Consider the following 57,671-nt stretch of genomic DNA (forward strand, 5'->3'; position numbering starts at 1 on the left):
TCTGTTTCAAATTCTAAATGGTCGATTGCTTTACTTCGTTATTTTAATCCAGTAGGTGCACATAAAAGTGGTCGTATTGGTGAAGATCCACAAGGTATTCCAAATAATTTAATGCCTTACGTTACACAGGTTGCTGTGGGCCGCCGTGAAAAACTTTCTATTTATGGCAATGACTATGACACAGTAGATGGCACAGGCGTACGTGATTATATCCATGTTGTTGATTTAGCGAATGCACATTTATGCGCTCTAAATAATCGCTTAAAAGCGAATGGTTGCCGTGCATGGAACATTGGAACGGGCAATGGTTCTTCTGTTTTACAGGTTAAAAACACCTTTGAACAGGTCAATGGAATAGCTGTTGCTTTCGAATTTGCACCACGCCGAGCAGGAGATGTTGCAACTTCTTTTGCAGATAATGCTCGTGCTGTTGCTGAGCTGGGTTGGAAACCACAATACGGCTTAGAAGATATGTTAAAAGATAGTTGGAATTGGCAAAAACAAAATCCGACCGGATATAAAAATTGATTATTTAATTTTTCTAAATATCAGTTATCTATCTTTATTGAATTGAGATAAAGCTCTTTTCTAAAAAAGAGGCTACAGTTGTAGTGAATACTTTCATGCTAGTATTCGCTACAATCTCCTGTTAGCCTCTTTTTGTCGTCATGGTTTTTCTGCGTCAACAACTGTTATTTATTTTTATTGCCTTTTTATCCACCTGTGTAGGCGTATATGTTGCATGGGATATGAACCTGACATGGCATAAGTTTTATACCTATTTGATTTCAGAAAAAGCTATTTTTTCAATTCTCTTTAACTATGCCGTAATTCAGCTATTTTTTATTGTCTTAGGCCGTAAATATACTGCACTCTTTTTAAGCCAATTATTCGTTATATTTTTAAATTTTATTAATAAAAAGAAGCAGCAATATCTCTTTAGTAATTTAAGCCCCGAAGATATTTTTTTACTTCCCGAGGCAATGAAGGCAACGCCTTGGCATTTACAAATTATCTTTTTTACTCTTATTATTTTCTTCCTTATTGTGCTTTTAATTGCTGTACGTAAAGAAAGTAAAGCGACTTTTCATACCTATGTTCCCAATATTATTATTTTTGGGTTACTTGGTAGCGGCTTAATTTATTTAAACTTTATTAAAAATCCTGCTGGAGCTTGTTTCTCTGAAAACAAACCTATGATTTGTGCCAGCTTGCAGGAGTTTCCAAATACTAGAAACGACTGGATTGGTGACTACCGAAAGATTCAGGATTATGGTTTTGTGACTTTTTACGTTTCTAAAGTACTTGATAATGTAACGAGTGTATTGTTACCTAACCGTAAAGTGTCTGAACAAGACATCATGCAAATTTTGCAGCAACATCATTTTGTTCAACCTTTAGCAGAGAATGAGAAGGAATATCCGAATATTGTTGTCATTATGGAAGAGTCTTTCTGGGATTCTCATAAATTAGATGATGGTCTTTCGAAAGATTTATTGTCCTTTGTTCATCAAAATCAGGTCTCTAATTTATTGTCACCTTCTTTTGGTGGGGGGACTGCTAACGTAGAATTTGAAGTCCTGACAAGTATGAATACGACTTTTTTCCCAAATGAATTGTTATATGTCTCTAAGCTGAAAAAGCCAATTTATGCTCTTCCTTATTATTTAAATTCAATTGGTTATCAGACAGTAGCAATGCATAATAACTATGGATATTATTATAATCGTAATAAGGTATATCCAGACCTAGGGTTTGATAAATTTATATCGCTTGAAAATATGATTGCTCAAAAAGATCGGACTAACGTATTTAACTTAGGGGGATGGGCTACAGATGATCTTATTTTTGATTCGATTAAGTATACTTTAGAAGAGAGTGATCAACAGCCAAAGTTTATTTATGCGATTACTGTTGAAAATCATCCGATGTATAACGATGATCGATTTGGTAAGCAAAATTATAAATTGAATAAAGAACTGTCTGAAACTGAAAAGCAAAAGTTAAGTACGTATACCGCTGGAACTGCGCGTGCTAACCAAAAATTGCAAGAGCTTGCTGCATATTTAAAGACAGTAGATCGACCAACAATTTTAGTGGCTTTTGGCGATCATTTACCTAATTTACAAGAGGTCTACGATAGTTATGGATTTTTTAAAGATGATCCTGAGCGGAAAAATCTAAAAAACTACCAGACGCCATTTGTAGTGTGGAGCAATTATAAATTAGATAAGAAGCCTTTAAAGCAACCGTATATTGCTGCAAGTTTTGTTGCTCCAAAACTATTAAAGCTAGCAGGGCTGCCGTTGTCAGATTACTATCAATTTGTTGATGATGTATCGAGTTGTTATAGTGCTATTCATCAAAAATTTATCAATGAAAATCAAACATGTAATTTTGATAAGAAAGCGCTGTTAAAAGGTTATGAAAATCTAAATAAGGATGTATTGGATGGGCATAATCATACTTATAAAATTATGCAAAATACCCAAGAAGAGATGGAAAAATAATTTTCCATCTCTGGTGTATAGAAGTTATTAAGACTGAATTAATCCAGTTAATTCATCTACATAATGCTGCATTGGCTGAGCTTGGCGGTCTGCACGGCTTTCAATATTGAGGCGTAGTAAAGGCTCAGTATTTGAAGCACGTACATTAAAACGCCATGCACCAAAGTCGAGGCTTACACCATCGGTACGGTCAATTTCAGGCTTTTGATCGGCATAGAAATCGAAAATCTTTTGAATAGTGATCTGTGTATCCGCTACCTTAAAGTTGATTTCGCCGCTGCAAGGAAACTTGGTAATCATATTCTCGACTAGAGTTGATAGAGATTGTCCAGTTTCAGAGAGGAGGGCAACGGTGAGTAACCAAGGAATCATACCGCTGTCGCAGTAAGCAAAGTCACGGAAATAGTGATGGGCACTCATTTCGCCGCCATATACGGCATTTTGTTCGCGCATGACATCTTTAATAAAGGCATGACCAGATTTTGATTGTACGGCAATGCCTTTGTATTCATCGACGATATCAAATGTATTCCACACTAAACGTGGGTCATGAACAATTTTCTCGCCTGATTGTTTAATCAAGAAAGCTTGAGCCAATAGACCAACAATATAGTAGCCTTCAATGAACTGACCCTTTTCATCGAACAAGAAACAGCGGTCAAAGTCGCCGTCCCATGCAATTCCCATATCTGCTTTATGCTCAAGTACAGCATTTTGGGTACTGTTACGGTTTTCAATTAAAATTGGGTTAGGAATCCCATTTGGGAAAGTACCATCTGCTTCATGGTGAATTTTAATAAATTCAACTGGTACGTTAAGCGCTTTAAATTTTTCTTCAATGGCATCAATCACATGCCCAGCTGCACCATTACCCGCGTTTACCACTAACTTTAATGGACGGATTTTTTTCGGTTCAATATAGGTAATTAAGTGATCAACGAACTCAGGCAAAATGTTATAACTTTGAGTTGTACCTTTTTGGCTAACTTCTTCAAAGATATTGGTTTCTGTTAAGGCTTGAATTTCTTTTAAACCCGTATCTGCACTAATTGGACGAGCATTTTCTCGAACCAATTTCATACCGTTATAGTCCATTGGGTTATGACTAGCAGTAACTTCAATACCACCTTGTACATCTAAATGGAAAGCGGCGAAGTAGACTTCTTCAGTACCAGTCATGCCTAAATCAAGCACATTGATACCGGCATCATTTAAGCCGCGGATGGTCGCTTGTTTTAAAGCCTCGCTGCTTAGACGAATATCACAACCGACAACTACTGTCTTTGGTTTATAGATTTGTCCGTAAGCGCGGCCAATTTTATAGGCGATTTCTTCATTCAATTCGGTGCCGAGTTTGCCTCGGATATCATAAGCTTTAAAACACGTTAGAGTAGTCATTATTCAATTCAATACATGTGGTTTGAGTTGTGCGCACATTATACATAGATCATGAAACAGGTATGTTTATAGTTTTTATATTCAAATTTTTCACTTAATTTCTGTAGACCAAGTTTAAATTTATAAGAAAAGTTTTTTACGACTTTAGTCTAATCAATCAATCCATTAGTTCGGAATGGCTTGATTTTGCTTAGTGTAATTGGTAATACCAATTTTGGTGTTTATTTAATAGTTGATCTTGTTATATTGTGTGTTTATGATGCATCCTGTGTTTTGAGGAATGACATTTGCACTTTAATTTTAATTGGTCATACCAATTGTGTTAAATGTTTAAAAATTTAAGGTACAAAAAAATTCGCCCCAGCATTTCAAGGAGATGACAATGCTCAATATGTGGCAACAACTTTATGACCCTTTAAATAATATTTGGCTGTCCAGTGCAGTTGCATTAATCCCGATTATTTTCTTCTTTTTGGCATTGGCTGTTTTCCGTCTAAAAGGCAGTATCGCGGGTACGGGCACAGTTATTATTGCATTATTGATTGCTCTCTTTTTCTATCAAATGCCGGGTCAAATGGCCTTTGCTTCTATTATTTATGGTTTCTTCTATGGTTTATGGCCAATTTCATGGATCATTATTGGGGCAGTTTTTTTATACAAAATTTCGGTAAAAACAGGCCAGTTTGAGGTTATTCGCTCAAGCATTTTGTCGATTACTGAAGACCAGCGACTACAAATGTTACTTGTTGGTTTTGCCTTTGGTACTTTCCTTGAAGGGGCGGCAGGTTTTGGTGCTCCTGTTGCAATTACTGCTGCATTGCTTGTCGGTTTAGGTTTCAAACCTCTTTATGCTGCCGGTTTATGTTTGATTGTAAATACTGCACCAGTGGCATTTGGCGCAATGGGTATTCCAATTATTGTGGCAGGGCAGGTTTCTGGTGTAGATACCATGGAAATTAGCCAGATGGTGGGTCGTCAGTTGCCGTTTTTAACGCTAATTGTGCTGTTCTGGATCATGGCGATTATGGATGGCTGGCGTGGTGTTAAGGAAACTTGGCCTGCGGTCGTCGTTGGTGGTGGTGCTTTTGCGATTGCCCAATATCTTACATCTAACTTTATTGGCCCTGAGTTACCTGACATTACTGCGGCAATTGCTTCATTGATCAGCCTGACTGTGTTGTTCCGTTTCTGGCAACCAAAACATATTTTCCGCTTTGAACCCGAAGCTGGTCAAACTCTAGCTCAGCAACCTACAATAATTCAGCGTTATAGCATTGGGAAAATTGCTAAGGCGTGGTCTCCATTTGCAATCTTAACGGTCATGGTAACCATCTGGAGTGTTAAGCCGTTTAAAGCATTATTTGCAAAAGATGGGGCACTGGAACATTTAATTTTTAAACTTGAAGTGCCGTACTTGCATAAATTGGTCGAAAAAATGCCGCCGATTGTGTCAGAGATGAAACCATATGAAGCGATTTATAAGTTTGACTGGTTCTCTGCGACAGGTACTGCAATTTTTATTGCTGCAATCATCACTGCTATTTTCTTGAAAATGAAAGCGAGTGAGGCAGTAACGACCTTTGGTGAAACACTAAATGAGTTAAAAACACCGATTTACTCCATTGGTATGGTGTTGGCTTTTGCTTTTATTGCGAACTATTCAGGTTTATCTGCAACTTTAGCTTTGGCTCTATCGCATACGGGTCATGCTTTTACTTTCTTCTCGCCATTTTTAGGTTGGCTTGGTGTGTTCCTTACGGGTTCAGATACATCTTCAAATGCTTTGTTCTCCGCATTACAAGCGACCACTGCTCAGCAGATTGGTATTCCGGAAGTATTGCTTGTAGCAGCGAATACCAGTGGTGGTGTGACAGGGAAGATGATTTCTCCACAGTCAATTGCAATTGCTTGTGCAGCAGTAGGCTTGGTTGGAAAAGAATCTGACTTGTTCCGTTTCACGGTAAAACATAGCATCATATTCACGGTCTTTGTTGGCATCATTATTACGGTTCAGGCTTATCTGGTTCCGTGGATGATTCCATAACTCGAGTGAAGGAAACGCGATGAGAATCTCCGATCAAGTGGTCATGAAATTGCAGGCATTAATTGAAGAACGTCACATGAGAAAAGGTGACCGTTTGCCTGCCGAACGCCAGCTTGCAATAAGCTTGGGAGTTTCTCGTCCTTCTTTGCGTGAAGCGATTCAGCAGCTCAATAGTCAAGGTGTACTCACTAGCCGTCGGGGTGATGGTACTTATATTCAGCAGTTACCTGAACAGTGGCCACAGCAACTCATTGTGAACCCGATTAGCAATCTGATTGAAGAAGATCCGCTGTACCGTTTTGATGTACAAGAGGCGCGGTTATTACTTGAGGGGGGTACTGCGTGGTATGCCGCATTACGCTCAACACCCGAAGACCGCGCCAAAATTCATCATTATTTTAATGAAATTAGTCGCCACCAAAATGCGGGTGACTCAGCTCAGGCTGCGGTCGCGGATGCTGAATTCCACTTGGCGATTGCAGAAGCATCGCACAATGTGGTGCTGATTCAAATGATGCGTAGTCTGTTTGATTTACTGCAATACAACGTCTTATTGGGACGTAAAAAAGTTTATAACGATCCAATAAATAGTGACTTGCTGAGTGAGCAGCATTTTCAGGTCATGGATGCGATCGATCGTAAAGATCCCGAGGCCGCACGCCAAGCTGTCTGCGGTCATATTGAATTTGTGATTAATCATGTGCGTTCTCTGAATGAAGACGAAGCTCGTCAGAAACGTGCAAACCGTTTAAATAGAGTTGATTCAAAATGATTATTTCTTCTGGCAATGATTATCGTGCTGCGGCACAGCGTCGCTTACCCCCGTTTTTATTTCATTACATTGATGGTGGAGCGTATTCGGAACATACCTTAAAGCGTAACGTACAAGATTTGTCAGAAATTGCATTGCGTCAACGTGTGCTCAATGACATGTCAGCGTTAAGTTTAGAGACAAAACTGTTTAATGAAACATTGTCGATGCCGGTTGCATTGGCTCCTGTCGGTTTAACAGGCATGTATGCGCGCCGCGGTGAAGTTCAGGCCGCGATGGCAGCCGATAAAAAGGGTATTCCATTTACACTTTCAACGGTTTCGGTTTGTCCGATTGAAGAAGTTGCACCTGCAATTAATCGTCCAATGTGGTTCCAGCTTTATGTATTACGCGACCGTGGTTTTATGCGTAATGCTTTGGAGCGTGCAAAAGCGGCAGGTTGTTCAACACTGGTGTTTACTGTAGATATGCCTGTGCCAGGTGCACGTTACCGTGATGCACATTCGGGAATGAGTGGGCCAAATGCTGCGATGCGCCGTTATATGCAGTCCATGTTCCATCCGCATTGGTCATGGAATGTGGGATTAATGGGACGTCCGCACGACTTGGGCAATATCTCCAAATATTTAGGTAAACCGACTGGACTTGAAGACTATATTGGTTGGTTGGGTTCGAACTTTGACCCATCGATTTCATGGAAAGACCTTGAGTGGATCCGTGAATTTTGGGATGGCCCGATGGTGATTAAAGGCATTTTAGACCCTGAAGATGCTAAAGATGCTGTGCGTTTTGGTGCAGATGGCATTGTGGTGTCAAATCACGGTGGTCGTCAGTTAGATGGTGTGATGTCATCTGCTCGTGCATTGCCTGCAATTGCTGATGCAGTTAAAGGTGATTTGGCGATTTTGGCTGACTCAGGCATTCGTAATGGTTTAGATGTGGTACGTATGTTGGCGCTCGGTGCTGATACTGTTTTACTTGGTCGTGCGTTTGTATATGCCTTGGCAGCAGCAGGTGGGCAAGGTGTGTCGAACTTACTTGATTTGATTGATAAGGAAATGCGTGTTGCGATGACGCTCACGGGTGCTAAGTCGATTCAGGATATTAATGCGGATTGTTTAGTACAGGCGATGAAGCAAGGCTTTTAATAAATAATTTTTTAAGTGAAGCAGTAAGCACAGCCTCAAAATTTGGTGATTTGCTAATGTTTTAGGTATAGGCATTTGTCACTTTTGAAAGGTCAAAAGTAACCAAAAACCTTTTGTTGAGCAAACAGTACTTCCTTGTACAGTTGCTCAACAGGCGGCATCCCTGCCGCCCCACGATAGTAAATATAGGGCTGATTCGAATTAGAGAATGAGCTAATTAAATTATAAATTACAAACGGTAAGACTCCGTCGTATTGGTCTAATTTGATAAATGGATGACCAAAAGGAAACCATCATGCAAATATTTTCTCCTCAAGTAGTGATTGAACGTTTACAGAATATTGTAGGGCGCTCTCATGTTTTGACCGATGATCAAAGTACACGTCAGTACCGCCAAGGTCGTCGTTTTGGTGAGGGGAAAGTACTTGCTGTGGTGGTGCCGGGCACATTGCTAGAGCAATGGCAGGTGCTTCAAGCTGCAGTTGATGCAGACTGTATTGTGATTATGCAGGCAGCCAATACAGGCCTCACTGGTGGTTCAACACCTTATGGCGATGATTATGATCGTCCTGTGTTGGTCATGAGTACGCGCCGTTTAAAGGGCATTCAAGTGATTCAAGACGCTAAGCAAGTGATTTGTTTACCGGGTGCGACTTTAGATAATTTAGAGCAAATTTTAAAAGGCTACGACCGTGAACCGCATTCGGTGATTGGTTCATCCTGTATTGGTGCATCAGTACTTGGCGGTGTGTGTAATAACTCGGGCGGTGCATTGGTACGCCGTGGCCCTGCGTATACGGAACTGGCGTTATATGCTCAGGTGAATTCTGTCGGTCAATTAGAACTGGTGAATCATTTAGGTGTGAATTTAGGTTCGACTCCTGAAGAAATCTTGACGTGCTTAGAGAAGCAGCAATACCAAGCTGTAGATATTTTAGATGATGGTGAAAAGCAGGCATCGGACCATCGTTATGCACACGATGTGACTCAGGTCGATGAAGATACACCTGCGCGTTTTAATGCAGACCCGTCACGTTTATTTGAGGCTTCGGGTTCGGCAGGTAAAGTCTGTGTGTTTGCTGTGCGCCTTGATACTTATGAAAAAGTAGAAAGTAATGTGTTTTATATTGGTAGTAATGATGCAGATGATTTAACAGCCATTCGCCGTTATTTACTCACTTCACTGCCAAGCTTACCGATTGCGGGTGAATATATTCACCGAGATGCTTATCTGATTGGTGAAAAGTACGGAAAAGACACCTTTTTGTTTATTGAAAAGTTCGGCACAGCCAATGTTCCAAAAGCTTTTGCAATGAAAGATAAAGTCGATGGCTTTTTAGAAAGATTTAAAATAAAAGGCTTAACTGATCATATTTTACAGGCCATTACGTTCTTTTTACCGAGCCACTTGCCAAAGCGTATGACGGAATATCGAGACCTTTATGAGCACCATTTAGTGCTGCGTGTTGAAAATAATTCAAAAGCTCAGACCGAGCAGTTTTTAAAAGAATATTTTGCAGTGCATCAGTCAGGTAGCTATTTCGTATGTAGTGAAGAAGAAGGTCGAAAAGCATTCTTACACCGCTTTGCGATTGCAGGGGCGGCAATTCGTTATCGCGATACACACCGTAGTGAAGTTGAAGATATTGTTGCGCTTGATATTGCGTTACGTCGTAATGACAGAGAATGGGTAGAGCAATTGCCAGCCGAGATGGAAAAAAATATTATCCATAAACTCTATTACGGGCATTTCTTTTGTCATGTTTTCCATCAAGACTATATTCTTAAAAAGGGCAATGATCCGTTAGAAATGGAACATCAAATGTGGAAGTTGCTGGATGCGCGCCGTGCTGAATATCCGGCAGAGCATAATGTTGGGCATCTGTATATTGCTAAACCTGCTTTAGCGAATTTTTACCAAAAACTAGACCCAACCAACAGCTTTAATGTGGGGATTGGGCATACCTCAAAACTTAAGTATTGGGGCAAAGCAAAATCTTAATATCGAGATATAAAAAAAGGCGCCGAAGCGCCTTTTTTAATAGAGGTTTTATGCAGCTTCTGTTGATTTAGCAAGCACTTCTGCAACTGCTTTAGCAACGGTGTAAACATTGTTCATGTTTAAACCTGCTACACAAATACGACCACTACGTACTAAGTAGATTGCATATTCTTCACGCAAGATATCCACTTGCTCAGCAGTTAAACCTGTGTAGCTGAACATACCTTTTTGGTTTACAAGGTAGCTAAAGTCACGGTCTGGTAACGCTTTAGTAAGTTCGTCTTTCAAGATGCTACGCATTTTAATAATACGCTCACGCATCTCTTTCACTTCGCCTTGCCATTGTTGGTTAAGTTCAGCGTCATTTAACACTTCATCAACTAACCAAGCGCCTGTTGTAGGAGGGCTAGAGTAAATACGGCGTACAGTCGCTTTTAACTGACCGAATGTGCACTGAGCAGCTTCTGCATCGTCACATACGAAAGTTAAGCCGCCAACACGCTCACCATATAAAGAGAAGATTTTAGAGAATGAGTTGCTCACAATGAAGTTTAGACCCGCTTGGTCTAAAGCACGGATTGCATACGCATCTTCTTCCATACCGTCACCAAAACCTTGGTAAGCGATGTCTAGGAAAGGAATAAGGTTACGATCTTTTAATACTGCAATCACTTGATCCCATTGCGCTGGGTTTAAGTCAGCACCAGTTGGGTTATGGCAGCATGGGTGCAATAAAACAATGCTTTGCTCAGGCAAAGTTTTAAGCGTAGACAACATACCGTCAAAATCTACACCACGAGTTTCGTTATCGAAATATGGGTAGAAATGCGTCTTGATGCCAGCGCCATTGAAAATCGCAACGTGGTTATCCCAAGTTGGTTGGCTTACCCAAACGTCTGAATTTGGGAAATAAGTTTTTAAGAAGTCAGCACCAACTTTCAATGCGCCTGAACCACCAAGTGTTTGGATGGTTACAGCACGGCCAGCTTTAACTGCTGGGCTGTTTGCACCAAATAAAAGTGCTTGAATTGCTTCACGGTAAGGTTTGAAGCCTTCCATTGGCAAATAAAGTTTGGTTTTACCGTTCTTCGGCTCAATACGCTTTTGCGCCTCAATAATGGTCTCTAACTGAGGAACAATACTGTCTTCGTTATAGTAAAGACCAATACTCAAGTTTACTTTTTCAGAACGAGTATCAGCATTGAACTGTTCCATTAAAGATAAAATTGGGTCGCCTGCGTATGGGGGGATATGTTGAAACATTAAAAAAGTCCTTTCATTCAACAATATGCATAGTGTTCGGTTTTTTCTGTTTCGAAAAATACGTCACAACTATGTCGATGCTCAATAATGTACCAATAAAGCTACCGTGAAGCACCTGATAATTTCACTAATATCGATATTTTCTGGATGAAAATGATAAAAAGATTTAAAAGAAATTACGGTAAATAGATACTAATTTATAACTCATGCTTTCATTCAAGCAGATTGTCTACAATCTTGCTGTAATACATTGGTTGTAGACTAAAGTTTGAAACAAAAGATTAGCGGCCGAAAAGCAACAGAGAAAGCGCCATAAATCTATAGATAAAATAATATTAAGCAACTGTTTTATAAACACTAATTGGCAAGGGGTGTAATAGTTTAGATATAAGGTGAAATAAGAGGCTAATCTATAAAAATTGACCTAGTGCGTTCTCTAAAGTGTCAACAATCACCTTGATTTTTTTCATTCATACCGCTATAAAAGCCATAATTGATTAAAAATTGTCGACAATATGCAAGATTTGACCTTCGCACCAGAGCCTCTACAAAGTCAGGGTAGAACACTGACCGAGAATGTATTTAAACAAATACAGACGGCTATTGTTTTGGGTCAAATTCCGGCAGGTAGCAAAATATCTGAACCTGAACTGGCACGGACTTATGGTATTAGCCGTGGGCCTTTGCGTGAAGCGATTCATCGTCTTGAAGGTCAAAAACTCGTTGAGCGCACTGCACATGTGGGAGCAAGAGTGGTTTCGCTCTCACTGCAACAGTTTAAAGAGCTTTACCAGATTCGAGCGTCTTTAGAAGGTTTAGCTTGCAAACTTGCTGCACAGCATATTGATAAAAAGCAAATTTTGGCGCTACGTGATGTCTTACGTATGCATGCTGAAGATGAAAATTTTAAAGCAGGTAAAGGATATTACTTGCAAGAAGGGCAGGATGATTTTCACTACTGCATTATCAAAAGTAGTGGCAATAAAACCTTAGAAAAAATGCTATGTGATGAGCTTTATCACCTCATTCGCATGTACCGAATTCAGTTTTCAAACACACCCGATCGACCGAGCAAAGCTTGGGACGAACACATCCGTATTTTAGATGCAATTGCAGAAGGCGATGGTGAACTTGCCGAGCTGCTCATGCATCGACATATCAATGCTTCTTACAAAATTATTGAGCAAACACTGCTACAAGCACAAGGAGAACATAACAATGGCTAAACAATCCGCAGGTCAGCTATTTCGCGATGCAGTAGCCCAAGAAAAGCCATTACAAGTGGTTGGAACCATCAACGCCAATCATGCACTTTTGGCAAAACGTGCAGGTTATAAAGCGATTTACTTATCAGGTGGTGGTGTAGCCGCTGGTTCTTTAGGCTTACCTGATTTGGGAATCAGTAACCTTGATGATGTGTTGACCGATGTACGCCGTATCACCGATGTATGTGATCTTCCATTATTGGTCGATGCTGACACCGGTTTTGGTGCTTCTGCATTTAACATTGCCCGTACAACAAAAGCACTCATCAAGTTTGGTGCTGCGGCAATGCACATTGAAGACCAAGTGGGCGCAAAACGTTGTGGTCACCGTCCGAACAAAGCCATTGTGACTCAAGAAGAAATGGTTGACCGTATTAAAGCAGCGGTTGATGCGCGTGGTGATGATAGTTTCGTGATTATGGCACGTACCGATGCCTTGGCTGTAGACGGTTTGCAAGCTGCAATTGACCGTGCAGGTGCCTACATTGAAGCAGGTGCAGATATGTTGTTCCCTGAAGCGATTACTGAGCTTGATATGTACAAGCAATTTGCTCAAACAACTGGCGCACCAATTTTGGCAAACATCACAGAGTTTGGTTCTACACCACTGTTTACCACTGAAGAGTTAGCATCTGCCGATGTAAGCCTTGCGCTTTATCCGCTTTCTGCTTTCCGTGCCATGAACAAAGCAGCCGAAACTGTGTATGAAACCTTGCGTAAAGAAGGCACACAAAAGAACGTGGTTGATATTATGCAAACGCGTAAAGAGTTATATGAACGCATTAATTACTATGCGTTTGAAGACTACTTAGACAACGCATTTGCTAAAAAGAAATAAACAAGCCCTCTTTTAAACGAAGGAGAAGCGATGGTCTTGGCTATCGTGAGGCCAACAAGGATTTTTGCTTACTTTTCATCCGTGAAAAGTAAGGCGAACCTGAGCAAGTCAAAGCGGTTAAAGCTTTGACGAGGCGCAAGACGAAGTGGTTAATCCTGAAATAAGAAGTGAAAATGGTACGACTCCGTCGTGTTTAATAAATAAATTCAGATAGATAGGAAAGGACAATCTTATGAGCTCAAATGAAACAACAACAGGCTTCAAACCAAAAAAATCAGTTGCACTTAGCGGACAAGTTGCAGGCAACACAGCACTTTGTACCGTAGGACGTAGCGGTAACGACTTGCACTATCGTGGCTATGACATTCTTGACCTTGCAGCGGGTAGCCAGTTTGAAGAAGTTGCGCACTTGCTCGTACATGGCAAATTACCAAACAAAGCTGAACTCAAAGCCTATAAAGCAAAATTAAAAGCGCTTCGTGGCTTACCAGCAGCACTTAAAACTGCACTTGAGCAACTTCCGCCATCTGCACACCCAATGGATGTAATGCGTACAGGTGTTTCAGTTTTAGGTTGTTTAACACCAGAGCACGAAGACCACAACGAAGCGGGCGCAAAAGATATTGCTGATAAATTAATGGCAAGCTTAGGCTCAATGTTGCTCTATTGGTATCACTTCAGCAACAACGGTCGTCGTATTGAAACTGAAACTGATGACGACTCAATTGCAGCGCATTTCTTACACTTACTTCATGGCAAAAAACCATCTGAAGAGTGGATTGAAGCAATGCATACATCGCTTATTTTGTATGCTGAGCACGAGTTCAACGCATCAACATTTACATCACGTGTGGTTGCAGGTACAGGCTCTGACATGTACTCGGCAATTACGGGTGGTATTGGCGCGCTTCGCGGACCTAAACACGGTGGTGCAAACGAAGTTGCATTCGTGATTCAACAACGTTATGACAACGCAGACGAAGCAGAAGCAGACATTCGTAAACGTGTTGAAAATAAAGAAGTCGTGATTGGTTTTGGTCACCCAGTCTATACAATTTCTGACCCACGTAACGAAGTCATCAAAAAAGTGGCACATGACTTGGCACAAGCACAAGAGAACACCAAGATGTACTTAATCGCTGAACGCTTAGAAGCAGTGATGAAAGATGCGAAAAACATGTTCCCGAACCTCGACTGGTTCAGTGCTGTGAGCTATCACTTAATGGGTGTTCCAACCGCAATGTTCACACCATTATTCGTGATTGCACGTACAGCAGGGTGGTCAGCTCACGTGATTGAACAACGCCAAGACGGCAAAATCATTCGTCCAAGCGCGAACTACACAGGCCCTGAAAACCTCAAATTCAAACCATTGGCGGAGCGTGGTTAATGAACACAAAATACCGTAAACCGCTGGCAGGAACCCAGCTTGAATATTACGACGTGCGTCAAGCCGTTGAAGATATTCAGCCAGGCGCATACGAAAAACTGCCTTACACGTCTAAAGTACTTGCAGAGCAATTGGTACGCCGTGCCGATGCTGAGAACTTAACTGCCTATTTAACGCAGTTAATTGAAAGCCGTCAGGACTTGGACTTTCCTTGGTACCCAGCGCGCGTGGTGTGTCATGACATCCTAGGCCAAACTGCTTTGGTTGACCTTGCAGGTTTGCGTGATGCGATTGCTGACAAAGGCGGTGACCCATCTAAAGTCAACCCAGTTGTACCGACTCAGCTCATTGTCGACCACTCTTTAGCCGTGGAATTCGGTGGTGCTGACCCAGACGCTTTTGAAAAAAACCGTGCTGTTGAAGACCGTCGTAACGAAGACCGTTTCCACTTTATTGAGTGGACTAAAACCGCATTTAAAAATGTTGACGTGATCCCTGCGGGGAACGGCATTATGCACCAGATTAACCTAGAGAAAATGTCTCCGGTGATTCAGGCGCGTGATGGCGTAGCATTCCCAGACACTTGCGTTGGTACAGACTCACACACACCACATACAGACGCTTTGGGCGTAATTTCTGTGGGCGTTGGTGGTTTGGAAGCTGAAAACGTGATGTTAGGCCGTGCGTCTTGGATGCGTCTGCCAGACATTATTGGTGTTGAGTTTGTAGGGCAGCGTCAGGCTGGTATTACAGCAACAGATATCGTACTTGCTTTAACTGAGTTCTTGCGTAAAGAGCGCGTAGTCGGTGCTTACCTTGAGTTCTTTGGTGAAGGTGCTGACAGCATGTCTGTGGGCGACCGTGCAACCATTTCAAACATGACACCAGAATATGGTGCTACGGCTGCGATGTTCTACATCGACCAAAACACGATTGACTACTTGCGCCTAACAGGTCGTGAAGATGCTCAAGTGGCACTGGTTGAACAGTACGCAAAAGAAATTGGCCTTTGGGCAACTGACATGACCAAAGCAGAGTACCCACGTGTACTTCGTTTTGACCTATCAAAAGTAACACGTAACATTGCTGGTCCATCAAACCCGCATGCGCGTGTTTCTACTGCTGACCTAAAAGAAAAAGGCATTGCAGGCGTTGTTGAAAACCGTTCTGATGGCTTAATGCCAGATGGTGCAATCATTATTGCTGCAATTACTTCATGTACCAACACTTCTAACCCACGTAACACTGTGGCGGCGGGCTTGTTGGCACGTAAGGCAAATGAGCTAGGTTTAGTTCGTAAACCTTGGGTGAAATCATCATTTGCACCGGGTTCAAAAGCGGCTGCACTTTACCTTGAAGAAGCAGGTGTTCTAAAAGACTTAGAACAACTTGGTTTTGGCATTGTGGCTTACGCTTGTACGACGTGTAACGGTATGTCGGGTGCGTTAGATCCAGTCATTCAACAAGAAATTATTGACCGTGACTTGTACGCAACAGCAGTACTCTCTGGTAACCGTAACTTCGATGGTCGTATCCATCCATATGCAAAACAAGCGTTCTTGGCATCTCCACCGCTTGTTGTGGCGTATGCAATTGCAGGTACGATTCGTTTTGACATCGAAAAAGATGCGTTAGGTCATGACAAAGAAGGTAAGCCGATTTACCTCAAAGACATCTGGCCATCAGACGCTGAAATTGATGCATTAGTAAAACAAGCTGTGAAGCCTGAACAGTTCCGTAAAGTCTACATTCCAATGTTTGATTTAGGCGTAACCGTAGAGGCCGAAAGTCCGCTTTATGACTGGCGTCCACAAAGTACTTACATTCGCCGTCCACCATATTGGGAAGGGGCGTTGGCTGCACCGCGTACTTTAGCGAACATGCGTCCGCTTGCAATTTTGGGTGACAACATCACCACCGACCATTTGTCGCCTTCAAATGCGATTTTGATGGACTCGGCTGCGGGTGAATATCTTCACAAAATGGGTTTACCAGAAGAAGACTTCAACTCATACGCAACGCATCGTGGTGACCATTTGACAGCACAACGTGCAACATTTGCTAACCCGAAACTCTATAACGAAATGGTAGTTCGTTCAGACGGTACGATCAAACAAGGTTCAAAAGCGCGTGTAGAGCCAGAAGGCGAAGTCATGCGTATGTGGGAAGCGATTGAAACCTACATGAACCGTAAGCAGCCATTAATCATTGTTGCGGGTGCTGACTACGGTCAGGGTTCAAGTCGTGACTGGGCTGCGAAAGGTGTGCGCCTTGCAGGTGTTGAAGCAATTGTGGCAGAAGGTTTTGAGCGTATTCACCGTACTAACTTGGTGGGTATGGGCGTGTTACCACTTGAGTTTAAAGCGGGTGTAAACCGCAAGACTTTAAAACTAGATGGTACAGAGCTTTATAGCGTAATTGGTAATATCGCGCCGCGTTCGACTTTAACTTTAGTGATTGAACGTGCTACAGCGGACGGTAAAGAAGAGATTGTGGAAGTGCCTGTGACTTGCCGTTTAGATACAGAAGAAGAAGTTTCTGTATATGAAGCGGGCGGTGTATTACAGCGTTTTGCGCAAGACTTTTTAGAAGGTCAAGTGGCTTAATACTTTGATCTTAAAGTAATTGATATTGTTTAAAAAAAGCCCTATCTTGATGATGGGGTTTTTTACTATATATTGTGTAAAAAGAGTTGATGGCCTCATAAAAAATTGCATTTAAAATAGGTTTTTTTAGAAAAATATCCATATAAAAAAGGATCAAAAATTGGAAACAACAAATAAACTAGATAATCAATCTGAGAAGAAGTTACCAATTAAAGCGCATCTATTATGTGGCTGGCCATTCGTACTTATATTGGTTGGAGGTGCTATTGGCGGAGCTCTTGCTGGGATTGCTTATGGTATAAATCTTAGAATTTATAAATCAAGCTTATCAGATAGCGCTAAAATAATACTCAATTCGTTGACAGGTTTAGCAGCTTTAATTCTTATGCTTATTGCGGGAAATTTGATTCGAATGTATTTTTTTTAAAGTAGTTTTTTATATAAAAAAAAGCCCGACATCCTGTCGGGCTTTTTCGTATTTGGTTGCTAGATATGACTCCTGTCGTATCTCACGCTCCTAGTGCATGAACCTATTATTGTTGTTTTATGTTCCGGAACATCCTGTTCCTGTATGAACTCATCATAGGAAAAAAGTAGGGAGTCGCCAATCCGCAAAATCCCTAAAAGTTTGTAAGATAAATCGTACAAAATGAAATTTTGGAATATTTTTTAGAAGGCTAAGTGGCTTAATATTTAGTCTATAACTGATTGAAAATTATTCTAAAAGGCCCTATCTTGATTATGGGGTTTTAATAATAATTGTTATGGATTAAAGAATGTATAAGATTGAACGTGTGGACATTAGCGATTTTTGGCATAGATTTGATGTCGGTTGTGAGTTTAATGAAGATGTAAATATCATTATTGGTAGAAATGGTACTGGAAAAACTACATTTATGAATATTCTCCATGCTATTTTAACGGTTGATCCCGTTGGTTTAGTTGAGAATGATTTTGGATCTGCCAAAATACTATTAAAAAATGAGAGTAAACAAAGAAAGACAATCATCGTTAAAAAAATTGAAGACGAGCATTTTAACTTCCCTATTATTGAATACCAAATTTCAAACAAAAAATATAAATTTAGACTAATAAATTTGGATGAACGTAGAATTTCTCAGATGCAAAAACGTCGAATATCAGAGGAATCAATGGATGTTCGAAATGAAATGTTTAGTTTAACTTCAGTTTCGTCATTATCGGTATATAGACTAAGAAATGATGATGAATACGAAGTGAGAGATAGACATGGTGCTGTTTTTTTATCACCAGTTGATTATAGACTATCACAAGCTTTAGCAGGATTAACAGAATTCCAATTAGCATTAGCAGAAGAGGCTCAGATAGTTGCTAAGGATCTACAAAAAAATGTTTTAGCATCAATTTTATATAGTGAAGAAGATGCGAAGCAAAAAGCTTTGAATCTATACTTTGATAAGGAAGCTGAACAAGAGAGATTGATTTCAGCTTATGAACAATTAAGTTCTTATGATGCCGCTATTAGAAAAAAAATAAAATTCCATGTATCTAGTATTGCTGAGACAATGGATGAAATTCAGAGTAATAGACCTGAAAAAAATATTGATATTAAGTCTTTGGAAGCACTTCGTAAAACAAGAAAAATCATTGATTTATCACTAGCAGCCAAAGATAAAACACAATCTATTTACTCTCAAATCAATTTGTTTTTATCGATAATACAAAATTTTATACCAGATAAAAAATTTAGCTTCATTTCTGGGCGTTTGATTATTGAAAATAGTTTAGGAGTTATTGAACATTCAAAGCTTTCATCTGGAGAAAAACAATTAATCATATTAATGATTGAAGCATTATTGCAAAAAGGGAATAAGCATATATTTATGGCTGATGAACCAGAGTTGTCTTTACATATTGCATGGCAACGTCAAATCATTCCTGCAATTAGAAAAATAAATCCGAATTCTCAAATAATTGTTGCTACTCATTCTCCAGAAGTTGCTTCTAGATATAAAGAGTCAATTTTTGATATGGAGAAATTGATTAATGTCTAGTCTAGATTATTCACTTGATGCTCTTAACCTTCTAAATGCCTTTCATCAAGTTGATAAAGTTATTTATGTTGAAGGTCAGGATGACGTTCCTTTTTGGGAATTTCTGTTCAAAAAATTTACTAATTTAAATATTTATATTGAGGATGTTGGTGGAAAGGAAAATCTTCAACCTTATATCAAAAAAATTGAGCATGAAACTGTAGATTTTATTGTTGCAAAGGATCTAGACTACGATAGTTTTTTAGATAAAGGACTAAATGGTAAAAGTGTATTAACAACCGCTGGATATTCAATAGAAAATACGCTAATAGACAAAAACACTTTATTCTATGTGGTTAAAAAGCTGAGTTTATTACCTGACTCAAAAATTGAAAGAAATGAATTTGATGATTGGCTTTTAAACATTAACTCCGTAATAAAAAAACTAATATTATTTGGAATCCATAATGAGTTGACAGAAAGTGGTGTTTCTGTGGTTCCTACAAATGCAGATAGATTTATGGTATCTAAAAACTCAGCTTTCCTTTGTTCAGAAAAAATAGATAACTATTTGGAAAAAATACATTTGATAATAAATGAAGATGAATTGACGGAATTATTAGAGAAAGTAAATGCATTAAATAAAGACTATCTAGATTTATTAAATGGTCATTTCTATTTTTCTGCTGCACATAGGTTGGTAACGCTGAAAAGTGCAAAGTTGAAATCATCAACTAAGGCAGGAAAAATTCAATGTTCTTCGGAGACTTTTTTAGCCTTATTGATGAGCGCATTTGAAAACTGTTTTAATTCAGAACACATACATTATGCACATTATCATGAACAATTCTCATTGGTGGGGTAGATAGATTTTGTAAGATATATCGTACAAATAACATTTTTTGCATTTATGCCATCATCATCGGGCGAAATGGACAATTGACAATCAGTCTAACTGGGTTATATTCCTGTTTAATATCTATACGATTATAGGAATACAATCATGGTAACAGCTGGCGAAAAACCCGGAACAGGCTTCTATTTCTGCGCTCAATGTGGCCAGAGAGTGTTTCTAGAAATTAATACAGATCGTTTACCACCGTGCACTAAATGCTATTGCACCGAATTTAAACGTTAAGAATGAAATAATATTTGCGTTCGCATTTAACAAAAAGCCCTGTCACCCGATGGGGCTTTTTGTTAGTTTAAAAATAAGACTTACATAACAAGACCCGTGATGGGCATGAAAAGGAAACCGTTATGGAAACAATATTGGGTTTATGTATTGGCGTGGGGTTGAGCGCTGCCTGCGGTTTTCGTGTGTTTGTGCCGTTGCTGGTTATGAGCATTGCAACCATGATGGGATGGTTTGAGCCATCGAAAGGTTTCGAGTGGTTAGCTTTACCATCGGTTTGTTTGGCTTTAGCTGTGGCAACGGTGTGTGAAATTGCAGCCTACTATATTCCTTGGGTCGATAATGCCTTAGACACAATTGCGACCCCTGCGGCGATGATCGCGGGCACGCTCACCACGATGGCGGTCAGCAGTGGGGAAATGTCGCAGTTTGCAGGTTGGGCAGCAGCGATTATTGTGGGCGGTGGTACGGCTGGCGTGGTGCAAATGAGTACCGTTGCTGCACGTGGTGTTTCAACTGCAACCACTGGTGGCTTAGGGAATTTTATCGTTGCGACAGTTGAGTGGATTGGAGCAATCTTACTTTCGGTTTCGGCCATGTTAGTGCCCGCGCTTGTTGCAATAGTGGTGCTGATTGCGGTTATTTGGGCAGTTCGTTGGATACAGAAGAAAAAGCAAGAACAGGTACATAGCCCGCTATAGCTTAGTGTAAATATTATTTTTAAATGACCATAAAAAAAGCCCAACATCCTGTTGGGCTTTTTCGTATTTGGGTACTAGATATGACTCCTGTCGTATCTCACGCTCCTAGTGCATGAACCTATTATTATTGTTTTATGTTCTGGAACATCCTGTTCCTGTATGAGTTCATATTAGGGAAAAAGTAGGGTGTCGCCAATCCGCAAAATCCCTAAAAGTTTGTAGGTTAAAACGTACATTGAGAAATAATTAACCCATTTAACCCCTAAAATTTCTCAATATTCAGGTATAAAAAAAGCCCAACATCCTGTTGGGCTTTTTCGTATTTGGTTGCTAGATATGACTCCTGTCGTATCTCACGCTCCTAGTGCATGAACCTATTATTGTTGTTTTGTGTTCTGGAACATCCTGTTCCTGTATGAACTCATCATAGGAAAAAAGCAGGGAGTCGCCAATCCGCAAAATCCCTAAAAGTTTGTAGGTTAAAACGTACAAGATCGCCTTTTATATATCTTATTTTGAATTCAACTCTGGCCCCCGTGCCACAACAGACTTTAATTTTTTGCGCTGATTTAAAGTAAAACCCCATTGCGACACAGAGATAAAGAGCTAAGCCAGCTTAGCCCAGACTACTTTTGTCACAACGCTGCATGACGCTGAAAAAAGTAGGGGCAAAGTCCCGTGGGAGAACAGGACTTTGCAAACTGACATGTTCTAGGCGTTGCATGAGCTTAGGGGAGTAAGCTTGTTCAAGTCGCTGATAAATACAGTCACAACTGGTCTTGGTGTGTCCACCTGACAGGCAAATTTTTTCAAACTCCTGATGGGTCTCTGGGTCGTAAACCGAAACGCCGTAGCTGCCAACTATGAAACTTAAAGCCAAAAGCGGTTTATAAATTTTCATATTATTCTCATGATTATTTATGTCTTTAACTAAAATAAAAATATAATGACTTTGAGATTTAAAATAATTTTTTAAATAATAATTAATCCTCCTAAACACACAGGAAAATAAAATAATTAAAATTTTAAAATAAAATTAGTTTATAAATTTAAAAAAATAAGGCGTAAAAACCCAAATTTTAAATCAATAAAATAGTTAAATAAGAGAGAAAATGAGTTTGAAAAATGCCATGGTCAACTCCTTAAAAAATGGAGTCCTACCACCAAGTCACCGTCAATTGATTATGGTGGTAGAACGAAAGGGGGTTGACAGACTGGAGCTCATAGACCCAGCACGCACGGGGCGTCCCCCTCCCGTCCTACCGCAAAGAAAGGGGACGCAAGGGTCTAACGAATTATAGTAGAACTACAATCCGCTATGAGCTTACGGTCTGTCAAAACCGTCTGGCAATGTAGGCCAGCAACGAAATAATAATCGGTGATTTTAATTACGTCAATTTAATATTTAAAATATTTTTGATTTAATAATAAAACTAAATAGATTTTAAAATAACAATATTATTATTAACTTTTTATTTATATTCGATGAGAAAAAATAATAAATATAGAAATATTTTGCCAGTTCCAAAAAAGAACTTGATTGTTAAGATCTATTTTTGTCGTTTTTATAGAGATAAGAATGGAACGAGTTGTCATCACAGGTATGGGAATTAATTCTTGTATTGGAAATACATTAGAGACAGTAACCGAGTCCTTAAAAGCGGGTCGCTCGGGCATTCACTATAACGATGTCTATGAAAAACTGAATTTTCGAAGTCACGTGAGCGCCACTGCCGAAATGGATTTTGAAAATATTGATCCAGAGTTAAAAAAACACATGGGCGTTTGCGCGATGTATGCCTACAACTCTGCGGTTGATGCCGTGCGACATGCCGAGCTCAATGTGAGTGATATTGCCAATAACGCTAAATATGGAATTATTGGGGGAACAGGCGGATCTTCGACCGCTTCAATTGTTGAGATGCTTTATACCTTAAAAGACCAAGGGGCAAGAGAAGTATCTCCTTATTTAGCTTCACGTTATCTTACAAATACCATTAGTTCTAACCTTTCAAATGCTTTCAATCTAAAAGGTATTTCTCAATCAATTGCCAGTGCATGTGCAACTTCGGCAGATGCAATTGGATATGCATTTCACCTCATTGCTTCTGGCAAACAAGACCTCATGTTGGCAGGCGGTGGCGAAGAAGACCACTGGTCTCAAACAGCAATATTCGATGCGATGGGCGCCTTATGCTCTAAATATAACGATGCGCCTGAAACAGCTTCAAGACCATATTCAAAAGATAACGATGGCTTTGTAATCGCTGGCGGCGGCGGCATGGTGGTTTTGGAATCTTTAAGTCATGCTCAAAAGCGCGGAGCAAAAATTTTGGCAGAAGTGGTTGCCTATGCTGCAAATAGTGACGGTGCCGATATGGTGGCCCCAAGTGGTGAAGGCGCGACCCGTTGCATCAAACTGGCACTCGCAGAAGCCAAGCAAAACGGCTCAGACACCATCGACTATATCAACACGCATGGCACTTCAACGCCAGCAGGCGACATTCCCGAACTATTAGCCATAGAAAGAGCTTTTGGCAGTGAAAAAGTACCGCCGCTCAGTTCAACCAAGTCTATGACTGGGCACAGTTTAGGAGCAGCCGGCGTACACGAAGCCATTTATTCTATTTTAATGCTGCAAAATAACTTTATCGCGCCGAGTATTAATATTACCGAATTGCGCGAAGAAGCTAAAAAGTTCGATATTGTCCAAACGAGCCGAGAAACCGAACTAAAAACAGTCATGAGTAATAGCTTTGGTTTTGGTGGCGTAAATACCTGTCTTGTTTTTAGAAAATGGGAAGGATAATTTAAACTCGAAAATATGTGAGCCTGATAAAAACAATAAAATAGGTCTTGCATACATTTTGATAAGTGGTGGGAATTAATTACTTTATGAAAGACGCTATCTCACAAACAACGTAGAAGTGAATGTTTTTACTCTTAAATTTGTTAATTTTTATGTGTGTAGTTGTTTGAAATTATTTGGTTTTTTATGAAAATATTTTATGGCTTAAATAGATTTACGCTAAGTTGCAATAAGCATTAATTATACTACGCCCAGCTATATCATTTAAACGTCTACACGTAATTTACAACGTACTAAAATGATCTGATTTTACTTTTGATATACCTGCTTAATAAGAAAACAACGTAAAACTGCATATTGAGACTAGTTACATTTTGAAAATGAGTATAGGTAGACAGATTAGTCTTTATTTAATTAAAATAAGGCTTAAATATAAGTTTGATTGATAATAAAAATGCAGATGAGTGTGTCGAGTATATTGGAACGTTTAGGCCTTGTTTCACAAAATCGTGCTGTTCATATCCAGTTCTCAAATCAGTCTTTAAATCAGCAAGTCTTCTTGCAACGTATTGAAGGCGAACATACGCTCAACCAAGGCAGCGTTGCTGAATTGCTGTGCCTGTCGACCAACGCACATATTGCATTAAAACAATTTATTGGCTGTCAGGTTGCCATCGATCAGGTGACGGATGCAGGCCAATTTTTTAGAACGACGGGTATTATTACCGAAGCGAGCCAAGGTCAAAGTGACGGCTCACTCACCATTTATAATTTAACTTTAAAAGACCCAACTGCACTCTGGCATAAACGCCGCAACAGCCGCGTGTTTATGAATAAAAGCGTGCGCGATATTGGCGAAATTTTGTTTAAAGAATGGCAAGGCAAAAGCCCGCTGTTTGCTTCAAGCTTAACCCTTGATACATCTGGTTTAAGCAAAGACTATGATGTGCGTCCATTTGTGATGCAGTCTAATGAAAGCGATTATGACTTTTTAACTCGACTTTGGCGTAGCGAAGGCATTAACTGGTTAGTCGATGAATCACAACTTTTAGTCGCTGACTCGAATGTTTCTATCCAGCCGCAAGTCTTACGTTTAATTGACGAGAATCAAAATTATAAAGCCCTTGAACGCCGTAACTTACGCTACCAACGCAGCAGCGCGACAGAACAGTTCGATACCATTACCCAAGTCAAGGCAGAGCGTAGCTTACAGCCGACGTCGGTTCATGTGCAACGCTGGCAAGCCGATGCCCTTCAACAAGAAGAAGGCAGTGGCAGCGTACAAGGTACGCAGAAACACAGCGAACACTATGACAATGCCAGTCTGAATCTTGAAGATGCATGGCATGTTAGCCCTGCATGGATGCAGGACTTAAAAGGTGAAGACCAAGCCACCGCTTCAGGCAATAGTCAGATTGAACAGTTCAATCAGAACATTAATGCCTACCATCACCTGACTTCAAAACAATTTACCGTTTCAGGTAACGTCCGTGATGCGCAGGTGGGTTACTGGTTTGAGCTGAATGACCACCCAGAACTCGACCAGCATGACAGTGCCGATAAAGAGTTCTTGATCTTAAGCAAGCACTACTATAACCAGAATAATTTACCGAAAGAATTACAACAGCAGCTTGAGCGCCTATTACCACAAAACAAACTCAAGGCAGCCGAACTCGACACACAAAACCCTGAGCAGCGCCACTTTGCTGAACTCAATGTCATTCGACGCAACATTAAAGCTGTCCCAGAATATAATCCGCTACAGCACCGTCCGGAAGCTTACCCGCAGCGCGCTAAAGTGGTGGGCTTGGAAGGCGAAAGCATTCATGTCGACCAGTGGGGACGCATTAAAGTCCGCTTCCTGTTTACCCGAGCCGACGACCATAGCCATGATGGTGGAGCAGGCAGTAACGACAATGACACTGACTCGGCTTGGGTGGACGTACTAACCCCATGGGCAGGTGCCGGTTATGGTGCGCGCTTCTTGCCTCGCGTGGGTGAGATCGTAGTGATCGATTTCTTTGACGGCAACATTGACCGCCCATTTGTGGTGGGACGTATTCACGAAGCCGAACGTCACCCAACCCAGTTCGACCAAAAAGGTCAGCTACCTGATACTAAAAAACTTAGCGGCATTCGCTCAGAAGAAGTCGACGGCAAAGGCTTTAACCAGCTTCGATTTGATGACACGACAGGCCAAATCAGTGCCCAGCTACAAAGTAGTCATGCAGCCAGCCAGCTCAACTTGGGTAACTTAAGCCACCCAAAAGACAAGGCGGAAAGCGAGGGCCGAGGTGAAGGTTTTGAACTCAGAACTGACCAGTGGGGTGCGGTACGAGCTGGCAGTGGCTTACTTATTAGTACCCACAAACAAGACCAAGCTCAAGGCGTACACCTTGATGCAAATGAAGCCAAGCAACAAATCGAAGGCGGCCTTAACAATGCCAAGGCACTCAGTGAAGTTGCCAAAAATCAGCAAACTGACCCGTTAGAAAATTTAGAAAACCTAAAATCGTTTATTGAAAAACTTGAGCAGCAAGACAACGCAAAAGCCAAAACCTTTAAAGAGGCGATCATGTTACTGGCAAGCCCAAATAGCATCGCGCTGAGCAGTAACGAAGACATTCACTTAAGTGCAGATGGGCAGCTCAACCAAACTGCGGGCGACAGCATTAACCTATCGACCCAAAAGAACCTGATCGCACATGCCCAAAACAAAATCAGCCTTTTTGCCGCGCAAGAAGGGGCGAGACTCTATGCAGGCAAAGGTAAAGTCGAAATACAAGCACAAGGTGACGGAGCAGATTTAATTGCCCGTAAAGCTGTTCAGGTGATTTCGACCGAAGACAAAATTGAAGCGACCGCCGCCAAGGAAATTGTACTTACCGCAGGCGGCTCTCAAGTCAGAATTACCGGTTCTGGTATTTTTATGACTACGGGCGGCAAGTTTGAGGTGAAGGCAGGGCAGCATAAGTTTATGGGGGGCGCTGAGGTAGGTATGAACCTTCAAGGGTTACCCGCTTATGAAACCTATAATGAGAGATTCAAGATGTTCTTGCCGTCAGGTGAACCACTTTCATTTGTTGATTACAAGATATCTTCTGAAGGTAAAGAAATTTTTGCTAATTCAGATAAGAAAGGACAAACCAAAGAAATACATAGTCCTAAAGAACAGGGGCTTAAACTCGATTTGTTATGGTTGGATCTAGAAACAGTAGATGAGACTGAAATTTGGGTAGATCCAGCGCAAGGAAGTAAAAATGTCTAGTAGTTTAGATTGGAACAGTAAAACAAACATAAGTGAACATAGTTGTAAGGATGCTCACTGTGATTGTTTAACATTTTGGGAAATATATCAGCAAGAAGCGATCAAGAGATTATCTAACTTACAAAAAGCGAATAACTATAAACTTGAGCCAGGATATGAGGCAAGAGCAAGAAGAATCGCCTCAGTATATGCCAAAATATTTTTAGAAATAGAGCTCGGTGGGAATAAAAATCTTCTAGGACGATATTATTGGATGGGCTTAGGAGCTTTTGCCTCAAAAACTGTTGCAACTATATTCAAGCATTGGGGGAGTCTGCTTGGCTATAATGTCGGTGTGCAAGAGGCTATAAATCTTTTTGCTCGTGGTAATTTGTGGTTGTTTATGGATATTGCCCCTTGGCATTTAGCGTGGAGTGCATCTTCAGAATCTTTTAAGAGTTGTAAAGGTACGCGAGATACTAGTACATTCAAATTTGTTAAACCAGCATTAATGAATTTGCCATGGTCATCGTGTTTACCTAGTATTAATAATTTAAATGTGACGAAAGAAATTAATGATGCTTTTACTCTATTACCTGCCATTGAGAAAGCTTTTTTGAATGGAAGTGATGAGAAAAGTAAATATAGAAAAGCGAGTCAAAATCTATTCGATCATATGATGGCTATTGCAGTACAGGAACAACATAATATTCTTCAAGTCGTTGTTTGGGAAAATACATCAGTTAAATTTGGCGCGTGGATGCAACGTTGGTTTATAGGTATGCCAGATGCCACACTTGTTCTATCAAGTGATTATAGTGTAGACGCGGTAAAAAAGAATTGGTTTGGTAATTATACAGGTAGTAAAGCTGATCAATTAGTAGAGTTAAAAGAGGATGTTTACATTGCTCCTCTCAAGGATACGATTGCTGAAGATTATGATAGTCGTATGAAATGGATTGGTAAAGCAGCTGAAAAATATCACCGTTTAATGCTTGATGAAAAAGGTCGGCCATTTTTACAACAAGAATTGAAAACCATTTCTAAATGGGGAAATAGTAAAGCCGATTTTAAAATACATTCAAGTAGTAATGAAGGGAAGGTGTGATGCTAGACAAGGCTGGAAACTTATCATGAAAAACTATTTATCTTTATTTATCTGCATTATTACATGCATCTTTTTAACTTCTTGTAAGCCCGCAAATAACACTACCCAAGGAAATAAGTCGATGAACCAAAATCAAGATGTAATAGCCCTTCATTTTGGTGAACAAGGCATGCAGGATTTTAGTAAAAATAGTACTACGCCAGTTGATCGTCAGCCTGCAGGGATGAATTTTTTATCATTAGATTGGACTCCACCAAAACTAGGTCGAGTACGTATATTTAGTGAAAAGAGTAATTTAGAAATAGAAAATGTGATCAGTGTGCTAGGTACACAAGTAGCTCGACGAAGCAATGATGGTATTCAAATCATGGACATTAATGCTAGCTTACATCCAAATGAATATACCACGAGCCAAGAGGCTTATACTGCTTATACTAAATTAGTGCATCAGATTAATGACAAACAATGGAAACAGTATTTTTTACCTTTTAGTGCTCGAATTGATAAACAAGATAATTTAAAGCATATGAATGAAACCATGGGTGAGGTTATAGATCCAACTTATATCTTAAGTTTTAAAGAATGGCAGGATGTTCTTTCGAAAACAAATAGGTTGGTATTTAACTTATATAATGGAGATGTAGAGTTGGGTATTAGTCTTCGACAGACCTATAAAGATGATAAAAAAGAACAGTATATGGTGAGGTATAGCTTTGAGAACTTTAAATATGCAGGTCGAAATGCTATCTCTGATTCAGATAAGATGAATTTAGAGCAGTTAAAGCAAGCATTTGAAGCTGAAGTTGCCAATAATAAGAAAGCACGTAAAACTGAAGAAAATAATATGAAAAAAGAGGGTTATCATATAGATGAGAGCTATATAGACCCAGACATTTGGCCTTATGTAAAATAAACTGTTAGGAGCATAATAAATTATGCTCCTTCTCTCATAAGAAATGATTTAAGCAGCTTGAATGGCTTCTCCACAAAGAGAAACAGTTTCTTGTTTATGTTGGTGTAGGTACCAGAACTGCTCCGCAATGGTTTTTGGATGTACCGTGTAGCTCTTATCTTCTGTACCCGGTGTTCCATCTACGAAACCGTTAACAATGACTTGGCTCACGTAAACATTTGAGTCAGCGAGACTATGAGCAAGTAAGTTAGTGGTTTTATATTGGGCGGCAGCGGTAATGGCTAAAGATGAATATTCTTTGGCAACCAAATCTATGCCCACTGCATCGAATGCGAAAATTCCATTGGTCGATAAAATACTGCCGTGATTCTTTTCTAAATCACGTAAGCAAGCTTGTACTGTAGCAATATAGCTCGAAACGCGAATATGAAAGCTTTTGGTGAGCTCTAGTGGAGGGGTTTCTAATATATTGCCTTCGATATCATGGAACGCATTCCAATGAATATTTTTAATCTCTCCTAATTGATCTTTAATATGTTTAATAAGATTTGGTATGTTTTCAAGAACGGCTAAATCACATGTAAAAGCGTAAGCTTCAATACCTTGTGTTTTAAGTTCTAAAATGGCCTGTTCGAGTTTTTCAGCATTACGTGCCACTAAACCGATTTTATAGCCTTCTTTACCAAATTTATGTGCTACGGCTTTGGAAATACCTGTTCCATAACCAAAAATTATAATATTGTTGTTCATTATAAAGTTCCAAAGAAACCAATTATTTGGTTAGAAATAGTTTATAATATGTTTTTATAATGTATTCAAGCGAAAAAATTAAATCTAAAAATAATGCAGAAAGAACAAGACAAAAATATGAAAAACAGTAATCAGTCAGTTTGGTTTGAATGGTAGATAGAATAACGGTTACTAAAATTTCGCCTTCATGAAAAACCTAGAGTGGTGGTTTTCAAGTTAAAAAAATGTTTATTGATGAAATAACTTTTTAATTTGACTTCTCAATCTTCCTATCATAAATTAATTGGAACGATCGTTCCTGTTGGGTATATTTATGCGAACCAAAGAATTTGAAACCGATGAAATTGCTGATGCAGCCATGCAGGTTTTTTGGCGCCGTGGATATGCTGCTACTTCGGTTCAAGATTTAGTAGATGGTACGGGACTATCTAGAAGTAGCCTTTACAGTACCTTTCAAAGTAAGCAGGGGCTTTATCAAAAGGCATTACAACGCTATGAACTTTTAACCACACTTAAAAATGTAGAGTTGTTGGCTGGTTCAGGCTCTCCAAAAGCACTCATTCGACAATTACTTCTCAATATTGTTGAAGATGAGCTAAGTGATCCAGAACACAAAGGCTGCTTGGTCGCAAATGCCTGTTTAGAACTGGCTGGACATGATGAAGAGGTCGCCGAATTTGTTATAAGTAACCTGCAAAAAATACAGCATGCTTTAGAGAATTTGTTCATTAAGGCTAAACAATCTGGTGAAATTGCTTCTACCCAAAACCCACGTGCATTAGCGAGTTTTTTTGTAAATACTATTCAAGGTTTACGTGTTCTGGGGAAAGGCAGTCCGCTTGAACAAAGAAAGCAAGCTTTAATGGATGTGGTCGAGGTTGCTTTAACCGTTTTATAAAACTCATTTAAACCTTAACTATGGTTGATCTGAATAGTTAAGGTTTTTATTTAACTTGAATTGGAACGATCATTCCTAAATGGTAATTTTTAGTTTACATGGAGAACAAATGTCTTCCCATCCTAACCTTATAAAACAAGCATATAGCAATGCAGAGCAGAGTAAGTACGCTGCAAGCGAATTTGAGAGTAAAGCTTTATGAATATTAAGTGTGATGAAACAACTCACCAGTTAACTGACGAATTCTCTGCTTTACCGATTTGGAAATTGTTGGCTTTTACAGTTGCGGGCTTTCTGACCATCATGACAGAAACCATGCCAGCAGGTCTGTTGCCCCAAATCAGTCAAGGGCTACATATTTCAGAAGCTTATGCAGGGCAGTTGATAGCAGTGTATGCCTTAGGTTCGGTTTTAGCGGCAATACCTCTGATTAGTCTTACCCGTAGTTGGAATCGGAGACCTTTATTACTCAGTGCTATTGCAGGTTTACTTTTATTTAATGCGATTACTGCCTTATCAAATGATTATATTCTGACATTGATTGTTCGTTTTATTGCAGGTATGGCAGCGGGTGTTATATGGGGGCTTTTAGCGGGTTATGTAAGACGCATGGTCCCAGCATCGTATCAAGGACGAGCTTTAACAATTGCTGGGATTGGTCAGCCAATTGCTTTGGCGATAGGTGTTCCTTTGGGTGCATGGTTGGGAACGTTGTTTGAGTGGCGTGGCGTATTTTGGATCATGTCTTTACTGGCATTGATTTTATTTGTCTGGATTCGTTTTAGTGTTCCTGATTTTGCGGGGCAGTCAGCACAAAAAAGGTTGCCTATTTTTAAAGTTCTTTTAATGCCGGGTATTAGAGCTATTTTAGCAGTCGTCTTCCTTTGGATATTGGCTCATAGCATTCTTTATACCTATATTTCACCTTTTTTGGCCTCGACAGGGCATGCATACAAAGTTGAGACCATTCTTTTTTTATTTGGTATTTCTTCGATTATAGGCATCGTAATTACGGGAATGTTTATCGATCGTTCATTAAGAAAAATAATGCTTTTAAGTTTATTTATCTTTGCAATCGCAACAGCACTATTAGGTGTTTATAGTTCTTCAAGTTTTGTCGTGCTCACGGGTGTAGTGTTATGGGGAATAACCTTTGGTGGCGCTCCAACATTATTACAAACAGCTTTAGCAAATACTGCGGGTCACGAGGCAGATGTCGCTCAGTCCATGTTAGTGACAGTTTTTAATCTCGCTATCGCATTCGGTGGAATGATTGGTGGGGGACTGCTTGAAAGTTTTGGGGCAGCTTCTTTTCCATGGTTTATGCTGGCTTTTGCCTTTATTGTGTTATGTACCGTTTACCATGCCCGTAAACATAGTTTTATCTCTTCATAAAAGATTTTGCCCTTCATGAATAAAAGTGAAGGGCAAAATCTTTTTATAGTCTGATGCAGTGTTGCTAAAAACAGTTATTGAATTGGAAAAATAAACCGTAAAATATAAATAAATTGGAATTTAAATTTAACTAATTATTCTTAAATGGGAATAAATTCTTTTTAATTTGATTTATCGCGTAAAAATTACCAATAATATTTAAAATTAGCTGTTCTTAGAAAAACAATCCCGCAGGGTGCTAGCTAAACTATATCTCAAGGGTGTGATAGGGATCGAAAAGAGTAGCATGCACCAAAACGTATAACGTTAGTGTGTACTCACCCAAAAGGTCTCGATTCGGCTTAGGACGCTATAGATCAAAAGTTTATAGGCACAAGGTTATGACTTACAAAGTTATGATTGTTGAAGTAAACCATAGATGTTTTCCCTTGACACCCTAAAAAATTCTCTATAATAAAAACAATATTTTACAAGAATATAATTCATGAATAAGCCTTATCTTTCTGCGCTACCTCCTGACAGTCAAATCTCATCTCAATTGCACAATGCCTACTTCCACGACTCGTGGAGTATTGTGCTGGGTCAGCCCGACCTGAATGTATTTGAGCAGCTTATTAAAATGTTCCAGCATACTCCGCATTGGATAGAGTGGAGCATGAATATGCGTAATAAAATTACTTCAAAGATTGGGCTTAAAGACTTAGGAAGTTTTAAGCAAATTGATTCGGATAAAAAAGAAAATGAGTATGTTATAGGCGACCGAATTGGAATTTTTACCTTGCGACAACGTACCGAAAATGAGTTAGTGATTGGAGACGATGATAAGCATTTGAATGTAACTTTATCTGTTTATAAGAATGAAAAGACCCAAGTATTGACCATAACCACTGTGGTACATATTAAAAATTGGCTTGGTCGGCTTTATATGTTGCCAGTGATTCCTGCCCACCGAAAAATAGTACCAGCCACTTTACAGATATTGGGTTAGAGCACTATTTTTATTTACGATGTTATCTGTTGAAATCGTTTATATACTAATCTTATTATCATAATAATGGGCTGAATAATATGGACAATAAAAACCAGTGTCGCCAATGCACCGTTTGTGGAAAAAATTTTCCCTTAAAAGATCTGGTCTCTGGTGAAGTCATTCGAGATGTAATTGGTGAAGAAATCTTGAAAGATTATCCAGAGTGGTCTTTTTCAACCTTTATTTGTCGCAATGATTTGGCGGTCTACCGTATTAAATATGTGCAATCACTATTGCGTTCAGAAAAGGGTGAGTTAACAACTTTGGAGAATGAAGTGATTGGCAGTATGCAACGGCATGAACTGATTACTCGTAATACAGAGACAGAGTTCGATCAAAATTGGACTTTGGGGGAAAAACTGGCAGATAAAATAGCTTCATTTGGTGGAAGTTGGGTCTTTTTAACTTGTTTTGGGCTATTTTTAGTGGTTTGGATCCTTTTTAATACCGTAGTGATGGTAGTGCATCCTGTCGATCCTTATCCTTTTATTTTGCTTAATCTGGTGTTGTCGTGCTTAGCTGCAATTCAGGCACCTGTCATTATGATGAGTCAAAATCGTCAAGAGGCAAAAGATCGCTTACGTTCTCAACATGACTATCAAATTAATCTAAAAGCTGAGCTTGAGATTCGCCATTTACATGAAAAAATGGATCATCTTTTATCACATCAATGGGAAAGACTTGCACATATTCAAGAAATTCAGCTCGATCTTTTATCTGAAATGAATAAAAAACGGTAAAAACTGAATCTGAGTTTCACGTGGAACATGATGAGCTGTATAGAATATTTTGCGGTAAATCGGAAATTTCTTTATGATCTGCCGCCATGCTCCATTGCTGTTTCTACGACCATGCCTTTAAACGACAACTTTGTTTATTCTCCGCCACAAGACCCTCTTTCAATTTTATTTGAAGATGATGACTTGATTGTGGTTGATAAGCCAGCGGGCTTATTGTCGGTTATGGGGCGGTTGCCTGAGCATCATGACAGTGCTTATTTACGGGTGCTTGAAAAGTTCCCTTTAGCCAAAGTGACTCATCGTTTAGATATGGCGACTTCGGGTTTGCTTATGTTTGCCAAGCATCGTGATGCAGAAGTTGCGGTGAGTAAAATGTTTCAGGCTAGAACGGTCAAAAAGCACTATATTGCTTTGGTTCAAGGCCAAGTTGCAGAAGAGGGTAGTGTTGAAGTTCCTTTAATTACCGATTGGGAAAATCGGCCAAGACAAATAGTACATTTTGAATTGGGTAAACATGCTAAAACCTTATTTCAACCTCTCGTTTATGATGCTCAAACAGATCAAAGCCGTGTATTACTAGAGCCAGTGACAGGGCGTTCGCATCAGCTACGTGTTCACATGATGCATATTGGACATCCGATTATGGGGGATAAGTTATATCACCCTGAACCTAAGCAATTTCACTTAAACCGAATGGCGTTACATGCAGCCTATTTGGCTTTCAAGCATCCATTAAATGGCAGGGATGTGGTGATTGAGTCGCTGGTCCCTTTTTAAAATTTATATAATTAAAAAAATTAATTTGATGCAATTGGGAACGGAATATATACCCAAACTGCAATAAAAGTCGGGTATTCTTAATGTCGAATAATATTAATACGGCGACAACAACAAGGATCATATTATGACTCGTGACTACGAACAATTTCCAGATGACGACAATGGCAATGTACTTTGGCAAATGGTTGAAGACGGGGATGATTTAACCGACTTGCATGAAATTGAATTTTCTATTGCTTTTCAAGATCAAAAGAATGCAGAGCAATGTGCGATCTATTTACTTTACCAAGAACAAAAAGTTTCACTTTTTCAAGATGATTCTGTTGAGCCAAATGAATGGGTTATTACTGTCTTTGTTAACATGGAACCAGAGTATTCGGATATTGTTGACTTAGAGCAATGGTTTTCCAGCATCGCTGAAAAATTTCAGGGTGAATATGATGGATGGGGTTGCATGGCCTATGTCTTTGATGAAGATAGCGAAGAAGATGATATTTTGCAGTAATCTCTAACATTGGGACGGGAGCTTTAAAATGATCTTATCTCAAAAAGAAATTGCAGTACGATTTTTAGAACTTGCCGCTGCTGGCGAAGTTGATGAAGCCTATAGCAATTATACTGCTCCAAACTTCAAGCATCACAACCCTTATTATGCAGGTGATGCGACTTCTTTGAAGGAAGGAATGCGTGAAAGCGCGATTGAAACGCCAAACAAAGCTTTTGACGTTCAACATGTCATTGAAGATGGTGCTTTAGTTGCTGTGCATTCTAAACTTGAAATGCAAATGAATGACAAGCTAAGCATCTTAGCTGTGGTTCATATTTGCCGTTTCGAGAATGGAAAAATTGCTGAGTTTTGGGATGTGGGTCAAATACAGCCCGATCCACTCGTCAATGAAAATGGTATGTTTTAATGAAAAGCCCGAAAATGATTCGGGCTTTTTTATTTATGGATTAATCAGAATTTCCACTGTGCCGAAATTGAGGCGTTGAGTGGTTCACCTGGTTGAACCCACAAATCGCTATAGCTTGAAACATAATAGGTTTTATCAAACAGATTATTCACATTGAGCTGATAACGTAATCGGTCAGATGGGGCATAGTAGCCATTTAAATTAACCAGCGTATAACTTGGTAAATTAAAGCCATTATCAAGGTTATGACCACTGCGCTCACCGCCATAGGTCAGGTTAGCACCTACACCTGCTTTTCGTGGGCCTTCTTGCAGAAATTCATAATTGGTGCTCACAGCACCTTGGTGTTTTGGAACATTGCTCAGACGTGCGCCTTTTGCCAAGTCTTGGTCTTTTTCAATTTGAGCATCGGTGTAACTATAGTTGGCATTGACGAACCATCGGTCATTGATCTGACTATTTAAGTCAAACTCAACGCCTTTACTGCTGACTTCGCCTGCTGCGGTTTGAAAGTTACTATCGATTGGATCGGTTGTTAGAACATTCTGCTTTTTCATTTTAAACAAAGCGAGACTAAGCACACTTTGGTCATTCATTTTATATTTAGTACCAATCTCATAGCTTTCACCTTTTTCAGGAGCAAAAGTCTGACCATTTCGGTTCATACCACTATTCATGGCAAATGAGCGACCATAGTTGCTATAAAAAGCCCATTGGTCAGAGGCTTTAAAATTTACTCCGAAACGTGGACTATTCTGGTGAAGCGTCTGGTTGCTTTCAGTCTGAGTCAGGTGATTTTTAAAGTCTTGTTCGACCTGATCAAAACGGTTGCCGAATAACACGCTCCACTGATCATTAAAAAAGATCTGGTCTTGTACATTAAGCGCAAAGTAACGCTGCTGTTCTTTGGTGTTGGTGAACGGGGCTAAATTTGGTAAATATTTGCCATATTCAGGTTGGTAAATATCAATTGTGTTAGGCATGCCTGAACTGTGATTGCGACGAAGCTGATTTTGCTTATAGTCAAGTTGACCAAGCTCGGTTGAAAGTAAAATTTCATGGCGAGCCCACGACGTATCAACCTTGCCAAGTAACTCTGTCTGAGCCAGAACATCTTCACTCGTATAATCACGATAGCGACGTTGACGTTCTAAAGTACGGCCATCGGCTTGCATACGACGAGGTTCGGTTGCAAAGCCGACCATTTTGGCGTCTTTATAGCTGACTGCACTATTTAGTTTCCAGTCAGGGTTAAACTCGTGACTCAGACGTAATTGATAAAAGTAATCTTTTATTTTCAAATCGCCATCGTCAGGCTCACCTGTAAAGGTTTTCGGGTCCATCACAAACTGGTGGTTGACTGTGCTTACACCACGGTCAAAGGTCCCTTTATGCTCTGTAAATTCACTGTCAAAATCGAGTTGCGTTTGGTCTGAAATTTTCCATGTGAGCTGTGGTGAAAAGAACCAGAGTTCACTGCTGACATGATCACGGAAGCTTTGATTATCTTCATGAGCGACTGCTACACGATAAGCGAGTTCATCGTTAATAGGGGCGGTGTGTTCCAGACTAATTCGATATTGTTCTTGGCTATTGGCACGTAGGTTAAGTTCACTTCCGCTTTCCCATTGTGGTTTTTTACTGTTTAGGTTGAGCAAACCGCCTGTTTCCCCACGACCATATAAAGCCGCCATTGGCCCTTTTAAAAACTCTAAAGATTCAATATTGACTACATCTTTAGGAGCACTGATCCCTCGGTTTACACTCAAACCATTACGGATCATAGAGGCACCTAAATTGGGGTCGGTACTAAAACCACGGAAAGAGTAATTATCCCAAAAGCCACCACCAAAACTATTTTGATGAAAAACCCCGCTTACTAAGTTTAATGCATCGTCAATTCGCTGAACGTCTTGTTGTTCCATCATTTGCTTGGAAACAAAAGCATGGTTAAAAGGAACATCTAAAACATCGTGAGAAAACTTAGTCGCTGAGCTATTTTGACTCACATTTTCTTGGGTACTTTCAGCCTGAACGCGTATGGTCTCAAGTACCGTTGACGTTTCTTCTGCCCAAATGAATGTTGATATAAATGATAGTCCTAGTGAAGACAACAATCCTAATTTGTGTTGCATAAATTATCAGCCATAAAAGACAAAAGAAGTTTAATGTAATAATATAACGTTACATTATTTTGTTGATTACTGCTATGTCTTTAGAAAAAAATATTGAACGTTTACAGTCGATTGATGCATTGCGTGGTTTAGTCATCATGATTATGTTACTCGACCATGTAAGAGAAACTTTCTATTTGCATAAGCAGGTTACAGATCCAATGGACGTAACATTAACAGAACCAGCTTTATTTGGAAGTCGGTTATTGGCACATATTTGCGCGCCAGTTTTTGTGCTTTTAACTGGAATTTCTGCATTTTTATTTCACTCAAAAAAACAAGATTTACAACAAACTCGTGCTTTTTTATTAAAGCGCGGCTTATTTTTGATTGTGCTAGAGCTCACCCTTGTGAATTTTGCATGGACGGCAACTTTTCCTCCCGAAGTCATTTACTTACAGGTGATTTGGGCGATTGGTATTAGCATGGTGGTGTTAGCCGGTTGTGTGGGGTTGCCTTTGCCTGTCCTTGCTGGAGCAGCTTTGGTTATTATTTTTGGGCACAACTTATTAGATTCGGTGCACTTTTCACAAGGCGTCTTACAAAATATATGGTTCGTTTTACATGACCGTGGCTGGCTTGAGTTCGCGGGCATAAAGCTTCGCACAAGTTATCCAGTTTTACCGTGGATTGGCCTGATTTTATTAGGCTACGTTTTAGGTCAGTTCTTTAGTTCAAAATATACAGCAAAGCAAAGAAGCCGCACTTTATTCAGTCTTGGTTTAGCAAGTATTGGGTTATTTGTTTTACTACGCTTTATCAATATCTATGGCGACCAGCCTTGGCAACATTTTGAGTCATTACAACTGAGCCTCATGAGCTTTTTTAACCTCACCAAGTATCCGCCGTCTTTATTGTTTATTTTGCTGAATGTTGGTATTGGCTTAATTGTGCTCGTTGCTTTTGAACGTGTGCAGCACTATTCGTTTCTAAAACCATTGGTGGTGTTTGGTTCGGTGCCTATGTTCTTTTATTTATTGCATTTATATGTGTTGAAACTGATGTATATGTTTGCGCTAAGTGTGTGGGGAGCCAACTACGGGAATTATTTATCGGTTAACCATGTATGGATGCTGTGGTTAATCACAATTGTGCTGACTTTTGCACTTTATCCAGCGGTTAAATGGTTCTCAAAATTCAAACATCAAAATAAACATATTTCGATTTTAAAATATTTCTAATTTTCAAAATGTGGGTAAAGCGAGTTTAGAGAGAACTCGCTTTACTTGCTCACATCTAAATATAGGGTTTCTTTGACTTCTTCCATGACCACATAACTATGTGAAGATGCCGAAGCGGGGAGTTTCTTTAATAGATCACCCAACAATCTGCGGTATGCGCTCATTTCCTTTAAACGGGCTTTTACAAGGTAGTCAAACTCACCTGAAATGAGGTGACATTCCAATACTTCAGGAATTTCGACCAAGTCTCTGGCCACCTGATCAAATACATCGCCTGATTTGGCAGAGAGCTTAATTTCTAAAAAGACAAGCAGGTTACGGTCTACATGGGCTGGGTTTAGACGGGCGTAATAACCCATGATAATGCCATCGCGTTCAAGGCGTTTTACACGCTCTGAACAGGGGGTGGTAGACAGGTTGACTCTCGATGCCAACTCACTAATCGCAATTCGTCCTTCACGCTGCAAAATGTCCAGAATCATGCGATCTATACGATCTAAGGGGCGCATAGATATTTCCTCTTTTTTTTAAATTCTCGCGAGAAAAACATTAATTTACCTAGATTATACCCTGAAAAACAGTGAAATAAACTATTGATGCAGAAATATACTAGTTAAATAAACTGGTGTGCGTGAGGGAATGGAAATGCGCGTAATTGTATTAGGTAGCGGCGTTATTGGAGTGGCAAGTGCCTATTATCTGGCTCAACAAGGGGCTGAGGTCACTGTTCTTGATCGCCAGACAGGTCCTGCTGAAGAAACAAGTTTTGGTAATGCAGGTCAAATTTCGCCAGGGTATTCAACCCCTTGGGCAGCACCAGGAATTCCTTTTAAAGCTGTGAAGTGGATGTTCCAACACCATGCACCGCTTGCTATTAATTTAGATGGCAGCATGTGGCAATTACAGTGGATGGCGCAAATGCTAAAAAACTGTAATCCACAAAGTTATGCAGTCAACAAAGAACGTATGATGCGTGTGGCTGAATACAGCCGTGACTGCTTACGTGAATTAAGAAAAGATACAGGTATTAATTACGAAAACCGTGCGAAAGGCACTTTGCAGTTATTCCGTAAAGAAGCGCAAATGGAAGCGGTTCAACGCGACATTAGTGTTCTACAAGAGTGTGGCGTAAGTTACGAATTATTAAATGGCAATGAGCTTGGTCGTGTAGAGCCAGCTTTAGCAAATACACAAGATAAACTGGTTGGTGGTTTGCATTTACCAAATGACGAGACAGGTGACTGTTATTTATTTACCAATGCTTTAGCTCAAATTGCTAAAGAATTAGGTGTTAACTTCCAGTTCAACCAGAACGTAGAAAAATTGATTGTTGAAGGCGATGAAATTAAGGGCGTTCAAGTCAATGGTAAAGTTTTAACCGCAGATCGTTATGTTTTAGCGTTTGGTAGTTATTCACGTGATTTCTTGAAACCACTCGATTTACAGTTACCTGTATATCCTGTGAAAGGTTACTCGTTGACGATTCCAATTGTTGATCCAGCTTTTGCTCCACAATCTACCGTGCTTGATGAAACTTACAAAATTGCGATTACTCGTTTTGACCAACGTATTCGTGTAGGTGGAATGGCTGAGTTAAGTGGTTTCAATTTAGGTCTTAACGACGACCGCCGTGCAACCTTGCAAATGGTGACTCAGGACTTGTTCCCGGGCGGTGATATGGCACAGGCATCTTTCTGGACTGGTTTACGTCCAATGACGCCAGACAGTACCCCAATTATTGGTGCGACTCGCTTTAAAAATCTGTTCTTGAATACAGGTCACGGTACTTTAGGTTGGACAATGGCGTGTGGTTCAGGAAAATTAATCAGCGACATCGTATTGAATCATAAGACTGAAATCAGTACAGATGGTCTTTCAATTCAGCGCTATTCTCATGCACATGCTGCATAACGGACGTTAGGAAATTAATCATGCCTCGTCCTATTACCGCAGTCATCCACCGTCAAGCCTTACAAAACAACTTGGCAGTAGTACGCAAGGCTATGCCAAACAGTAAGGTCTTTGCCGTTGTAAAAGCAAATGCTTATGGACATGGAATTGAACGTGTCTATGAAGCATTTAAAGCAGCAGATGGCTTTGCCTTACTTGATCTTGATGAAGCAAAACGAATTCGTGCTCTAGGTTGGACAGGTCCAATTTTGTTGCTCGAAGGGATTTTTTCTCCTCAAGACTTATTTGATTGTGTGCAGTATCAACTCAGTTTCACCATTCATAGTGAAGAGCAAATTGAGTGGGTTCAAAAGCATCCTTATCAGGCACAATTTGATGTTTGCCTAAAAATGAACAGTGGCATGAACCGTCTTGGTTTTAAACCACAGCACTATGTTCAGGTATGGGAACGTTTAAATAATTTAGCAAACGTCTCCAAGATTACGCACATGATGCATTTTTCAGATGCAGATGGCGATCGTTTTGGCCAGCAAGGTATTGATTATCAAATCACTGCATTTGAAGACATTATTAAGGATTTACCGGGTGAAAGATCGGTAAGTAATAGTGCGGCAATTCTGCGCTATCAAGACCAGCTCAAATCAGACTATGCACGTAGCGGCATCATGCTTTATGGCAGCTCGCCAGACTACCCGACGCATAGTATTGAGGACTGGGGCTTACAACCGACCATGAGCTTACGCAGCGAAATTATTTCCGTTCAGCATTTAGAACCGAATGAAAGCGTAGGTTATGGCTCAAACTTTGTCTCAGAGCAACCCATGACGATTGGAATTGTGGCTTGTGGCTATGCCGATGGTTATCAGCGTATTTCACCGACAGGTACACCAGTTTTAGTGGACTCGGTACGCACTCGTACAATTGGTCGAGTCAGCATGGATATGTTGGCAGTCGATTTAACACATATTGAAAATGCCAAAGTCGGTAGTGAGGTCGTGCTTTGGGGCCAATCTAGTACAGGCGTCGTTTTGCCTATTGATGATGTCGCAGTTTCATCCGGTACGGTGGGCTATGAACTGATGTGTGCCGTCACCGCCCGTGTTCAATTTATTAATCAGGTATAAGGAAATCCGAATGTCTAATTCAGATATACAAAAGATTAACACTAACGAAGTCATGAGCGCCGTGACTGTTTTTAACAAAGTGGTTTATTTGTCAGGTCAGGTACCTAAAAATACCGAGCAAGACGTGGCAGGCCAAACTCGTGAAATTCTTGCAACGATTGATGAACTTTTGGCGCTTGCCGATACTGATAAATCTCGCTTGCTCTCTGCGCAGCTCTATTTAAAAAATCTTTCTGACTTTTCAACCGTAAATGCCATTTGGGTTGACTGGTTAAAAGGGTGTGTTGCTCCATCGCGTGCCACAATTCAGGCCGATTTGGTTAATCCAGACTGGCTCATTGAAATTGCCGTGACGGCAGCACAAAAGTAATTCGTTTTTACTCCAAAAATGATGATGTATCTAACAGAAGGAAGATAGGTACGGTTTATCCAGTCATTTTTTGGTGAACAGGTTCAGTGACCTATGGCATACGGTTCGATTTTCGCCATAGGTTGCTGATCTTAACAAAGGAATTCAAAAAGGAATTTTAATATGACAACGGCTCGTCATTCAGATACGGAAAATTCTCCTGATCATCTGCAACGAAAACTGTCTAACCGTCATTTACAACTGATTGCAATTGGCGGTGCAATTGGAACCGGCCTATTTATGGGCTCGGGTAAAACCATCTCCCTTGCAGGTCCTTCAATCCTTTTGATCTATATGATCATTGGAGGAATGTTCTTTTTCTTAATGCGTGCAATGGGCGAGTTGCTCCTTGCAAATCTGCATTACAAATCTTTTGTGGATATGGCTCATGACCTGATTGGTCCTTGGGCTGGTTATTATTTGGGCTGGACCTATTGGTTAGGTTGGGTGCTGGTGGGTATTGCGGACCTTTCAGCGGTCATCAACTATTTAGGTTTCTGGCTGCCCGATGGTGCGAGCTTTTCTCCAACACAACAAGCCATGATTAGTGCAGGCTGTGTGTTGTTTGTGATGGGACTTAACCTTCTGACAGTACGTTTATTTGGTGAAATTGAATTTTGGTTTGCACTCATTAAGATCTTGGCGATTATTGGCCTGATCGGAGTGGGTGGTTACATGATTTTCAGCCATTTCCAAGCTCCTCAAGGTGCTGTAGCAAGCATGAGTAATGTTTGGTCGCATGGTGGTTTATTCCCGAAAGGTACTGAAGGCTTCTTGGCTGGTTTCCAGATTGCCGTGTTTGCTTTTGTCGGAGTTGAACTTGTAGGTACAACGGCTGCTGAAACTAAAGATCCAGAGAAGAATTTACCGAAGGCAATTAACGCGATTCCGATACGTATTATTTTGTTCTATGTATTAGCGCTCTTTATTGTGATGTCAGTAACACCATGGGATCACATTCGCGCAGATAAAAGCCCGTTTGTTGAGTTATTCTTAAATGCGGGTATTCCGGTTTCTGCCATCATTATGAATTTGGTGGTCCTATCTTCGGTGATGTCTTCAATGAACAGCGGTGTGTTTTCAACCAGTCGTATGCTGTTCGGTTTATCAAAAGATGGTCAGGCACCGGGTGCATTTAGCCGTTTATCAAAACGTGCAGTACCTTCAAATGGTTTGATTTTCTCATGTATTTTCATTATGGGTGGAGCTGTGCTTCAGTACTTTGTTCCAAACACAATGGAAGCATTTACCTTGGCAAGTTCCCTCTGTGTGATTCTATTCATTAGTGTCTGGAGTCTCATCATGGTGTGTTATTTACGCTACCGTAAATTACGCCCTGAATTACATGAAAAATCGACTTTTAAAATGCCAGGTGGTGTTTGGATGAGCTATGTGGTTCTGGCATTTATGCTGTTCACTTTAGTCATCTTGGCACTTGAGCCAGATACATTAAAAGCACTGTATGTCAGTCCAGTCTGGTTGGCCATTTTAGGGGTCACCTATCATGTGCTCTATAAACCGCGCTTGAAAAAACTAGGACGTGAACTCGTCAACGATCATTAAGTTTTATTAAAAAGCCAATCAATCATGATTGGCTTTTTTCATATTTTTTGAATTTTTTATCGGAATAATGTTGTTTATTTTTGAATCAATAGAGAAGTTTAGAGGGGGGCGTAAAAGCGACATCTAGCATTATCGCATGCTACACTCCGGCTAATCTGGAGAATCCGGATATGTTAATTAAAATTGCCGTGAAGGCATTACATAAATAATGTGACTTAAAAAAACAGGACAAACGATTTATCAATTAAGGAAAAATATACTTGAACATCTTGTCCTGAGGTATAGACTCAGCAACCCACGATATACGGTTCGTTTTTCTCCCTATAGGTTGCTGATTTAAGTTAAGCAAAATATAAAAAGGACTTCAAATATGACAATGGTTCATCATCCAGATGAGGCAGGCTCCCCTGATCATTTACAACGGAAATTAAATAATCGCCATCTACAAATGATTGCAATTGGCGGTGCAATTGGAACCGGCTTATTTATGGGCTCGGGCAAAACCATCTCCCTCGCTGGTCCTTCAATTCTCGTGATTTACATGTTAATTGGTGGCATGTTCTTTTTTCTAATGCGTGCATTAGGTGAACTACTGCTCGCTAACTTACATTACAAATCATTTGTGGACATGGCATATGATTTGATTGGTCCATGGGCTGGCTATTATATAGGCTGGACTTATTGGTTAGGCTGGGTACTGGTCGGTATTGCTGATTTGTCTGCGGTCATTAACTATTTAAGTTTCTGGCTTCCCGAAGGCGCCAGTTTCTCACCAATACAACAGGCCATGATTAGTGCAGGCTGTGTACTATTCATTTTAGGGCTTAACCTTCTTACGGTGAAGTTGTTTGGTGAAGTTGAATTCTGGTTTGCACTCATTAAGATTTTGGCCATTATTGGCCTGATTGGAGTCGGTGGCTACATGATCCTCACTCATTTTCAAGCTCCGCATGGTGAGGTTGTGAGTGTAAGTAACGTGTGGTCGCACGGTGGTATATTTCCAAAAGGCGTAAGTGGATTTTTGGCAGGTTTCCAGATTGCCGTGTTTGCGTTTATTGGCGTTGAACTGATTGGTACAACAGCTGCTGAAACGAAAGATCCAGAGAAAAATCTACCGAAAGCAATTAACGCGATTCCAGTGCGTATTATCCTATTTTATGTGTTGGCACTTTTTGTGGTGATGTCCGTGACACCATGGGATCATATTCGTGCAGATAAAAGCCCATTTGTTGAGTTGTTCTTAAATGCGGGTATTCCGGTTTCTGCAATCATCATGAACTTGGTGGTGCTATCTTCAGTGATGTCTTCAATGAACAGCGGTGTGTTTTCAACCAGTCGTATGCTGTTCGGTTTATCAAAAGATGGTCAGGCACCGGGTGCATTTAGCCGTTTATCAAAACGTGCAGTACCTTCAAATGGTTTGATTTTCTCATGTATTTTCATTATGGGTGGAGCTGTGCTTCAGTACTTTGTTCCAAACACAATGGAAGCATTTACCTTGGCAAGTTCCCTCTGTGTGATTCTCTTTATTAGTGTATGGCTTCTGATCATGGCATGCTATTTACGTTACCGTAAGTTGAGTCCTGAGCTTCACGCAGCATCAACCTTTAAAATGCCGGGTGGCGTCTTAATGGCGTATGTTGTCATTGCATTTTTCTTGTTCACTTTAGTGATTTTGGCACTAGAGCCAGATACTTTGAAAGCACTCTATGTGAGTCCCTTGTGGCTAGTTGTTTTAGGTGTTAGCTATCATGTGTTTTATAAACCACGCATGAAAAAACTAGGCCAAGAAAGTTTTGATTAATTATTACTAATTTCAAAAAAGCCAATCATCCGTGATTGGCTTTTTTATTTACACTCTCTAATCAACCAATAAATGCTGATATTTATCGGCTTGTTTACGCAAATAGTCCCAAACCAACTTAATGCGCGGTTCATGCTGTAAATCAACAAAAGTCAGCATCCAGAAGGTATGAGTAAAGCGAACTTGCTGCTCTAAAACAACGTCCAGTTCTGGTTTATCATCTGCTAAAAACTTGGGCAAAATCGCAAGGCCTGCACCAGCACTCACCGCAATTTGTTGAGCCAAAATACTACTGCTACGGAAGTTGGCATTCAGCTTCAAGGGTAAGCGTTCTAAACAGTACAACTCTGGGCTATACACCAGATCATCAATATAGTTCACAAAGCGGTGTTGGGTTAAATCTTCTAAACCACGAATGGGCGGATTCTGCGCCAGATAGTTTTGGCTGCCATAAATTTTTAAACAATAGTCAGATAGCCGCGTAATGATGTAGGGACCAGACGTTGGACGATCAATCGTCACCACAATATCTGCTTCACGGTGCGAAAGCTTAATCATTTTAGGCACTGGAATCAGGTCGATGGTGAGCAATGGATACTGGATGGAGAACTCAGCCAGTAAGCGGGCTAAAAACGCAGTACCAAAACCTTCTGGTGTGCCAATTCGCACACGTCCTTGCAAGGGTTGATGTGGTTTTTCAATTTGTAAGAAAGCTTGTTCCATTTGCTCAACTCGAGGAACAAGTGCCATGCCTTCTAAAGTCAATTCATACCCCGTTGCCTCACGCTTAAATAACGTGGTGCCTAAAGCGAGTTCTAGAGCCTGAATTCGTCTAGCCACCGTACTATGCTCAACGCCAATAATACGTGCGGCATTGGTTAAAGTTTTTGTACGTGCTAAAACCAGAAAAAATTGTAGATGATCCCAATCCATTTTCATTTTTGTTATTGTCCCTGTGCATATTTGCACAACAATCGTGCATGAATTTGCATTGGTGGTCAAAGGTTTCTTTGTTAGTCTCAAATGAAACTGAAATAAAGAAAATCCCGCACATGGGTATTTTCTAATAAGTGAACACAATAAAAATATGGCCTACGGAGAGGTTATGAACACAATCCAAAAAATCGAATTGGAAACCGCTAAATTACTCATTAACGGAAATTTTATCGAATCTGAAACACAGGAATGGCAAGACATTGTTAACCCTGCAACTCAGGAAGTGATTGGTCGTGTACCATTTGCAACGGTTCAAGAAGTCGATGCTGCTATTCAAGCTGCACAAGATGCTTTTGCTTCTTGGCGTCAAACCCCAATTCAGGCACGCATGCGCATCATGCTTAAACTGCAAGATTTGATTCGTGCCAACATGAAGGAAATTGCGCAAGTACTGACGGCTGAACAAGGCAAAACCTTGGCAGATGCTGAAGGCGATATTCAACGTGGTTTAGAAGTGGTGGAACATGCTTGTTCAATCGGTACTCTACAAATGGGTGAATATGTCGAGGGTGTGGCACGTGGTGTAGACACTTATACCTTGCAGCAACCTTTGGGTGTGTGTGCTGGGATTACGCCGTTTAACTTTCCAGCGATGATTCCGCTGTGGATGTTCCCAATGGCGATCGTTTGTGGCAACACCTTCGTTTTAAAACCATCAGAACAAGACCCGTTATCGACCATGATGCTCGTTGAACTTGCGATTCAAGCAGGTATTCCGGCAGGTGTGCTGAATGTTGTGCATGGTGGTAAAGAAGTGGTTGACCGTTTGTGTACCCATAAAGACATTAAAGCCATTTCATTTGTTGGCTCAACTGCGGTTGGAACGCATGTTTATAACCTTGCTGGGCAACATGGCAAACGCGTGCAGTCGATGATGGGTGCAAAAAACCATGTGGCTGTTATGCCAGATGCCAATAAAGAACAAACCTTAAATGCTTTGGTCGGTGCTGCATTTGGTGCTGCTGGGCAACGCTGTATGGCATTGTCGGTTGCAGTCATGGTGGGTGAAAGCAAACAGTGGATTCAAGAATTAGTCGAAAAAGCGAAAACCTTAAAAGTAAATGCGGGCCATGAGCCAAATACTGACATTGGTCCAGTTATTTCAAAACGTGCCAAAGCGCGTGTGCTTGATTTAATTAATAGCGGTGTCGAGCAAGGTGCTGAGTTGCTACTCGATGGTCGTGATGTGCAAGTTCAAGGCTATGAATCGGGCAACTTTGTTGGTGCGACAATTTTTAGTGGCGTAACTACCGACATGCGCATTTATAAAGAAGAAGTCTTTGGACCTGTACTTTCAATTATTTGTGTAGACACACTTGAGGAAGCGATTGCGCTCATCAATGCCAATCCATTTGGTAACGGTGTAGGTCTATTTACACAAAGCGGTGCGATTGCACGTACTTTCCAAAACATGATTGATATTGGTCAGGTTGGTATCAATATTCCAATTCCTGTACCAGTACCTTTCTTTAGTTTTACGGGTTCAAGAGGCTCAAAACTTGGTGATTTGGGACCATATGGCAAACAAGCTGTGCAGTTCTATACCCAAACTAAAACGATTACCAGTCGTTGGTTTGAAGATAGCCATGAAGTTGGCGGTGTAAATACAACAATTAATTTACGTTAAGGGGATCATGGATGAATATCGCCTTTATCGGTCTAGGAAATATGGGCGGCAGAATGGCCCAGAACTTACTTAAAGCCGGAATCAAAGTTTATGGTTATGACCTCAGTGAAGTGGCGATTCAGCACTTTGCCGAGGCAGGTGGTGTGGTGTGTGATAGCCCTCAGGCAGCAGCGAAACACGCGGATGTGGTCATTAGCATGTTGCCTGCGGCAAAACATGTAAAAGAGGTTTACTTAGGCGAAAATGGTGTTTTAGAAGTGCTAAAAGCAGGTAGCTTATGCATTGATAGCAGTACCATTGACCCGCAAACCATTAAAGATATTGCCGCTGTTGCACAGAGTAAAAATATTAAAGTCTGTGATGCGCCAGTTTCAGGTGGAACCATTGGTGCTCAAGCAGGAACCTTAACCTTTATGGTGGGTGCCGATGAGCAAACCTTTAATGAAGTGAAACCTGTTCTAAGTTACATGGGCAAAAATATTGTTCATTGTGGCGAGGTTGGTGCAGGTCAAATTGCCAAAATCTGCAATAACCTGATTTTAGGTATTTCAATGGCTGCTGTTGCCGAAGGTATGGCACTCGGTGTGAAGTTAGGCATTGACCCACAAGCATTGGCAGGCGTCATTAACACCTCAAGCGGTCGTTGCTGGAGCTCGGATGTGTGTAACCCATGGCCGCATATTAATGAAAATGCGCCAGCATCTCGAGGTTATCAAGACGGTTTTGCGACTCAGCTGATGCTGAAAGATTTAGGACTCGCTGTTGAGGCCGCGGGCCAAGTCAAACAGCCAGTTGTATTAGGTGGCATGGTACAGCAGCTCTATCAGCAAATGTGCATGCGTGGTAATGCTCATCTTGATTTTTCGAGCATTATTCATCAATACCTGCCACAAGAAGCATAACGGTAAAGCCAAAGGATGGCTTTAAACAAATGAAACCCTGTCGTGAATAACAAATCCAGACTGAGGGAAAAGATATGATGGATTATCAAAATGCTGCGCAAGTTTTCGATTTGGAAAGCACTGCAAAACACATGTTGTCAGGTTCACTCGATGCATTAAATGCTTGTTATGAATGCTGTGACCGCCATGCTGATGGCGATAAAGTTGCTTTGTATTGGCAAGGAAAAGACGGTCGCAAAGAGCAATATACCTTCCGTGAGTTGAAGGAATGGTCCAGTCAATTTGCCAACTTCTTAAAATCACAAGGTGTGAAAGCAGGCGACCGTATTTCAGGTCTATTACCGAGAACACCTGAACTAATTGTGACCATTTTTGCGGCGTGGCGAATTGGTGCCGTGTATCAACCGTTATTTACTGCATTTGGTCCTAAAGCGATTGAACACCGTATTCAGCTTGCACAAAGTAAGCTAGTGGTGACTGATGTAGGTAACCGCAGTAAGCTTGATGAAATTGAGAATTGCCCTGCAATTGTGACGGTGGCCGACGCACAAGGTACTCTGCTTAAAGTAGGTGATTTTAACTTTTGGAATGAAGTGAAGCAGCAGTCCGATCAATGCGATTTGGTCATGCGTAGCATCCAAGATCCTTTCTTACTTATGTTTACTTCAGGTACTACAGGGCCTGCCAAACCATTGGAAGTGCCCTTAAAAGCACTGATTGCCTTTGGGCGATATATGCAAGATGCCATTGGTTTAACCGAAGAAGATTCGTTTTGGAACATTGCCGATCCGGGTTGGGCGTATGGTTTGTACTATGCGATTACTGGGCCGTTATTCTTAGGCCACGCCACATTGTTCTATGAAGGTGGTTTCAGTACAGATAGCCTATGCCAAATTGTGAAGGATTATAAAATTAACAATTTGGCAGGTGCACCGACTGCCTACCGCATGATGATGGCGGCTAATCCTGCACAAATGGCACCCCTAAAAGGCCAGTTCCGTGTTGTTAGCAGTGCAGGCGAACCGCTTAACCCAGAAGTAATTCGCTGGTTTAAACAAGTGCTTGATGCTCCGATTTATGACCACTATGGACAAACCGAGGTGGGAATGGTGGTGTGTAATCATCATGGTTTAAAACATGAAATTCATGCTGGTTCAGCAGGCTTCCCAAGTCCGGGCTATCGCGTTGCCATTGTCAATGAACAAGGGGAAGAGCTTCCGCCAGATACACCGGGAATTTTAGCAGTCGACATTAGCCAGTCTCCAATGATGTGGTTTGGTGGCTATAAAGAAACCCGAAAATCACCGTTTGTTGGTCATTACTATTTAACTGGTGACACTGCCGAGCTACATGCAGATGGCAGCATGAGCTTTGTTGGGCGTAGTGATGATGTGATCACCACATCGGGCTACCGTATTGGACCTTTTGATGTAGAAAGTGCCTTACTTGAACATGATGCTGTGATTGAGGCGGCAGTCATTGGTGTACCTGACCCAGAGCGTACCGAAGTGGTTAAAGCATTTGTAATTTTAGCTGCGGGTGTTCAACCTTCAGATGTACTTGCCGAACAACTCAGCCAATTTGTTAAACGACGACTTTCTGCACATGCTTACCCACGTTTAGTTGAATTTGTGAGTGAATTACCTAAAACTCCAAGTGGCAAAATTCAACGCTTTTTATTGCGTAATCAAGAAATTGCTAAACAACAAGCTAAAGCAGGGTAAAGGAAATAACAATGCAACTTACAGAAGAACAATTACTTATTCGTGATATGGCAAAAAGTTTCGCCCAAGAACAAATCAAGCCCAATGCCAGTGATTGGGATAGAGACGGAACGTTTCCGAAAGAGACTTTGACCCAAATGGGGCAACTCGGTTTTATGGGAATGCTCGTTTCAGAGCAATGGGGCGGTTCAGACACGGGCAACTTAGCATATGTGCTTGCGCTTGAAGAAGTTGCAGCAGCCGATGGTGCAACCTCGACCATCATGAGCGTACATAACTCGGTTGGCTGTGTGCCCATTTTAAAATTTGGTACCGATGAGCAAAAAGAACGGTTTTTAAAACCGTTGGCACAAGGTGAAATGATCGGCGCTTTTGCCTTAACTGAACCACATACAGGGTCAGATGCAGCAGCTCTAAAAACTCGTGCGGTTAAAGATGGCGATGATTACATTTTAAATGGAGCCAAGCAGTTTATTACCTCTGGTCATAATGCAGGTGTGATTATTGTGTTTGCAGTGACTGACCCGAGTGCAGGCAAAAAGGGCATTAGTGCCTTTTTAGTCCCACGCGATACATTGGGTTACGAGGTTATTCGTGTTGAAGAAAAACTAGGCCTGCATGCTTCTGATACTTGCCAGATTGCCCTGACAGATGTGCGTATTCATAAAAGCCTCATGTTGGGCAAAGAAGGTGAAGGTTTAAAAATCGCACTTGCAAATTTAGAAGGTGGTCGTATTGGTATTGCTGCGCAAGCAGTGGGTCTAGCGCGTGCAGCACTTGAAGAAGCAACTCGATATGCAAAAGAGCGTATTACTTTTGGAAAACCAATTTTTGAGCACCAAGCCATCGCATTTCGCCTTGCTAGTATGGCAACCGAAATTGAAGCAGCCAGACAACTGGTTCACTATGCTGCACGTCTCAAAGAAGCAGGTCAGCCATGTCTAAATGAAGCTTCAATGGCCAAGTTGTTTGCTTCGGAAATGACAGAGCGTGTGTGCTCAAATGCCTTACAGGTGTTTGGTGGTTATGGTTATCTCAAAGACTTCCCGATCGAACGTATCTACCGCGATGCCCGTATTTGTCAAATTTATGAAGGTACAAGCGATATTCAACGTTTAGTCATCGCCCGTAGTCTATAAAACCAGAACAAGGAATAAATAATGCAGTGGCAAAGTATTTTATTAGAAAAGCGTAATGGGGTTGGACTGATTACATTAAATCGCCCTCAAGCGCTCAATGCTTTAAACAGCGAATTAATTAGTGAGATTAATCAGGCATTAGATCAGCTCGAAAAAGACCGCGAAATTGGTTGCATGGTGTTGGCAGGCTCTGAAAAGGCTTTTGCTGCAGGTGCCGACATTAAAGAAATGGCCGATTTGGCATTTCCTGATATTTATTTTGATGACTTTTTTCATCTTGCAGACCGTATCGCACAGCGCCGTAAACCTTTAATTGCTGCTGTGAGCGGCTATGCGTTAGGTGGTGGTTGTGAATTGGCACTCATGTGTGACTTTATTTATTGTGCTGACAATGCCAAGTTCGGCTTACCTGAAGTCACTTTAGGCGTAATTCCGGGTATTGGTGGGACACAGCGCTTAACCCATGCGATTGGTAAAGCCAAAGCCATGGAAATGTGTTTTACCGCACGACAAATGGGCGCGGTAGAAGCAGAGCAAAGTGGTTTGGTTGCACGTGTGTTTAGCAAAGAAGAATTACTTGAACAAACCCTGCAAGCAGCAGAGAAAATCGCTGCAAGATCTTTGACTGCAAACATGATGCTCAAAGAAACGATTAACCGAGCTTTTGAAGTGAACCTTACCGAAGGCTTGCGTTTTGAAAGACGTATGTTCCATTCAATTTTTGCAACATCTGACCAAAAAGAAGGAATGCAGGCCTTCGTTGAAAAACGGCAGGCAAATTTTAAAAATCAATAAGAGATCAATAAAATGAATACAGAAAATCACTTAATGATTGAGCAACAAGGTAAGTTGGGCCTGATTACCTTAGATCGCGTGACTCATCTCAATGCATTGTCGCTAGACATGATTGAAGGCATTGGTGCCCAGTTAGAATTATGGCGAAATGATGCTGCTGTTCAGGCTATTTTGATTAAATCGAACAGTCCAAAAGCCTTTTGTGCAGGTGGAGATATTCGCTATCTCTACGACAGTTATAAAAATGGCACAGCTGATCATAAAGGTTATTTCAGTGCCGAATATAAAATGCTGACTACACTGCGTGAATATGAAAAACCAGTTGTGGTTGTGCTCGATGGCTATGTATTAGGTGGTGGTTTTGGTTTGGCTCAGGCTTGTCACATTGTTGTGAGCAGCGAAAAGTCTAGATTTGCCATGCCTGAAACCGCTATTGGTTTTTTCCCAGACGTTGGCGCAACGCATTTCCTTTCTCGACTCGATGATATCGGTGTTTATTTGGCAATTACGGGCGAGCAGATCAGCAGCAGTGATGCACTCTATCTCGACTTAATTGATTACCATGTGCCAAGCGAGCAATTACAAACTTTACAAGATGCTCTTGCTGAAGCGCCAAGTTTAAGCAAAGAGAGAATTGAACACATCATTACCAGATTTATTACTCGTCCTGCTGAAAGTGAGTTAAAACAACTCGCCGAAGGTATTCGTAAACATTTCGGATTTCAGCATTTAGATGAAATCGAGCAAAGTCTTGAAAATGAACAAGATGAGAACTTAAAGACTTGGGCAAACAAGATGCTCAGCATTTTGCAACAGCGTTCATTTATTGCCAAACAGACGAGCTTGAAGCTACAACATTTAGGCCGTGGGCTGTCTTTACAGCAATGTATGCAGCTTGAACGCGACTTACAAGACATCTGGTTTGAGCATGGTGACTTTATTGAGGGTGTTCGTGCACTCATTGTCGATAAAGACAAACAACCACAGTGGCAAGAACGTAATACGGAGCTAGAGCAAATTTTAGAAAAACTGAGCTAAACCGCATTACAAAAATATAAAAGCTTAAGGAGATAAAGCGAGACCTGAAAATGCTTATGGTCAGGGCTGGTCATAAGCATAAAAAAGATAAAACAAGAAAATCCAAAAAAGGAAATTGCGATGCAAACAATACAAGGAAATGGTTCAAATTCTAAAAAGTCATCACATCGATTAGCAGGCATCTCTAGCATGGTTGGTACCACCATTGAGTGGTATGACTTTTTTGTTTACGGCGCGGCCGCGGCTCTCATCTTTAATAAGTTATTTTTTCCAAATCTTGATCCACTTACTGGTGTACTTGCAGCATTTGCGACGTATGCCGTTGGGTTCATTGGAAGACCATTAGGCGGGTTGGTCTTTGGGCATTTTGGTGACAAGATTGGTCGTAAATCGATGTTGTTGCTAACACTCATGTTAATGGGGATTCCGACCGTATTGATTGGCCTGTTACCGACTTATGAATCTATTGGATATTGGGCTGCAATCGGTTTGGTCATCTTACGATTTATTCAAGGCATGGCAATGGGCGGTGAATGGGGCGGTGCTGTGCTTATGGCCGTTGAACATGCGCCCGAAGGCGGTAAAGGGTTTTGGGGAAGTCTGCCTCAAGCCAGCACGGGTGGCGGCTTAATGCTCGCCTCAATCGCACTTGGACTGGTGTCGTTATTGCCTGAACAGGCCCTGTTTAGCTGGGGTTGGCGTCTACCATTTCTTGCCAGCATTATTTTACTGGCAGTAGGTTGGTACATTCGAGTGAAAGTGCCTGAGTCACCAGATTTTGAAAAAGTAAAACAGCAGTCTGAAGAAGTTAAAGTTCCTGCCTTTCAAGTTTTTAAAAATCATCCGAAGCAACTTATAACAATTATTTTAGCTCGTGCTGCCGAGAATGCATGGTTCTATATTGCTTCAACCTTTACATTGGCCTATACCACTGCTCAACTTGGGATCGCACGCCAAGATATTTTGTTTGCCACCATTTGCGGTGCGGTGGTCATTCTATTTATGACTCCATTCTGTGGACATCTGTCAGATAAAGTGGGTCAACGCAATATGTTTATGTTTGGCCTATGCGTTTTAGCAATTTATTGCTATCCATTTTTTACCATGCTCAACACGAAAGACCCAGTATTGGTTTGGACCGCAATAGTTTTAGCAATTGGTGTGGTTTTTCCGATTATGTATGCGCCACAAGCTCAGCTTTTTGCGCGTCAATTTCCAGCAGAAATCCGTTATAGCGGAATCTCAATTTCGGTACAGTTGGCTGGGGTACTTGGTGGTGGTTTAGCCCCGTTAATTGCGACGAAACTTTTAAGTATCGGGCAGGGTAATCCTTACTTAATTATGATTTACATTGGGTCTATGGCTGTCGTTGCGATTATATCGACTTCATTTATGCCACGTGATTGGCAGACTAAAACTGATGAGGCTTATCATAAGAAATCAGAATTAAATTTGAAAACCAAGATTACTGAGCATTCTTAATGTAAAAAGTTTAGATAGAAAAAGCCCTAGTCTTTCGACTAGGGCTTTTTAAATTTGGAATGGGGAATGAGACTCAAACTCGTGACCCTAATCTTGGTAAAGTTATCGAAATTTTAAAGATTAAATTATTTATAGTTGTGTGGTGTCCTATTAAATAAGAGTAGGTCATTTTGAGAGGCGTTCATTAGGGCGCGTCCCATAAAGGACTACACATCAATCAAGCATGCAAACATAGCATATCCATCGATAGTCATTGGTGGTCCTGCACGATGAGCACGAAAACCCGCAGCGCGTAATAACCGCTCTACTCCAATAGGTGAGGTCGTAATGAGTTGTTTTGCACCTTGTTCTCTTGCAAAGTTAATTGCTTCTTTCAGAATTGCAATTGAGACGGGTGATGATACTGCTTGACTAGCAGAAGAAGGTGGATTCGAAAAATCTACGGCTGAAAATCTTGATAATTCCCAAATTTCTGGTGAGCAAGGAATAGGCATTCCATTCATTAATTGAGGAAATATTTCACCGAGTAAATAGGGTTGAGTGGTGGGTAAAAGTCTAGCGCAGCCGATAATATTAGATTCTCTATCTTGAGCGACGACATAAGCTGTATCGACTTTATCAAATTGATCTAGTTCTTCATTGTTTGGACAGTTTAACTCCCAACCCAAATGTTCAACAAATACCCTGTAGCGGTAACTTTTAAATTTGGTATATAGGCCTTCTGAAAAATTGTTTTGGAATCCAACAATAACATTCATTACAAGCGCTTCCACTTATTTTTCAGGCGACTTTACTCGACAGCTGGAAAGGTGGTAACTGTAAGAATTTACAGGTTTCTAAGAGAAGTTTGGACTTAATTTAATCTTTGTTTGCGCTGTATTGATTTGAGCATAAATGAACTGCTCCCAAAACAAAGTATCTATTTTTTTTTCGATCAGTGTTTCAGTAACATCAAATCCAATATCTGTACCAGACACATCAACAATCATTATATTGCTGCGAGGTAGACCAATTCGCTTTAAGGTAGCAATGCCATTTTGCTCAATGAACTCCCAGTCCCATCCAGTACTTAAAGCTGGAGTAAGTGACGTTGCCCATTCAGTAAAACCATAATAGAGAATTTGAGACTCTTCAAAGTGTGTTGATTCAACCATAGAAGTAATGTGTTGGAGAGGATAGCTCATAAGCTGGTTTTCGTTCATCCGAATAAAACCATCTATTGAGATTGAAAAATAAGGGGGCATTGTGAGCATGCTACCTGTTCAAGTGACTTGAATTGCAGTTCCATAGATAAATAACATAAATTATTGCCAACAAAATACTGTTATGTTTAACAGGTCAACTTTAGTCTGGCGATATACAGCGTTAAGCTGTTCTTTAGAAGGTACTTCAAATCGTGAGGTTTACCTATGTGGAAATTGAGCATTTTTTAGCTTTAATATGAAAAATACCATTCTTTAAAATTATAAAAAGGGCATATTTTTTATATACATTTTAAATAATATCTATCTCTATTATTAAAATAAGATTTTGTGACACGAATATAATTGTTTTTAGCTTCTCTATATAATAAATAGGAAAATTATACAGTTTTTATCGTTAATGATAGGTATTCTTTAGTTAAATTAATAGAAAAATGCAATTAAAAATAAATAAAAATACTCATTTTTTGGAATAAAATGCATCCTGTAAATTTAAGATTCTCAAGCATAATCTTTACATGGAATATAACAACTTAAAAAAGATTTTTGAAAATTATTTTATCCGAATAATTTACGATCATCTAAGGCTAAAGGTGTGGGTAATTGGATGATGAATTCGAAATCTGTAATCGAGAAAACAATAAAAGAAGAGTAGGTGTTGAAAATGTATTTGGCCGTCTAAAAACCTTTTAGATTCTCGCGGCACATTATTGAAATAGGAGTGAAAATTAGCCCTGCTCTAAAAGTTGATTGCTGGGATTCACAATATACAACTGAACAAAAATGATTTATGAACGAGGTTTAAGAGGAGAAATGGAAAATTGGCAAGAAGATCTAATATCAGCATCTCTTATAGCAAAAAATGAATACCAGCTTTTTGAGATTGTAAAATCTACAGCTTTAAAGCTCGGATTTGATTATTGTGCTTATGG

The 57,671-nt window shown here is 40.4% G+C and carries 49 protein-coding genes (2 of these 49 cut by a window edge); 40 read left to right on the plus strand and 9 right to left on the minus strand.

Translation table 11 applies throughout. From position 1 onward, the window contains the following. A protein-coding gene (galE, locus tag I5515_RS13835) for a UDP-glucose 4-epimerase GalE (protein ID WP_199967859.1) crosses the window boundary here: on the plus strand, positions 1–528 show its 3' portion. It extends 492 nt beyond the left edge of the window; 528 of the gene's 1,020 nt are visible here — the last part of the coding sequence; the start codon falls outside the window, past its left edge; it ends in the stop codon at positions 526–528. Positions 529–668: 140 nt separating this feature from the next. Then, entirely contained in the window at positions 669–2,510 is a 1,842-nt protein-coding gene (locus tag I5515_RS13840) for an LTA synthase family protein (protein WP_227562723.1), read from the plus strand. A 27-nt stretch (positions 2,511–2,537) separates the two neighbouring features. Here I5515_RS13840 and I5515_RS13845 read toward each other — a convergent pair whose 3' ends face one another. After that, complete coding sequence (locus tag I5515_RS13845) at positions 2,538–3,908, minus strand: phosphomannomutase CpsG (protein WP_199967861.1); 1,371 nt, start codon at positions 3,906–3,908, stop codon at positions 2,538–2,540. 376 nt (positions 3,909–4,284) lie between these two features. Between I5515_RS13845 and lldP the strand changes: the two genes are divergently transcribed. The 4 genes from lldP to dld all read left to right on the plus strand — a co-directional run bounded on the left by lldP (position 4,285) and on the right by dld (position 9,874). Next, positions 4,285–5,952, plus strand: coding sequence for an L-lactate permease (gene lldP / locus I5515_RS13850; RefSeq protein ID WP_199967863.1), 1,668 nt, complete (start codon positions 4,285–4,287; stop codon positions 5,950–5,952). Positions 5,953–5,971: 19 nt separating this feature from the next. After that, positions 5,972–6,724: a transcriptional regulator LldR gene (lldR, locus tag I5515_RS13855; RefSeq protein WP_199967865.1), complete on the plus strand. Its 753-nt coding sequence runs from the start codon at positions 5,972–5,974 to the stop codon at positions 6,722–6,724. After that, positions 6,721–7,872: an FMN-dependent L-lactate dehydrogenase LldD gene (lldD, locus tag I5515_RS13860; protein WP_199967874.1), complete on the plus strand. Its 1,152-nt coding sequence runs from the start codon at positions 6,721–6,723 to the stop codon at positions 7,870–7,872. Before lldR ends, lldD begins: the two co-directional genes overlap by 4 nt. A 295-nt stretch (positions 7,873–8,167) precedes the next feature. After that, the gene (gene dld / locus I5515_RS13865) at positions 8,168–9,874 is read left to right on the plus strand and encodes a D-lactate dehydrogenase (RefSeq protein ID WP_199967875.1); all 1,707 of its coding nucleotides are present in this window, start codon (positions 8,168–8,170) and stop codon (positions 9,872–9,874) included. Positions 9,875–9,922: 48 nt separating this feature from the next. On the opposite strand, the gene I5515_RS13870 is transcribed toward dld, so the two are convergent. After that, on the minus strand, positions 9,923–11,137 hold the full coding sequence (locus I5515_RS13870) for an aromatic amino acid transaminase (RefSeq protein WP_003655711.1): 1,215 nt from the start codon (positions 11,135–11,137) through the stop codon (positions 9,923–9,925). Between the two features lie 515 nt (positions 11,138–11,652). On the opposite strand from I5515_RS13870, the gene I5515_RS13875 reads away from it, so the two are divergent. From I5515_RS13875 to I5515_RS13915, 9 genes are all read left to right on the plus strand, one after another. Beyond that, positions 11,653–12,363 (plus strand): GntR family transcriptional regulator, encoded by a 711-nt coding sequence (locus tag I5515_RS13875; protein WP_003655709.1) that lies wholly within the window; start codon positions 11,653–11,655, stop codon positions 12,361–12,363. Continuing rightward, on the plus strand, positions 12,356–13,240 hold the full coding sequence (prpB, locus tag I5515_RS13880; RefSeq protein ID WP_003655707.1) for a methylisocitrate lyase: 885 nt from the start codon (positions 12,356–12,358) through the stop codon (positions 13,238–13,240). Before I5515_RS13875 ends, prpB begins: the two co-directional genes overlap by 8 nt. Before the next feature lie 232 nt (positions 13,241–13,472). Beyond that, a complete protein-coding gene (prpC, locus tag I5515_RS13885; protein WP_199967876.1) occupies positions 13,473–14,630 on the plus strand; it encodes a 2-methylcitrate synthase in 1,158 nt (385 codons plus the stop codon). After that, entirely contained in the window at positions 14,630–17,236 is a 2,607-nt protein-coding gene (gene acnD, locus I5515_RS13890) for a Fe/S-dependent 2-methylisocitrate dehydratase AcnD (protein ID WP_199967877.1), read from the plus strand. Before prpC ends, acnD begins: the two co-directional genes overlap by 1 nt. A 160-nt stretch (positions 17,237–17,396) precedes the next feature. After that, a complete protein-coding gene (locus I5515_RS13895) occupies positions 17,397–17,663 on the plus strand; it encodes a hypothetical protein (RefSeq protein WP_199967878.1) in 267 nt (88 codons plus the stop codon). 349 nt (positions 17,664–18,012) lie between these two features. Then, entirely contained in the window at positions 18,013–19,269 is a 1,257-nt protein-coding gene (locus tag I5515_RS13900; protein WP_199967879.1) for an AAA family ATPase, read from the plus strand. Then, entirely contained in the window at positions 19,262–20,113 is an 852-nt protein-coding gene (locus tag I5515_RS13905) for a DUF4435 domain-containing protein (protein WP_199967880.1), read from the plus strand. Before I5515_RS13900 ends, I5515_RS13905 begins: the two co-directional genes overlap by 8 nt. A gap of 138 nt (positions 20,114–20,251) precedes the next feature. Continuing rightward, positions 20,252–20,386 (plus strand): zinc ribbon-containing protein, encoded by a 135-nt coding sequence (locus I5515_RS13910; RefSeq protein WP_004640417.1) that lies wholly within the window; start codon positions 20,252–20,254, stop codon positions 20,384–20,386. A 122-nt stretch (positions 20,387–20,508) separates the two neighbouring features. Beyond that, positions 20,509–21,084, plus strand: coding sequence for a DUF4126 domain-containing protein (locus tag I5515_RS13915; RefSeq protein ID WP_199967881.1), 576 nt, complete (start codon positions 20,509–20,511; stop codon positions 21,082–21,084). Positions 21,085–21,700: 616 nt separating this feature from the next. Here I5515_RS13915 and I5515_RS13920 read toward each other — a convergent pair. Next, positions 21,701–21,985, minus strand: coding sequence for a hypothetical protein (locus I5515_RS13920; RefSeq protein WP_199967883.1), 285 nt, complete (start codon positions 21,983–21,985; stop codon positions 21,701–21,703). 678 nt (positions 21,986–22,663) lie between these two features. Here I5515_RS13920 and I5515_RS13925 point away from each other — a divergent pair. From I5515_RS13925 to I5515_RS13940, 4 genes are all read left to right on the plus strand, one after another. Continuing rightward, the gene (locus I5515_RS13925; RefSeq protein WP_199967885.1) at positions 22,664–23,893 is read left to right on the plus strand and encodes a beta-ketoacyl synthase N-terminal-like domain-containing protein; all 1,230 of its coding nucleotides are present in this window, start codon (positions 22,664–22,666) and stop codon (positions 23,891–23,893) included. A gap of 454 nt (positions 23,894–24,347) precedes the next feature. Beyond that, positions 24,348–27,161: a type VI secretion system Vgr family protein gene (locus tag I5515_RS13930; RefSeq protein WP_199967887.1), complete on the plus strand. Its 2,814-nt coding sequence runs from the start codon at positions 24,348–24,350 to the stop codon at positions 27,159–27,161. Continuing rightward, positions 27,154–28,248 (plus strand): DUF2515 family protein, encoded by a 1,095-nt coding sequence (locus tag I5515_RS13935; protein WP_199967889.1) that lies wholly within the window; start codon positions 27,154–27,156, stop codon positions 28,246–28,248. The genes I5515_RS13930 and I5515_RS13935 overlap by 8 nt, the downstream gene beginning before the upstream one ends. Positions 28,249–28,273: 25 nt before the next feature. Continuing rightward, positions 28,274–29,161, plus strand: coding sequence for a hypothetical protein (locus tag I5515_RS13940; protein ID WP_199967890.1), 888 nt, complete (start codon positions 28,274–28,276; stop codon positions 29,159–29,161). Positions 29,162–29,209: 48 nt separating this feature from the next. Here I5515_RS13940 and I5515_RS13945 read toward each other — a convergent pair whose 3' ends face one another. Beyond that, a complete protein-coding gene (locus tag I5515_RS13945; protein WP_199967894.1) occupies positions 29,210–29,911 on the minus strand; it encodes an SDR family NAD(P)-dependent oxidoreductase in 702 nt (233 codons plus the stop codon). A gap of 313 nt (positions 29,912–30,224) precedes the next feature. Here I5515_RS13945 and I5515_RS13950 point away from each other — a divergent pair, with 313 nt between their 5' ends. From I5515_RS13950 to I5515_RS13980, 7 genes are all read left to right on the plus strand, one after another. After that, the gene (locus tag I5515_RS13950) at positions 30,225–30,809 is read left to right on the plus strand and encodes a TetR/AcrR family transcriptional regulator (RefSeq protein WP_199967896.1); all 585 of its coding nucleotides are present in this window, start codon (positions 30,225–30,227) and stop codon (positions 30,807–30,809) included. 198 nt (positions 30,810–31,007) lie between these two features. After that, entirely contained in the window at positions 31,008–32,204 is a 1,197-nt protein-coding gene (locus tag I5515_RS13955; protein ID WP_199967898.1) for an MFS transporter, read from the plus strand. Positions 32,205–32,688: 484 nt separating this feature from the next. Further along, on the plus strand, positions 32,689–33,192 hold the full coding sequence (locus I5515_RS13960) for a DUF2867 domain-containing protein (RefSeq protein ID WP_199967900.1): 504 nt from the start codon (positions 32,689–32,691) through the stop codon (positions 33,190–33,192). Positions 33,193–33,272: 80 nt separating this feature from the next. Next, a complete protein-coding gene (locus tag I5515_RS13965; protein WP_199967902.1) occupies positions 33,273–33,974 on the plus strand; it encodes a DUF1003 domain-containing protein in 702 nt (233 codons plus the stop codon). A gap of 111 nt (positions 33,975–34,085) precedes the next feature. Then, positions 34,086–34,751: an RluA family pseudouridine synthase gene (locus tag I5515_RS13970; protein WP_199968040.1), complete on the plus strand. Its 666-nt coding sequence runs from the start codon at positions 34,086–34,088 to the stop codon at positions 34,749–34,751. Positions 34,752–34,878: 127 nt separating this feature from the next. Continuing rightward, positions 34,879–35,259, plus strand: coding sequence for a ribonuclease E inhibitor RraB (locus I5515_RS13975; protein ID WP_199967908.1), 381 nt, complete (start codon positions 34,879–34,881; stop codon positions 35,257–35,259). A 28-nt stretch (positions 35,260–35,287) separates the two neighbouring features. Beyond that, positions 35,288–35,668 carry a nuclear transport factor 2 family protein gene (locus tag I5515_RS13980; RefSeq protein ID WP_199967909.1) on the plus strand — a complete coding sequence of 127 codons (381 nt, stop codon included), beginning with the start codon at positions 35,288–35,290 and terminating at the stop codon, positions 35,666–35,668. 44 nt (positions 35,669–35,712) lie between these two features. Here the strand turns inward: I5515_RS13980 and I5515_RS13985 are convergent, their stop codons facing one another. After that, complete coding sequence (locus I5515_RS13985; protein ID WP_199967910.1) at positions 35,713–37,803, minus strand: TonB-dependent siderophore receptor; 2,091 nt, start codon at positions 37,801–37,803, stop codon at positions 35,713–35,715. A gap of 74 nt (positions 37,804–37,877) precedes the next feature. On the opposite strand from I5515_RS13985, the gene I5515_RS13990 reads away from it, so the two are divergent. After that, a complete protein-coding gene (locus I5515_RS13990; RefSeq protein ID WP_199967911.1) occupies positions 37,878–39,023 on the plus strand; it encodes a DUF1624 domain-containing protein in 1,146 nt (381 codons plus the stop codon). 41 nt (positions 39,024–39,064) lie between these two features. On the opposite strand, the gene I5515_RS13995 is transcribed toward I5515_RS13990, so the two are convergent. Continuing rightward, positions 39,065–39,532 carry an Lrp/AsnC ligand binding domain-containing protein gene (locus tag I5515_RS13995; RefSeq protein WP_174735429.1) on the minus strand — a complete coding sequence of 156 codons (468 nt, stop codon included), beginning with the start codon at positions 39,530–39,532 and terminating at the stop codon, positions 39,065–39,067. 136 nt (positions 39,533–39,668) lie between these two features. Here I5515_RS13995 and I5515_RS14000 point away from each other — a divergent pair, with 136 nt between their 5' ends. From I5515_RS14000 to I5515_RS14020, 5 genes are all read left to right on the plus strand, one after another. After that, positions 39,669–40,934 (plus strand): D-amino acid dehydrogenase, encoded by a 1,266-nt coding sequence (locus tag I5515_RS14000; protein WP_199967913.1) that lies wholly within the window; start codon positions 39,669–39,671, stop codon positions 40,932–40,934. Between the two features lie 20 nt (positions 40,935–40,954). Continuing rightward, a complete protein-coding gene (alr, locus tag I5515_RS14005; RefSeq protein ID WP_199967915.1) occupies positions 40,955–42,058 on the plus strand; it encodes an alanine racemase in 1,104 nt (367 codons plus the stop codon). Between the two features lie 10 nt (positions 42,059–42,068). Further along, on the plus strand, positions 42,069–42,428 hold the full coding sequence (locus I5515_RS14010) for a RidA family protein (protein WP_005037543.1): 360 nt from the start codon (positions 42,069–42,071) through the stop codon (positions 42,426–42,428). A 162-nt stretch (positions 42,429–42,590) separates the two neighbouring features. Continuing rightward, positions 42,591–44,030, plus strand: a complete 1,440-nt coding sequence (locus tag I5515_RS14015) for an amino acid permease (protein ID WP_199967917.1) — start codon at positions 42,591–42,593, stop codon at positions 44,028–44,030. A 376-nt stretch (positions 44,031–44,406) separates the two neighbouring features. After that, positions 44,407–45,834 (plus strand): amino acid permease, encoded by a 1,428-nt coding sequence (locus tag I5515_RS14020; protein ID WP_199968041.1) that lies wholly within the window; start codon positions 44,407–44,409, stop codon positions 45,832–45,834. A gap of 57 nt (positions 45,835–45,891) precedes the next feature. On the opposite strand, the gene I5515_RS14025 is transcribed toward I5515_RS14020, so the two are convergent. Continuing rightward, a complete protein-coding gene (locus tag I5515_RS14025; protein ID WP_199967919.1) occupies positions 45,892–46,773 on the minus strand; it encodes a LysR family transcriptional regulator in 882 nt (293 codons plus the stop codon). Between the two features lie 166 nt (positions 46,774–46,939). Here I5515_RS14025 and I5515_RS14030 point away from each other — a divergent pair, with 166 nt between their 5' ends. The 7 genes from I5515_RS14030 to I5515_RS14060 all read left to right on the plus strand — a co-directional run bounded on the left by I5515_RS14030 (position 46,940) and on the right by I5515_RS14060 (position 55,537). Beyond that, the gene (locus tag I5515_RS14030; protein WP_199967921.1) at positions 46,940–48,457 is read left to right on the plus strand and encodes a CoA-acylating methylmalonate-semialdehyde dehydrogenase; all 1,518 of its coding nucleotides are present in this window, start codon (positions 46,940–46,942) and stop codon (positions 48,455–48,457) included. 11 nt (positions 48,458–48,468) lie between these two features. Next, the gene (mmsB, locus tag I5515_RS14035) at positions 48,469–49,359 is read left to right on the plus strand and encodes a 3-hydroxyisobutyrate dehydrogenase (protein ID WP_199967929.1); all 891 of its coding nucleotides are present in this window, start codon (positions 48,469–48,471) and stop codon (positions 49,357–49,359) included. 74 nt (positions 49,360–49,433) lie between these two features. Beyond that, positions 49,434–51,083, plus strand: a complete 1,650-nt coding sequence (locus I5515_RS14040; protein WP_199967930.1) for an AMP-binding protein — start codon at positions 49,434–49,436, stop codon at positions 51,081–51,083. Positions 51,084–51,094: 11 nt separating this feature from the next. Then, positions 51,095–52,222 carry an acyl-CoA dehydrogenase family protein gene (locus I5515_RS14045; protein ID WP_199967931.1) on the plus strand — a complete coding sequence of 376 codons (1,128 nt, stop codon included), beginning with the start codon at positions 51,095–51,097 and terminating at the stop codon, positions 52,220–52,222. Between the two features lie 21 nt (positions 52,223–52,243). Beyond that, positions 52,244–53,017, plus strand: a complete 774-nt coding sequence (locus tag I5515_RS14050) for an enoyl-CoA hydratase (RefSeq protein WP_163120025.1) — start codon at positions 52,244–52,246, stop codon at positions 53,015–53,017. A 12-nt stretch (positions 53,018–53,029) separates the two neighbouring features. Continuing rightward, the gene (locus I5515_RS14055; RefSeq protein ID WP_199967932.1) at positions 53,030–54,055 is read left to right on the plus strand and encodes an enoyl-CoA hydratase/isomerase family protein; all 1,026 of its coding nucleotides are present in this window, start codon (positions 53,030–53,032) and stop codon (positions 54,053–54,055) included. Between the two features lie 120 nt (positions 54,056–54,175). Further along, entirely contained in the window at positions 54,176–55,537 is a 1,362-nt protein-coding gene (locus I5515_RS14060) for an MFS transporter (protein WP_199967933.1), read from the plus strand. Between the two features lie 206 nt (positions 55,538–55,743). On the opposite strand, the gene abaI is transcribed toward I5515_RS14060, so the two are convergent. Next, a complete protein-coding gene (gene abaI, locus I5515_RS14065; RefSeq protein ID WP_199967935.1) occupies positions 55,744–56,310 on the minus strand; it encodes an acyl-homoserine-lactone synthase AbaI in 567 nt (188 codons plus the stop codon). A gap of 63 nt (positions 56,311–56,373) precedes the next feature. Continuing rightward, positions 56,374–56,790 carry a DUF4902 domain-containing protein gene (locus I5515_RS14070; RefSeq protein WP_199967937.1) on the minus strand — a complete coding sequence of 139 codons (417 nt, stop codon included), beginning with the start codon at positions 56,788–56,790 and terminating at the stop codon, positions 56,374–56,376. A 762-nt stretch (positions 56,791–57,552) separates the two neighbouring features. Here I5515_RS14070 and abaR point away from each other — a divergent pair. Next, positions 57,553–57,671: the start of a LuxR family transcriptional regulator AbaR gene (gene abaR / locus I5515_RS14075; RefSeq protein ID WP_199967939.1), read on the plus strand. It continues 598 nt past the right edge of the window; only the first 119 of its 717 coding nucleotides appear in the window; it begins with the start codon at positions 57,553–57,555; the stop codon falls past the right edge of the window.

The organism is Acinetobacter calcoaceticus, from assembly GCF_016508255.1.
Lineage (GTDB): Bacteria > Pseudomonadota > Gammaproteobacteria > Pseudomonadales > Moraxellaceae > Acinetobacter > Acinetobacter calcoaceticus_E.

Excerpts from the sequence above, each read along its gene's own strand:
- I5515_RS13840 (WP_227562723.1), top strand. The coding sequence starts at position 669 with ATGGTTTTTCTGCGTCAACAACTGTTATTTATTTTTATTGCCTTTTTA.
- I5515_RS13845 (WP_199967861.1), bottom strand. The coding sequence starts at position 3,908 with ATGACTACTCTAACGTGTTTTAAAGCTTATGATATCCGAGGCAAACTC.
- lldP (WP_199967863.1), top strand. The coding sequence starts at position 4,285 with ATGACAATGCTCAATATGTGGCAACAACTTTATGACCCTTTAAATAAT.
- lldR (WP_199967865.1), top strand. The coding sequence starts at position 5,972 with ATGAGAATCTCCGATCAAGTGGTCATGAAATTGCAGGCATTAATTGAA.
- lldD (WP_199967874.1), top strand. The coding sequence starts at position 6,721 with ATGATTATTTCTTCTGGCAATGATTATCGTGCTGCGGCACAGCGTCGC.
- dld (WP_199967875.1), top strand. The coding sequence starts at position 8,168 with ATGCAAATATTTTCTCCTCAAGTAGTGATTGAACGTTTACAGAATATT.
- I5515_RS13870 (WP_003655711.1), bottom strand. The coding sequence starts at position 11,137 with ATGTTTCAACATATCCCCCCATACGCAGGCGACCCAATTTTATCTTTA.
- I5515_RS13875 (WP_003655709.1), top strand. The coding sequence starts at position 11,653 with ATGCAAGATTTGACCTTCGCACCAGAGCCTCTACAAAGTCAGGGTAGA.
- prpB (WP_003655707.1), top strand. The coding sequence starts at position 12,356 with ATGGCTAAACAATCCGCAGGTCAGCTATTTCGCGATGCAGTAGCCCAA.
- prpC (WP_199967876.1), top strand. The coding sequence starts at position 13,473 with ATGAGCTCAAATGAAACAACAACAGGCTTCAAACCAAAAAAATCAGTT.
- acnD (WP_199967877.1), top strand. The coding sequence starts at position 14,630 with ATGAACACAAAATACCGTAAACCGCTGGCAGGAACCCAGCTTGAATAT.
- I5515_RS13900 (WP_199967879.1), top strand. The coding sequence starts at position 18,013 with ATGTATAAGATTGAACGTGTGGACATTAGCGATTTTTGGCATAGATTT.
- I5515_RS13905 (WP_199967880.1), top strand. The coding sequence starts at position 19,262 with ATGTCTAGTCTAGATTATTCACTTGATGCTCTTAACCTTCTAAATGCC.
- I5515_RS13910 (WP_004640417.1), top strand. The coding sequence starts at position 20,252 with ATGGTAACAGCTGGCGAAAAACCCGGAACAGGCTTCTATTTCTGCGCT.
- I5515_RS13915 (WP_199967881.1), top strand. The coding sequence starts at position 20,509 with ATGGAAACAATATTGGGTTTATGTATTGGCGTGGGGTTGAGCGCTGCC.
- I5515_RS13920 (WP_199967883.1), bottom strand. The coding sequence starts at position 21,985 with ATGAAAATTTATAAACCGCTTTTGGCTTTAAGTTTCATAGTTGGCAGC.
- I5515_RS13925 (WP_199967885.1), top strand. The coding sequence starts at position 22,664 with ATGGAACGAGTTGTCATCACAGGTATGGGAATTAATTCTTGTATTGGA.
- I5515_RS13930 (WP_199967887.1), top strand. The coding sequence starts at position 24,348 with ATGCAGATGAGTGTGTCGAGTATATTGGAACGTTTAGGCCTTGTTTCA.
- I5515_RS13935 (WP_199967889.1), top strand. The coding sequence starts at position 27,154 with ATGTCTAGTAGTTTAGATTGGAACAGTAAAACAAACATAAGTGAACAT.
- I5515_RS13940 (WP_199967890.1), top strand. The coding sequence starts at position 28,274 with ATGAAAAACTATTTATCTTTATTTATCTGCATTATTACATGCATCTTT.
- I5515_RS13945 (WP_199967894.1), bottom strand. The coding sequence starts at position 29,911 with ATGAACAACAATATTATAATTTTTGGTTATGGAACAGGTATTTCCAAA.
- I5515_RS13950 (WP_199967896.1), top strand. The coding sequence starts at position 30,225 with ATGCGAACCAAAGAATTTGAAACCGATGAAATTGCTGATGCAGCCATG.
- I5515_RS13955 (WP_199967898.1), top strand. The coding sequence starts at position 31,008 with ATGAATATTAAGTGTGATGAAACAACTCACCAGTTAACTGACGAATTC.
- I5515_RS13960 (WP_199967900.1), top strand. The coding sequence starts at position 32,689 with ATGAATAAGCCTTATCTTTCTGCGCTACCTCCTGACAGTCAAATCTCA.
- I5515_RS13965 (WP_199967902.1), top strand. The coding sequence starts at position 33,273 with ATGGACAATAAAAACCAGTGTCGCCAATGCACCGTTTGTGGAAAAAAT.
- I5515_RS13970 (WP_199968040.1), top strand. The coding sequence starts at position 34,086 with ATGCCTTTAAACGACAACTTTGTTTATTCTCCGCCACAAGACCCTCTT.
- I5515_RS13975 (WP_199967908.1), top strand. The coding sequence starts at position 34,879 with ATGACTCGTGACTACGAACAATTTCCAGATGACGACAATGGCAATGTA.
- I5515_RS13980 (WP_199967909.1), top strand. The coding sequence starts at position 35,288 with ATGATCTTATCTCAAAAAGAAATTGCAGTACGATTTTTAGAACTTGCC.
- I5515_RS13985 (WP_199967910.1), bottom strand. The coding sequence starts at position 37,803 with ATGCAACACAAATTAGGATTGTTGTCTTCACTAGGACTATCATTTATA.
- I5515_RS13990 (WP_199967911.1), top strand. The coding sequence starts at position 37,878 with ATGTCTTTAGAAAAAAATATTGAACGTTTACAGTCGATTGATGCATTG.
- I5515_RS13995 (WP_174735429.1), bottom strand. The coding sequence starts at position 39,532 with ATGCGCCCCTTAGATCGTATAGATCGCATGATTCTGGACATTTTGCAG.
- I5515_RS14000 (WP_199967913.1), top strand. The coding sequence starts at position 39,669 with ATGCGCGTAATTGTATTAGGTAGCGGCGTTATTGGAGTGGCAAGTGCC.
- alr (WP_199967915.1), top strand. The coding sequence starts at position 40,955 with ATGCCTCGTCCTATTACCGCAGTCATCCACCGTCAAGCCTTACAAAAC.
- I5515_RS14010 (WP_005037543.1), top strand. The coding sequence starts at position 42,069 with ATGTCTAATTCAGATATACAAAAGATTAACACTAACGAAGTCATGAGC.
- I5515_RS14015 (WP_199967917.1), top strand. The coding sequence starts at position 42,591 with ATGACAACGGCTCGTCATTCAGATACGGAAAATTCTCCTGATCATCTG.
- I5515_RS14020 (WP_199968041.1), top strand. The coding sequence starts at position 44,407 with ATGGTTCATCATCCAGATGAGGCAGGCTCCCCTGATCATTTACAACGG.
- I5515_RS14025 (WP_199967919.1), bottom strand. The coding sequence starts at position 46,773 with ATGAAAATGGATTGGGATCATCTACAATTTTTTCTGGTTTTAGCACGT.
- I5515_RS14030 (WP_199967921.1), top strand. The coding sequence starts at position 46,940 with ATGAACACAATCCAAAAAATCGAATTGGAAACCGCTAAATTACTCATT.
- mmsB (WP_199967929.1), top strand. The coding sequence starts at position 48,469 with ATGAATATCGCCTTTATCGGTCTAGGAAATATGGGCGGCAGAATGGCC.
- I5515_RS14040 (WP_199967930.1), top strand. The coding sequence starts at position 49,434 with ATGATGGATTATCAAAATGCTGCGCAAGTTTTCGATTTGGAAAGCACT.
- I5515_RS14045 (WP_199967931.1), top strand. The coding sequence starts at position 51,095 with ATGCAACTTACAGAAGAACAATTACTTATTCGTGATATGGCAAAAAGT.
- I5515_RS14050 (WP_163120025.1), top strand. The coding sequence starts at position 52,244 with ATGCAGTGGCAAAGTATTTTATTAGAAAAGCGTAATGGGGTTGGACTG.
- I5515_RS14055 (WP_199967932.1), top strand. The coding sequence starts at position 53,030 with ATGAATACAGAAAATCACTTAATGATTGAGCAACAAGGTAAGTTGGGC.
- I5515_RS14060 (WP_199967933.1), top strand. The coding sequence starts at position 54,176 with ATGCAAACAATACAAGGAAATGGTTCAAATTCTAAAAAGTCATCACAT.
- I5515_RS14070 (WP_199967937.1), bottom strand. The coding sequence starts at position 56,790 with ATGCTCACAATGCCCCCTTATTTTTCAATCTCAATAGATGGTTTTATT.